Source organism: Hymenobacter sp. BT730 (assembly GCF_030542105.1).
Lineage (GTDB): Bacteria > Bacteroidota > Bacteroidia > Cytophagales > Hymenobacteraceae > Hymenobacter.
The window spans coordinates 1-55023 of sequence record NZ_JAUOFB010000010.1; the positions used below are offsets into that span (position 1 = coordinate 1).

60 protein-coding genes (1 of these 60 only partly in view) are annotated in these 55023 nt (G+C 57.0%); 36 read left to right on the top strand and 24 right to left on the bottom strand.

Going from position 1 to position 55023, the window contains the following annotated elements:
* Window positions 1–703: 703 nt before the first annotated feature.
* Complete coding sequence (locus tag Q4G72_RS16995; RefSeq protein WP_303312626.1) at window positions 704–1123, top strand: hypothetical protein; 420 nt, start codon at window positions 704–706, stop codon at window positions 1121–1123.
* Window positions 1124–1349: 226 nt separating this feature from the next.
* On the top strand, window positions 1350–1769 hold the full coding sequence (locus tag Q4G72_RS17000) for a hypothetical protein (RefSeq protein ID WP_303312627.1): 420 nt from the start codon (window positions 1350–1352) through the stop codon (window positions 1767–1769).
* Between the two features lie 96 nt (window positions 1770–1865).
* Here the strand turns inward: Q4G72_RS17000 and Q4G72_RS17005 are convergent, their stop codons facing one another.
* Genes Q4G72_RS17005 through Q4G72_RS17015 form a run of 3 tightly spaced genes read right to left on the bottom strand, consistent with a single transcriptional unit; the run spans window position 1866 to window position 3004 of the window.
* Window positions 1866–2099, bottom strand: a complete 234-nt coding sequence (locus Q4G72_RS17005; protein ID WP_303312628.1) for a GDCCVxC domain-containing (seleno)protein — start codon at window positions 2097–2099, stop codon at window positions 1866–1868.
* Window positions 2100–2111: 12 nt separating this feature from the next.
* The gene (gene merTP / locus Q4G72_RS17010) at window positions 2112–2735 is read right to left on the bottom strand and encodes a mercuric transport protein MerTP (RefSeq protein WP_303312629.1); all 624 of its coding nucleotides are present in this window, start codon (window positions 2733–2735) and stop codon (window positions 2112–2114) included.
* Window positions 2732–3004, bottom strand: coding sequence for an ArsR/SmtB family transcription factor (locus Q4G72_RS17015; RefSeq protein WP_303312630.1), 273 nt, complete (start codon window positions 3002–3004; stop codon window positions 2732–2734). The genes merTP and Q4G72_RS17015 overlap by 4 nt, the downstream gene beginning before the upstream one ends.
* 233 nt (window positions 3005–3237) lie before the next feature.
* On the opposite strand from Q4G72_RS17015, the gene lgt reads away from it, so the two are divergent.
* From lgt to Q4G72_RS17040, 5 genes are all read left to right on the top strand, one after another.
* Complete coding sequence (gene lgt / locus Q4G72_RS17020; protein WP_303312631.1) at window positions 3238–4242, top strand: prolipoprotein diacylglyceryl transferase; 1005 nt, start codon at window positions 3238–3240, stop codon at window positions 4240–4242.
* Window positions 4243–4322: 80 nt separating this feature from the next.
* Window positions 4323–4898: an RNA polymerase sigma factor gene (locus Q4G72_RS17025; protein WP_303312632.1), complete on the top strand. Its 576-nt coding sequence runs from the start codon at window positions 4323–4325 to the stop codon at window positions 4896–4898.
* A 6-nt stretch (window positions 4899–4904) separates the two neighbouring features.
* The gene (locus Q4G72_RS17030) at window positions 4905–5210 is read left to right on the top strand and encodes a hypothetical protein (protein WP_303312633.1); all 306 of its coding nucleotides are present in this window, start codon (window positions 4905–4907) and stop codon (window positions 5208–5210) included.
* Between the two features lie 311 nt (window positions 5211–5521).
* Window positions 5522–6430, top strand: coding sequence for a cation diffusion facilitator family transporter (locus Q4G72_RS17035; RefSeq protein WP_303312634.1), 909 nt, complete (start codon window positions 5522–5524; stop codon window positions 6428–6430).
* Window positions 6431–6629: 199 nt separating this feature from the next.
* Window positions 6630–7058 carry a hypothetical protein gene (locus Q4G72_RS17040; RefSeq protein WP_303312635.1) on the top strand — a complete coding sequence of 143 codons (429 nt, stop codon included), beginning with the start codon at window positions 6630–6632 and terminating at the stop codon, window positions 7056–7058.
* A 149-nt stretch (window positions 7059–7207) separates the two neighbouring features.
* On the opposite strand, the gene Q4G72_RS17045 is transcribed toward Q4G72_RS17040, so the two are convergent.
* Window positions 7208–8089, bottom strand: a complete 882-nt coding sequence (locus Q4G72_RS17045; RefSeq protein ID WP_303312636.1) for a Rieske (2Fe-2S) protein — start codon at window positions 8087–8089, stop codon at window positions 7208–7210.
* 296 nt (window positions 8090–8385) lie between these two features.
* On the opposite strand from Q4G72_RS17045, the gene Q4G72_RS17050 reads away from it, so the two are divergent.
* The 4 genes from Q4G72_RS17050 (at window position 8386) to Q4G72_RS17065 (ending at window position 14536) form a co-directional block, all read left to right on the top strand.
* Window positions 8386–9537: a DUF4856 domain-containing protein gene (locus Q4G72_RS17050; protein ID WP_303312637.1), complete on the top strand. Its 1152-nt coding sequence runs from the start codon at window positions 8386–8388 to the stop codon at window positions 9535–9537.
* A gap of 94 nt (window positions 9538–9631) precedes the next feature.
* Window positions 9632–10744 carry an imelysin family protein gene (locus Q4G72_RS17055; RefSeq protein WP_303312638.1) on the top strand — a complete coding sequence of 371 codons (1113 nt, stop codon included), beginning with the start codon at window positions 9632–9634 and terminating at the stop codon, window positions 10742–10744.
* Complete coding sequence (locus Q4G72_RS17060; protein WP_303312639.1) at window positions 10744–12108, top strand: HTTM domain-containing protein; 1365 nt, start codon at window positions 10744–10746, stop codon at window positions 12106–12108. Before Q4G72_RS17055 ends, Q4G72_RS17060 begins: the two co-directional genes overlap by 1 nt.
* Entirely contained in the window at window positions 12089–14536 is a 2448-nt protein-coding gene (locus Q4G72_RS17065; RefSeq protein ID WP_303312640.1) for a TonB-dependent receptor, read from the top strand. Before Q4G72_RS17060 ends, Q4G72_RS17065 begins: the two co-directional genes overlap by 20 nt.
* Window positions 14537–14799: 263 nt before the next feature.
* Here Q4G72_RS17065 and Q4G72_RS17070 read toward each other — a convergent pair whose 3' ends face one another.
* The 3 genes from Q4G72_RS17070 to Q4G72_RS17080 all read right to left on the bottom strand — a co-directional run bounded on the left by Q4G72_RS17070 (window position 14800) and on the right by Q4G72_RS17080 (window position 17716).
* Window positions 14800–15978, bottom strand: coding sequence for a DJ-1/PfpI family protein (locus Q4G72_RS17070; protein ID WP_303312641.1), 1179 nt, complete (start codon window positions 15976–15978; stop codon window positions 14800–14802).
* Between the two features lie 60 nt (window positions 15979–16038).
* Window positions 16039–16998 carry a GlxA family transcriptional regulator gene (locus Q4G72_RS17075; RefSeq protein WP_303312642.1) on the bottom strand — a complete coding sequence of 320 codons (960 nt, stop codon included), beginning with the start codon at window positions 16996–16998 and terminating at the stop codon, window positions 16039–16041.
* A gap of 175 nt (window positions 16999–17173) precedes the next feature.
* Window positions 17174–17716: an NAD(P)H-dependent oxidoreductase gene (locus Q4G72_RS17080; RefSeq protein ID WP_303312643.1), complete on the bottom strand. Its 543-nt coding sequence runs from the start codon at window positions 17714–17716 to the stop codon at window positions 17174–17176.
* A 337-nt stretch (window positions 17717–18053) separates the two neighbouring features.
* Between Q4G72_RS17080 and Q4G72_RS17085 the strand changes: the two genes are divergently transcribed.
* The 5 genes from Q4G72_RS17085 (at window position 18054) to Q4G72_RS17105 (ending at window position 21715) form a co-directional block, all read left to right on the top strand.
* A complete protein-coding gene (locus Q4G72_RS17085; protein WP_303312644.1) occupies window positions 18054–18632 on the top strand; it encodes a TetR/AcrR family transcriptional regulator in 579 nt (192 codons plus the stop codon).
* 86 nt (window positions 18633–18718) lie between these two features.
* Window positions 18719–19486: an MBL fold metallo-hydrolase gene (locus Q4G72_RS17090; RefSeq protein ID WP_303312645.1), complete on the top strand. Its 768-nt coding sequence runs from the start codon at window positions 18719–18721 to the stop codon at window positions 19484–19486.
* Between the two features lie 194 nt (window positions 19487–19680).
* Window positions 19681–20253, top strand: coding sequence for a cysteine hydrolase family protein (locus tag Q4G72_RS17095; RefSeq protein WP_303312646.1), 573 nt, complete (start codon window positions 19681–19683; stop codon window positions 20251–20253).
* 265 nt (window positions 20254–20518) lie between these two features.
* Window positions 20519–21274 carry a hypothetical protein gene (locus Q4G72_RS17100; protein ID WP_303312647.1) on the top strand — a complete coding sequence of 252 codons (756 nt, stop codon included), beginning with the start codon at window positions 20519–20521 and terminating at the stop codon, window positions 21272–21274.
* Window positions 21275–21583: 309 nt separating this feature from the next.
* Window positions 21584–21715 (top strand): hypothetical protein, encoded by a 132-nt coding sequence (locus Q4G72_RS17105; protein WP_303312648.1) that lies wholly within the window; start codon window positions 21584–21586, stop codon window positions 21713–21715.
* 1 nt (window position 21716) lies between these two features.
* Here the strand turns inward: Q4G72_RS17105 and Q4G72_RS17110 are convergent, their stop codons facing one another.
* The 5 genes from Q4G72_RS17110 to Q4G72_RS17130 all read right to left on the bottom strand — a co-directional run bounded on the left by Q4G72_RS17110 (window position 21717) and on the right by Q4G72_RS17130 (window position 28250).
* Window positions 21717–22373, bottom strand: coding sequence for a CatB-related O-acetyltransferase (locus Q4G72_RS17110; RefSeq protein WP_303312649.1), 657 nt, complete (start codon window positions 22371–22373; stop codon window positions 21717–21719).
* Between the two features lie 564 nt (window positions 22374–22937).
* Entirely contained in the window at window positions 22938–23495 is a 558-nt protein-coding gene (locus tag Q4G72_RS17115; RefSeq protein ID WP_303312650.1) for a GNAT family N-acetyltransferase, read from the bottom strand.
* A gap of 278 nt (window positions 23496–23773) precedes the next feature.
* A complete protein-coding gene (locus Q4G72_RS17120; protein WP_303312651.1) occupies window positions 23774–26365 on the bottom strand; it encodes a TonB-dependent receptor domain-containing protein in 2592 nt (863 codons plus the stop codon).
* Between the two features lie 137 nt (window positions 26366–26502).
* Window positions 26503–27324 carry an ABC transporter permease gene (locus Q4G72_RS17125; protein ID WP_303312652.1) on the bottom strand — a complete coding sequence of 274 codons (822 nt, stop codon included), beginning with the start codon at window positions 27322–27324 and terminating at the stop codon, window positions 26503–26505.
* The gene (locus Q4G72_RS17130; RefSeq protein WP_303312653.1) at window positions 27321–28250 is read right to left on the bottom strand and encodes an ABC transporter ATP-binding protein; all 930 of its coding nucleotides are present in this window, start codon (window positions 28248–28250) and stop codon (window positions 27321–27323) included. Before Q4G72_RS17130 ends, Q4G72_RS17125 begins: the two co-directional genes overlap by 4 nt.
* A 280-nt stretch (window positions 28251–28530) precedes the next feature.
* Between Q4G72_RS17130 and Q4G72_RS17135 the strand changes: the two genes are divergently transcribed.
* The 7 genes from Q4G72_RS17135 to Q4G72_RS17165 all read left to right on the top strand — a co-directional run bounded on the left by Q4G72_RS17135 (window position 28531) and on the right by Q4G72_RS17165 (window position 33407).
* Window positions 28531–29637, top strand: a complete 1107-nt coding sequence (locus Q4G72_RS17135; protein WP_303312654.1) for a sensor histidine kinase — start codon at window positions 28531–28533, stop codon at window positions 29635–29637.
* 20 nt (window positions 29638–29657) lie between these two features.
* Window positions 29658–30410, top strand: coding sequence for a LytR/AlgR family response regulator transcription factor (locus tag Q4G72_RS17140; protein ID WP_303312655.1), 753 nt, complete (start codon window positions 29658–29660; stop codon window positions 30408–30410).
* Between the two features lie 135 nt (window positions 30411–30545).
* Window positions 30546–30914 carry a VOC family protein gene (locus Q4G72_RS17145; RefSeq protein ID WP_303312656.1) on the top strand — a complete coding sequence of 123 codons (369 nt, stop codon included), beginning with the start codon at window positions 30546–30548 and terminating at the stop codon, window positions 30912–30914.
* Between the two features lie 390 nt (window positions 30915–31304).
* On the top strand, window positions 31305–31703 hold the full coding sequence (locus tag Q4G72_RS17150; protein ID WP_303312657.1) for a hypothetical protein: 399 nt from the start codon (window positions 31305–31307) through the stop codon (window positions 31701–31703).
* A gap of 199 nt (window positions 31704–31902) precedes the next feature.
* Window positions 31903–32154, top strand: coding sequence for a hypothetical protein (locus Q4G72_RS17155; RefSeq protein ID WP_303312658.1), 252 nt, complete (start codon window positions 31903–31905; stop codon window positions 32152–32154).
* A 211-nt stretch (window positions 32155–32365) separates the two neighbouring features.
* The gene (locus tag Q4G72_RS17160) at window positions 32366–33031 is read left to right on the top strand and encodes a nucleotide-binding protein (RefSeq protein ID WP_303312659.1); all 666 of its coding nucleotides are present in this window, start codon (window positions 32366–32368) and stop codon (window positions 33029–33031) included.
* 76 nt (window positions 33032–33107) lie between these two features.
* Window positions 33108–33407 (top strand): hypothetical protein, encoded by a 300-nt coding sequence (locus Q4G72_RS17165; protein WP_303312660.1) that lies wholly within the window; start codon window positions 33108–33110, stop codon window positions 33405–33407.
* 37 nt (window positions 33408–33444) lie between these two features.
* Here Q4G72_RS17165 and Q4G72_RS17170 read toward each other — a convergent pair whose 3' ends face one another.
* Genes Q4G72_RS17170 through Q4G72_RS17180 form a run of 3 tightly spaced genes read right to left on the bottom strand, consistent with a single transcriptional unit; the run spans window position 33445 to window position 35477 of the window.
* Window positions 33445–34224 carry a Fic family protein gene (locus Q4G72_RS17170; RefSeq protein ID WP_303312661.1) on the bottom strand — a complete coding sequence of 260 codons (780 nt, stop codon included), beginning with the start codon at window positions 34222–34224 and terminating at the stop codon, window positions 33445–33447.
* Window positions 34221–34511, bottom strand: a complete 291-nt coding sequence (locus Q4G72_RS17175; protein WP_303312662.1) for a hypothetical protein — start codon at window positions 34509–34511, stop codon at window positions 34221–34223. The genes Q4G72_RS17170 and Q4G72_RS17175 overlap by 4 nt, the downstream gene beginning before the upstream one ends.
* A 24-nt stretch (window positions 34512–34535) precedes the next feature.
* Window positions 34536–35477, bottom strand: a complete 942-nt coding sequence (locus Q4G72_RS17180) for a replication initiation protein (RefSeq protein ID WP_303312663.1) — start codon at window positions 35475–35477, stop codon at window positions 34536–34538.
* A 1895-nt stretch (window positions 35478–37372) separates the two neighbouring features.
* Here Q4G72_RS17180 and Q4G72_RS17185 point away from each other — a divergent pair.
* Together Q4G72_RS17185 and Q4G72_RS17190 are read left to right on the top strand one after the other, a co-directional pair.
* On the top strand, window positions 37373–38074 hold the full coding sequence (locus Q4G72_RS17185; protein ID WP_303312664.1) for a TetR/AcrR family transcriptional regulator: 702 nt from the start codon (window positions 37373–37375) through the stop codon (window positions 38072–38074).
* Window positions 38075–38271: 197 nt separating this feature from the next.
* On the top strand, window positions 38272–38433 hold the full coding sequence (locus Q4G72_RS17190) for a hypothetical protein (protein ID WP_303312665.1): 162 nt from the start codon (window positions 38272–38274) through the stop codon (window positions 38431–38433).
* 17 nt (window positions 38434–38450) lie between these two features.
* Here Q4G72_RS17190 and Q4G72_RS17195 read toward each other — a convergent pair whose 3' ends face one another.
* Entirely contained in the window at window positions 38451–38975 is a 525-nt protein-coding gene (locus tag Q4G72_RS17195; RefSeq protein WP_303312666.1) for a hypothetical protein, read from the bottom strand.
* A 147-nt stretch (window positions 38976–39122) separates the two neighbouring features.
* On the opposite strand from Q4G72_RS17195, the gene Q4G72_RS17200 reads away from it, so the two are divergent.
* On the top strand, window positions 39123–39635 hold the full coding sequence (locus Q4G72_RS17200) for a DUF6756 family protein (protein ID WP_303312667.1): 513 nt from the start codon (window positions 39123–39125) through the stop codon (window positions 39633–39635).
* 76 nt (window positions 39636–39711) lie between these two features.
* On the opposite strand, the gene Q4G72_RS17205 is transcribed toward Q4G72_RS17200, so the two are convergent.
* On the bottom strand, window positions 39712–40410 hold the full coding sequence (locus Q4G72_RS17205) for a hypothetical protein (RefSeq protein ID WP_303312668.1): 699 nt from the start codon (window positions 40408–40410) through the stop codon (window positions 39712–39714).
* Window positions 40411–40949: 539 nt separating this feature from the next.
* On the bottom strand, window positions 40950–42440 hold the full coding sequence (locus Q4G72_RS17210; RefSeq protein WP_303312669.1) for an aminotransferase-like domain-containing protein: 1491 nt from the start codon (window positions 42438–42440) through the stop codon (window positions 40950–40952).
* 308 nt (window positions 42441–42748) lie between these two features.
* On the opposite strand from Q4G72_RS17210, the gene Q4G72_RS17215 reads away from it, so the two are divergent.
* The 6 genes from Q4G72_RS17215 to Q4G72_RS17240 all read left to right on the top strand — a co-directional run bounded on the left by Q4G72_RS17215 (window position 42749) and on the right by Q4G72_RS17240 (window position 47454).
* Entirely contained in the window at window positions 42749–42982 is a 234-nt protein-coding gene (locus tag Q4G72_RS17215) for a hypothetical protein (RefSeq protein ID WP_303312670.1), read from the top strand.
* Between the two features lie 724 nt (window positions 42983–43706).
* On the top strand, window positions 43707–44513 hold the full coding sequence (locus tag Q4G72_RS17220; RefSeq protein WP_303312671.1) for a PhzF family phenazine biosynthesis protein: 807 nt from the start codon (window positions 43707–43709) through the stop codon (window positions 44511–44513).
* Between the two features lie 20 nt (window positions 44514–44533).
* Window positions 44534–44983 (top strand): DinB family protein, encoded by a 450-nt coding sequence (locus Q4G72_RS17225; protein WP_303312672.1) that lies wholly within the window; start codon window positions 44534–44536, stop codon window positions 44981–44983.
* Window positions 44984–45183: 200 nt separating this feature from the next.
* Entirely contained in the window at window positions 45184–45378 is a 195-nt protein-coding gene (locus Q4G72_RS17230; protein ID WP_303312673.1) for a hypothetical protein, read from the top strand.
* Between the two features lie 66 nt (window positions 45379–45444).
* Window positions 45445–46713, top strand: coding sequence for an MFS transporter (locus Q4G72_RS17235; RefSeq protein WP_303312674.1), 1269 nt, complete (start codon window positions 45445–45447; stop codon window positions 46711–46713).
* Window positions 46714–46881: 168 nt separating this feature from the next.
* Window positions 46882–47454, top strand: a complete 573-nt coding sequence (locus tag Q4G72_RS17240; protein WP_303312675.1) for a GNAT family N-acetyltransferase — start codon at window positions 46882–46884, stop codon at window positions 47452–47454.
* Here the strand turns inward: Q4G72_RS17240 and Q4G72_RS17245 are convergent.
* The 6 genes from Q4G72_RS17245 to Q4G72_RS17270 all read right to left on the bottom strand — a co-directional run bounded on the left by Q4G72_RS17245 (window position 47445) and on the right by Q4G72_RS17270 (window position 51818).
* Complete coding sequence (locus Q4G72_RS17245) at window positions 47445–47630, bottom strand: hypothetical protein (RefSeq protein WP_303312676.1); 186 nt, start codon at window positions 47628–47630, stop codon at window positions 47445–47447. The two genes, Q4G72_RS17240 and Q4G72_RS17245, sit on opposite strands and share 10 nt — an antisense overlap.
* Window positions 47631–48147: 517 nt before the next feature.
* The gene (locus Q4G72_RS17250; RefSeq protein ID WP_303312677.1) at window positions 48148–48558 is read right to left on the bottom strand and encodes an LIC_13387 family protein; all 411 of its coding nucleotides are present in this window, start codon (window positions 48556–48558) and stop codon (window positions 48148–48150) included.
* A 66-nt stretch (window positions 48559–48624) separates the two neighbouring features.
* On the bottom strand, window positions 48625–49248 hold the full coding sequence (locus Q4G72_RS17255; RefSeq protein ID WP_303312678.1) for a hypothetical protein: 624 nt from the start codon (window positions 49246–49248) through the stop codon (window positions 48625–48627).
* A gap of 87 nt (window positions 49249–49335) precedes the next feature.
* On the bottom strand, window positions 49336–50169 hold the full coding sequence (locus tag Q4G72_RS17260) for a sigma factor (RefSeq protein ID WP_303312679.1): 834 nt from the start codon (window positions 50167–50169) through the stop codon (window positions 49336–49338).
* Window positions 50170–50502: 333 nt separating this feature from the next.
* Window positions 50503–51039 carry an NADPH-dependent FMN reductase gene (locus Q4G72_RS17265; protein WP_303312688.1) on the bottom strand — a complete coding sequence of 179 codons (537 nt, stop codon included), beginning with the start codon at window positions 51037–51039 and terminating at the stop codon, window positions 50503–50505.
* 20 nt (window positions 51040–51059) lie between these two features.
* The gene (locus tag Q4G72_RS17270; protein ID WP_303312680.1) at window positions 51060–51818 is read right to left on the bottom strand and encodes an arylamine N-acetyltransferase family protein; all 759 of its coding nucleotides are present in this window, start codon (window positions 51816–51818) and stop codon (window positions 51060–51062) included.
* A 521-nt stretch (window positions 51819–52339) separates the two neighbouring features.
* On the opposite strand from Q4G72_RS17270, the gene Q4G72_RS17275 reads away from it, so the two are divergent.
* The 4 genes from Q4G72_RS17275 to Q4G72_RS17290 all read left to right on the top strand — a co-directional run.
* Window positions 52340–53035, top strand: a complete 696-nt coding sequence (locus tag Q4G72_RS17275; protein WP_303312689.1) for a recombinase family protein — start codon at window positions 52340–52342, stop codon at window positions 53033–53035.
* A gap of 403 nt (window positions 53036–53438) precedes the next feature.
* Window positions 53439–53534 (top strand): SHOCT domain-containing protein, encoded by a 96-nt coding sequence (locus tag Q4G72_RS17280; RefSeq protein WP_303312681.1) that lies wholly within the window; start codon window positions 53439–53441, stop codon window positions 53532–53534.
* Window positions 53535–53567: 33 nt separating this feature from the next.
* Window positions 53568–54605, top strand: a complete 1038-nt coding sequence (locus Q4G72_RS17285; RefSeq protein ID WP_303312682.1) for a CBASS cGAMP-activated phospholipase — start codon at window positions 53568–53570, stop codon at window positions 54603–54605.
* A 29-nt stretch (window positions 54606–54634) separates the two neighbouring features.
* Window positions 54635–55023, top strand: the start of a protein-coding gene (locus tag Q4G72_RS17290; RefSeq protein ID WP_303312683.1) for a nucleoid-associated protein. Its footprint extends 715 nt past the window's final position; 389 of the gene's 1104 nt are visible here — the first part of the coding sequence; it begins with the start codon at window positions 54635–54637; its stop codon lies off the right edge, out of view.

Here is a 55023-nt window from a genome sequence, read left to right on the forward strand (position 1 = left end):
CGGTGGTATCGCCCCCTGCCCCGGCGCCAGCTGTTGCCCCCACCCCGCGCTTTACGATGGACGACTTACTCGCTTCCAAGAACTACCAGCGTTTGAATCGGGCCTACCAGAAAGCGCTGGAAGCGCAACTCCTAGAAGGAACCTTAGATCACTTCTTTGCTTAAAAGGCCATTGGATAATGCTTTTCAATTTGTCGTATCAGGAGCAAAAACAGGCTTTTTAGGTACGCCATAATGCCGACATTGTAGTTTATTATATATCCTATCTATGAAGCATAGGAACGTCTGTTTTCCCCAGACTTGTCCACGGTCGTTTTCCACAATCGATAGAAGGGCTGGCTAAAAGAAAAATGAGGGGGGGCGGGGGGCGCCGCCGAATAACCTTTCCGCGCGAGTCATGAGCGGGCCCGGAGAAAAGGCTTGGCAGCGGTTAACGGATAGGGGGAAGCTCCCGTAGGTTCCGGTTGGTAAACTTTATCGGAACCTATCGGCGCTATGGGCACTGCTCTTCCAAGAACGTTTAACAAATGTGACACCCGGTTGAGCTCATCGGATACCTTCCTTTAAACATCTGTTATAGCAAGGGGCGCTAGGCGTACCTGTCCAAGCCGACGATACGGAAGAATACTTTTTTTTGTAATTAGGTGCTGTCTAGACGCCCCGCAGGCCTTTGGGCGGAGTTCGCGCTTTCCTTATTCTCTCGTATGCCTCCTCAGGAGCCTGCTACCCGTACCATTACCTATCGCCCGGATCTAGAGATTCTCCTTGTGCGCTGGCATGCCGATGCGGAGCTCTCCGTCTGGCAGGAAGACTATCACACGATGCTGGCCGTTGCCCAGCAGCATGCCTGTGCGCGCTGGCTGCTGGATGTGCGCCGGCGAGAAGGCACGGATCCGGCCCTGAGCGCCTGGGCCAGTCAGACCTTTTATCCCTTTGCCTCCCAGCAGGTGGCCCCCCAGCTTTTGTGCCTGGCGATCTTAACGGCTAACCCCATTTATGGACGCTTCGCCGACGATCCGGCCCAGCGCCAGTATGTCGAGTACATGCTGGCCGAGGAGCGGCCCTTTCTGACCCAGGTATTTGACGATGAAGCAGAGGCGCTTCGGTGGCTACAAGCCCAGTAGGAAGCGGCAACAGCGCGGTGGGGGGATGCTACCGACGGGCCATAAAAGTGAAATGAAGGCGTGAATTGTCCATCCGTATCCGGATGAGCGGTCGGTTGTCACAGGGGCGGGAAGAGATGAGGCCCGGCGTTGTACTATTCGCTGAAAGAGCCTACGGAAAGGATCAGGTAACTCGTTAGCCGAAAACAAAACGGGCTGCGTAGCCGATTATCCCCTACTTTCGGCCATGATGTCGCTGAAACTGGACTATGACCACCCCGCCGCTGAGCTAAGGACGGACCCCACGGGTTTTATCCGCCTGACGTGGAAACCCCACCGCCGGACATTGGCCGAGTTTCAGCTCGTGATGGAGCAATTCCTGCGGCTGCTGGCCCGGCAAGGCACGGGTTTGGCGTTGATTGACCAGCGACAAATGCCGGCCCTGATCCCGGCCGAACAGGACTGGACCTTGAGCGACTGGCTGCCCCGGGCGACGCGGCAGGCCGGCTACCGGTACGGCGCCGTGCTGCCCGCCGACGATGTGATTGCGCGGCTGGCCACGACCAACATCCTGATGCAGGCGCCGGACTGGCCCGTCTACCGGCTCTTTGCCGAGGAGCTCGTAGCCATCGATTGGCTCCAGCGCCAGTTGGCGGTAAAGTCCTAAGGGCATAATACATACACCGGTACCTACCGGCTACATATCCGCTTACCCCCTCCTACGTTCGCACCGCTTCTGGATGGCAGGCTTCGGAGCAGCGGCTTACCCACAGCAACCTTGGGGACCAGCCACCTGAATGGGAGGACAAGGCACCGAGCCGTACGAGCAAAACACGCAGCAGTCCCCGGCCAGGGGCTTGAGCACGGTGTGACAATGCGAGCACTCGTAGAAATACTGACAGGCATCCGTCGGCATTTGCTCCTGGCTCCGGTGCCCGCACACGGGGCAGGTAAGCAGGGAAGTTAACTGCGGCACGGGAGAGGGAGTCGTCGTCACGGGGAAGGACGTTTAGGGAGTGGGAAGGATGGCGTAACCCGTGCCGTTGATGGCTTGCTCGATCTGGGCTGCGGGGGTACGGGCTGCATCGAAGCGTACCTGCGCCGTGCCCTGCTCGTAGGACACCTGCACGCTTTGTACGCCCGCTAGTTGCTGCACGTCGTGCTCGATGTGCTGGGCACAGGCCGCACAGCTCATGCCCCCAATGCGGTAGGTACTCGTTTGCCACACCGGGGCCACGCGGGTGGCCACTGCCGGTTTGGAAGTGGTCGACGGGTAGAACCGGGCGCCATAGAAGGGAAAGGCCAGCAGCAGACCGGCCAGCACGGTGACGACGCCCAAAAAGCCGCGCGACTGCCTCCAGGAGGGCCTGGCCGGCACCGGGCAGCCACAGGCATCGGCGTCAGCCAGCCGGGGCCGCAGCTGCTGATACCAAGCAAAGCCCAGCACCCCCATGGTCAGGGCCACTAGGTAAGGACGCAAGGGCTCCAGCCATGAAAATGAGGAGGTGGCCACGCCGCCCAGCCCGCCGACGATGGCCAGTAAGGGTGTGAGGCAGCACAAGGAAGCGGCCAACGCCGCCAGCAGCCCCGTTCCGGCCAGGGATTTGGAGGGAGGGGAAGCGGGCTGGTTCATCGGAGGGAGGGGATTTGGGCAGCGGTGGCCGCGGCCAGTAAGGGCTGCATTAGGGGCAACGGCGCGGGGGGCAGCGAGTAAAATACGGTTTGGCCCACTTGGCGGTCCTGAATCACGCCTCCGTCCTTGCGCTTGCGCAGGTGCTGGGAGATAGCGGACCCGCTCCTTTGCAGCACGTCGGCCAGGTCGCACACGCACAGCGGTTGCTGCAGGCACTGCGCCAGGTGGGTGGGGTCGGCGAACACCCGGCTACAAGCGGAAGTAGTCATCAGGGAATTTTAACAAAGGTATCGGTTTCGTATTTAAGCAAAATCTAAAATAGCAACTCTCTATTTAGTCCCACCGGAGCGGCATGACGGCGCCGTCCCCGAAAAAATAAAAGTGGGGTGGGGGCGCAAGTTTTCGCCGGGCTCGGGACCTAAGGGGTAGCCGCTACTTCTTGGGTTTCTCGTCTCCAGTCCCGTAGCGGTCCTTTCGTTACGGCCTTACCCTTCTTCTCTGCATGCCCCTACTCACTTCCCTCACCTGGACGGTGAACCCCGTTATTCTGGACTTCGGCATTTTCAAGCTGACCTGGTACGGCCTCTTCTTTGCCAGCGGCTTTGTGCTGGGCACGTTCCTGCTGCGCCATATCTACCGCACCGAACGCGTCGCCCTCCCGTGGGTGGATACCCTGACCATCTACATGGTGCTGGGCACGGTGCTGGGGGCCCGCCTGGGCCACTGCCTGTTCTACGACTGGGCCTATTACGCCCGGCATCCGCTGGAGATCTTCTTGGTGTTTCCCTGGGCCGGATTGGCCAGCCACGGGGCCACCCTCGGCATTCTGCTGGCCACGTGGCTGTTTAGCCGGCGGCACCGGTTCGATTACCTGTGGGTACTGGACCGCATCGTCATTGTTGTGGCCGTAGGCGGGGCCTGCATTCGCCTGGGCAATCTGATGAACTCCGAGATAGTAGGCCAGCCTTCCGCGGCCCCCTGGGCGGTGGCCTTCCCCCGCGATGCCGAGCACCTGCAAGCGCCCGTATCGCCCTTACCGGCCGGGGCCGTGCTGGTGCAACGCCCGGTTAGCCACGAGGCGTCCCTGCAGGTACTGCCCGCGGGCACCGTCGCCACGACCAGTATGGCCATGGCCGTGCCGCGCCACCCCACGCAGGTGTATGAAGCCTTGTTCTGCCTGCTGCTGCTGGCCCTACTTTACAGGCTATGGACCAAATACCAGGAAAAGACGCCGCGGGGCCTGCTCTTCGGCTGGTTTGTCACCCTGCTATTCTCCTTCCGCTTCTTCGTGGAATTTCTGAAAGAAAATCAGGTGGACTTCGAGAACGGACTGCCACTGAACATGGGGCAACTGCTGAGCCTGCCTTTGATTGCCCTGGGGCTGTGGGTGGTGCTGCGCGCCGGCAAATGGAGGGGCAATCCCTACGGACATGCTCCCCGCGAACCGGATGCGTCGTTGGTAACTGAGCAGATACCCGCTATTTTACCGGCCGCCAGCCACGCGTAACCCCTCCTACTATCGAGCTGACTGCGCGACTGTTTTTTGTTTCCCGCCTCTTGTTCCATGGCCTTCCCTCCGATTCCCGCTTGAACTGCTCCCCCACCGACCCCGAGCTGGTAGCGCAATTGCAGGCGGGCCGGGCCGCGGCTTTCCGCACGCTGGTCGAGCGGTACCAGGGCCCCGTGTACCGCACGGCCCTGAGCTTGCTGCGCTCCCCGGAGGAGGCCGAAGACGTGGCCCAGGAAGTGTTTGTGGAAGTCTACCAGACCATTGACCGGTTCCGAGGCGAGGCTGCCCTCAGCACCTGGCTCTACCGCCTGGCCACCTCGCGGGCCCTGAAACACCGGCAGAAGGCCCGCGCCAAAAAGCGCCTGGCCTTCCTGACTAGCTTACTGGGCGCCCACCACGAGGTGTTGCACGAGCTACCCGACCACCGCCACCCGCAGGCCCTGCTCGAAGGCCAGCAACAGCAGCAACAGCTGGTGGACGCCATTGCCCGCCTCCCCGATTCCCAGCAGGTGGCCTTTACCCTGCGCCACGAACAGGAGCTGAGCTACGAAGAAATCGCCGCCGTGCTGGGCACTACCCGGCCGGCGGTGGAGTCGTTGCTGTTTCGCGCCCGCCAACGCCTGCGCCAGTTTCTCCAACCCCATCTCGTCTAAGTCGCCATGTCGCTACCTCCCTCTTTTTCCGAAGACGACGCGGCCTGGACCGCGCTGCTGCGCACGCTGCCTTCGCCAAGTCATGCGGAGCCCCGCCCGTACTTCTTCACCCGCCTGCAGGCCCGGCTGGACGCCCAGCAGCCTCAGCCGGCCGCGCTGCCCACCTGGCTGCGTCGCCCGGTCTACGCCTTGCTCCTGGGTGCGTTGGTGCTAGCGTTGAACGCGGACACGGCCCTGCATTACGTCCGCCAGCACCGGGTGACGGCGCCCTTGGCCATAGATGATTATAACTCCTATGCTGCCGCGTACTAGTTGGAATCTCTTCATCACGCCCCGGTTGCTTTCCGCAAGGCTGTGGCCTCATTTCTATCCAACCTTCTACAGGGCTATGCTATATTCATTGATATTTCCATTGCCTAAACCTGGTACTTTGGCGGCTTCAAACCCGAACGGTTAGAGCTGATTGGGGGTGAATCGTCATGGCCAGTGTCAGTGTCATATTGTGGTGGCCACGCGGAGAACTATGCGTGAATGGCTGCTAGATTAATTTACGTCGGCTGTAGCTACTGCCAAGCTAGGAAACAGACCTTTGCCGTATCCCTAGCTCTATTTATGTACACCCCATGACTTCTACTCCCTCCCTACCCCCATCCATCACTAATCGGGAACGGGCTGAACGCGGCCAAGCTTCCACACTGCTGGGTATCGGAGCCAATGTGGCCTTGGTGCTGGGCAAAGGCACAGCCGGCGTGCTGGGCCACTCCTATGCCCTCATTGCCGATGCCATTGAATCGGCTACGGACATTGTCAGCTCTGGCATCGTGTGGCTGGGGCTACGTACCGCAGCTCGGGAACCCGACGAAAACCACCCCTATGGCCACGGTAAGGCTGAACCACTAGCGGCCATTCTAGTAGCTGGCGCGCTGATGGGCGCGGCTACTTTTATAGCCTATGAAAGCATCCAGCGCATTCAAACACCCCATGCGTTGCCGGCCCGCTTTACGCTCGGAGTGCTGGCCATTATCATTGCCATCAAAGAAGCACTCTACCGCCGGGTGCTTCGCGTGGGCCAGGAAGTGGATAGTGCTGCCGTGAAGGCGGATGCTTGGCACCACCGGGCCGATGCCATTACCTCGCTCACCGCCTTCATCGGCATCAGCATCGCTCTGCTAGGGGGTAAGGGCTACGAAGGTGCCGACGACTGGGCCGCGCTGGTGGCCTGCGGCTTTATCGTGTACAATGCCTACCATATTTTCCGGCCGGCGTTCGGGGAAATCATGGATGAGGCCCCTGAAGGCACTTGGCCGGAGGACCTGAAGGCACTGGCCGAAACCGTGCCTGGGGTAGTGGCCACTGAAAAGTGCTTTGTGCGCAAAATGGGCTTTGACTACTTCGCTGACTTGCATGTCATTGTCGACGGCTCTATCAGTGTAAGCGAAGGGCATGCCATTGCCGGGGCCGTGAAGGCGACCATTAAGCAAGCCAAGCCGGCGGTGTACAATGTGCTGGTTCACATTGAGCCGGCTGAGTAGCCCCGTTTTTTGATCTTACCCCACGCCATGTAATTACCCTTTCTCTCATTTTGGGTGGTGTGGTCCCACCCGTTCTGGCAGCACCAAGCAGGAGCCAGGGAGAAGCCATACTTTTTGCTGTTCCCCACCGTTTGAAAGCAAAAACGCCCCCTACATTTATTTTCTATTCTCCCTGCCTTTCCCCTTTTTTATCTACATCATGAACCGTTTTAGCCTGTTGACCTTCGCTGCCGTGCTGACCCTTGCCGGGTGTAAGAAAGACGATAACTCGCCAACCACCATTCCCGCCAAGGACTATGTGCAGCAGGGCAAGTGGAAAGTAACGCTACTGCAGGAAGACAGCCGTAATGAAACGGCTACTTTCGCGGGCTACGAATTCCAATTCCTGTCCAATGGCCAGGTGACGGCGGTGCACAGCAGCGCGCCCACCGGCTCGGGCACTTGGTCCACCCGCAGCAGCGACGATGACAACACCCCGCACTTTACCCTAAGCTTTGGCAACACGGCCCCCTTCCAGGAATTAAACGATGACTGGCACGTGGTCGAGCAAACCAGCACCAGCCTGAAGCTGACCGACGTGAGCGGTGGCAACGGGGGCACCGATTACCTTAACTTGGAGAAGCTATAAGCACACGCACCATGGCCATATATTCGCTGCCTTGGCAGAGCCTTCGCTCCAGACGGCGGGCACACGGCCATGGCTTGCTCTTCTGAGTAGAAACGCGAAGCCAGAAGGCACCCGGTTGCTGGAGTCCCTGTCTGCCTCGGAGCCGGCCGCTACGACTGTCGGCGCACTTCGATTTGCCCCGCGGTGACGCGCACCTCCAATGTAGGCTGCGGCTCGGTAGCCGGCCCGGCTAGCACCCGGCCGTCAGCCAGCGAGAAGACGGAGCCGTGCCAGGGGCAGCGCACGCTGCCATCGGGCAGCAGTTCTCCCTCGGAAAGTGGCCCTCCTAAATGCGAACAAGTGTGCGCAAGGGCAAATATTTCCCCGTTTTTACGAGCCAGCAGCACGGGCACCTGGCCGGCTTGGACGCGGCGCATGGTGTTTTCGGCCAGCTCCGCGTCCGGCAGCACAGCCACGAAGTCCTGGGGATATTGGACCGAAGTAGCCGTGTGATCTACACCCACCTGTTGCGAAAAGACTAGGTGGCCGCCTAGGTAGGCAGAGAACGAGGAGATGCCATAGCCAGCCATCGACAAGCCGATGGCGGCTCCACGCGAGCCCTGCTGGCGACGCAGCGCAAAAGAAGTAGCATACAGGGCGGTGGCGCTAATATTCAGCAGCGCATGTACCAGCCCCAGCCTGCGTTTTTTCTTCGTCGTGCCCGTCCAGTCGGTCAGGCCAGTCACCGCCGCCCCCAATGCGCCCACCAGCCCCACGGCCACGGCTGCATCGGCTCCCGGTGCCAATTGGCGCTGGCCGGTGAGCGTCAACCCATCGAGCACAGCCGCTACCGTCCAGGCACCTATCGGGACGTCGGTGAGGACTGGATGCAGCGGGTGGCCGAGCCAGGTGCCATGCAGGAAGTTCTTTAACTGCTTACCGGGTTCACCACCCGCTTTATAAGCTTGCAGCACGGCTGGCTGTAAGGCATCACCGGCTGCGTCAAGCCAGTTGGGTTGGGTAATAGCCTCGATCAGGGTATCAGACTTCATCAGACGGAACAGTTAAGTGCTGGTGGAAACTTTTATACCTTAAGGTACATTACGGGGTTAAAAAAATCCAAGTATAAATCAAAACAATACCTGAATGTAGCGCAATGCCGGTAGGGGGCTCCTCATGGTCCAATTCCATTCTAACTCATCCTGGAGCTTTACGGCTGTCCACCGACCCAACCAAAAGCCCCTCTATTTAGACGCTTTCTAAAAATTTTCTCGCTATTTATAATAATTCCAAATAGAGCCTATACCTTTGTCCCATTCTTCCTCCCTTCTACATTAACCCTGTTTACATGCTCCGCCATTACGCTCCTGTAGCTCTGCTCGCCCTCACTTTTGGCTTTTCTTCCTGCGACAAAAACGACAACGAAACAGCCCCCGCGCTGCGCACTAAAATGGATGCCAGCACGCTGACGGCTTCCTCCAAGTACACGGAGTCCTTCAAAGACGCCAGCGGCCAGTCGACCGTCGACCTGACGACTTCGAACCAGCGGCTGAACATGTTTTCCGAGTTTAACTCTTACATGGCACTGGTGGCGGTAGCCCCACCAGCTACGCCTTCGACCCTTGATGTAGCCAAGCTACGTGGGCTGTATGCCAACACGGGCAGCTACTTCACCGGCGATGGGCTGAACGCCTCGGGCCTGCAGCTGCGCACCACCACGGCTGCTTCCTTCCCGACCAACAATGCGGAAGTGGTACGTTCCTATGTAGACCAGAAGATAACGGAATTGGCCACGGCCAGCCAGTCAGTGAACAACGTGGCAACCCCGGGTACTGCCGGCCGCCTGGGCCGTTACTTAGTGGATGAGAAAGGCTACGAAGTAAACCAGATCATTCAGAAAGCCCTGATCGGCGCCGTCCTGCTCGACCAGATCGATAACGTGCTGCTGAGCGACAACGCGCTGAAAGCCGATAACAGCAAAGTGGTCAGTGGCAAAGCCTACTCGGAGCTGGAGCACAACTGGGATCTGGCCTACGGCTTCCTGACGGCTAATGCTATCATGACTACCGACATCACTGCCACGCCGCGTGAGCGCTTCCTGGCGGGCTACCTGAATGAGAAAAATGGTACAGCTTCGCCCAAGGTATACCTGGCTTTTCTGCAGGGTCGGGCCGCTATCGTAAATAATGACGCGGCTGGCGTAAAAGCGCAGGCCAGCGTTATCCGCACCGAGCTGGAGAAAACGATTGCCTTGGCGGCGGTCTCCTACCTAAGCAACTGGAAATCAGCTTCCACCCTGGACGCCAAAGCGCATGCTCTGGGAGAAGGAATTGGCTTTGTATACTCGCTGCGCTTCTGCAGTCAGTATGGTGCTGATGCTGCTTTCTCCGACAGCATTCTCAGCGGCCTGACCTCGGGCAACCAGGGTGCCTGGAGTCTGACCAATGCGCAGGCCGACGTAGCCATCAACGCCATTAAAGCGAAGTTTAACATTCAGTAACTTTCGGCCCGCTTGCGTAAGCGGAATTAAGGCCAACGAGTAAGGCAGCCAGTGCTGCTTTGCCCGTTGGCCTTCGCCGCGAAAAACCGCCCTGATGAAAAAAACACTTCTGTTTGTCTTTACCCTGCTGCTACTAGCGGTGGGCATCTTCAGCTGCCAGAAAGATCCGGGCGGCGGCACTCCTGGTCCGGACACATCCCTGGACCGCAAAGCGCTGCTCACACACTGGGCCGACAGCCTGATCAAGCCGGGGTACCAGCGTTTCAATGAAAAGCTGACAGCCCTGCAGGCGGCTACCACTGCCTTCACCACCGCCCCGAGCACGGCTACCCTGCTGGAAGCCCGGCAGGCCTGGCAGGTTGCCTACGTGGAGTGGCAGAAGGTAGAGTTGTATGAGTTCGGGCCGGCTGAGTCGGTGAGTCTGCGCAACCACTTCAACATATACCCGACCGATGCGACCGGTATCGACCGCAACATTAGCTTAGGCTCCTATGACTTTGAACTGGCCACTGCTATTCCCCAGCAGGGATTTCCAGCCCTGGACTACCTGCTCAACGGCATCGCCCCCAGCGACGCGGCCATTGCCCAGCAGTACGCGTCTTCCGCAAATCACCGTCGCTACCTGACCGACGTGGTCGCCAAGATGCAGCAGACCTTCGGCACGGTATACAGTCAGTGGAATGGCTCCTACCGCGATACATTCGTGAACAATGCCGGCACTGACGCCAGCTCGTCGCTCTCACGGGTTATCAACGCTTATTCCCTCTACTTTGAGCGCTACCTGCGGGCGGGCAAGGTGGGTATCCCCGCCGGCACGATGAGCGGCACGCCCCGGCCTGAAAAGATCGAGGCCTACTACCAGGGCGGCAAGTTGCCCCTCCAGCTGGCTACCACGGCCCACACGACGGTGCAGCAGTTTTTCAACGGCCGCGCGGGACAGCCTTCGCTGAAAAGCTACCTGGATGCCCTCGGCGCCAAGGATAGCCGCACGGGCCAGAGCCTAACCAGCATTATCAACACGCAATTCGGGGTATCCTACCAGCAGCTTAGCTCGCTTGGACCTGATTTGTACACCACCATGACGGCGCGCAATGGCGATGCGGTAGCTTCTTACAACGAGATGCAGAAGGCCGTGCGTTTGATTAAGGTGGACATGACCTCCGCCCTGGGCATCACGGTGACTTATGTCGACAACGACGGCGACTAATGGGCGAGGGGCTTCGGCGCTACTTCCAGACGTATACCTCCGCGGCCCCGCTAGCCACGTTCCGGGTGGCCTTTGGGCTGCTGGTGCTGGTGAGCGTGGGCCGCTTTTGGGCTAAGGGCTGGATTGCGGAGCTCTACCTGAAACCCAAGTTCTACTTTACCTATTACGGCTTTGAGTGGGTGAAACCGCTGGGGCCCTACACTTACGGCTTGTTTGTCCTGTGTGGGCTGTGCGCGCTCTTGGTTGCCCTGGGCTGGTGGTACCGCATGGCGGCGCTGGGCCTGTTTGTGAGCTTCACCTACATCGAGCTCATGGACAAGAGCACTTACCTGAATCACTACTACTTCGTGAGTCTGGCGGCGTTCCTGCTTCTGCTGTTGCCGGCCGGCCGCTATTTCTCGCTGGATGCTCACTTCAACCCGGGACACGGACGCCACCAGGTCCCGCGCTGGACAGTGGATGCGTTGCGCCTGCTGGTAGGTATTGTGTATTGCTACGCTGGCCTGGCGAAGCTCAATTCCGACTGGCTACTGCAGGCCATGCCCTTGCGCATCTGGCTGCCCGCCAAAAATGATCTCCCCCTGGTGGGGCCGCTGTTTAATTTCCCCTGGGTTGCTTTCGCCTTCAGTTGGTTTGGGGCCTTCTACGATCTGACGGTGCCCTTCTTTTTGCTGTGGAGCCGTACCCGGCCTTGGGCCTACGCTACTGTCGTGATTTTTCACGTGCTGACGGCTTTGCTTTTCCCCATTGGCATGTTTCCCTACGTCATGATCGTGGCCGCGCTGGTATTTTTCCCGGCCAGCTGGCACCAGCGCCAGGTGGACCGCTTTCGAAAGATATGGGGGTCGCCCGCCTACCCACCCCAGGCTGCTGTGCCGCTGGTATATGGGCCACGTAGTCGGCTGCTGCTGCTCCTGAGCCTGGGGGTCTTCTTCGTGCTGCAGCTGCTCCTCCCCTTTCGCTACTTGCTCTACCCCCGTGAACTGTTCTGGACAGAGGAGGGGTACCGCTTTTCTTGGCGGGTAATGCTGATGGAAAAGATGGGCCAGGTCCAGTTCAAGGTAGTGGACAGTGCCACCGGCCGGATTCGTCTGGTCAACAATGACGAGCACCTGAGTGTGCTGCAGGAAAAGATGATGAGCACACAGCCCGACATGCTGGTGCAGTTTGCCCACTACCTGCGCGATTATTATGCCCACCAGGGCGTACACGACCCCAAAGTATATGCCGATGCCTACGTGAGCCTGAACGGGCGCCTGGGCAAGGCTTTCATTGATCCTACCGTGGATTTGGCGCAGGTGTCGGATGACCTGCGGCCCAAGCCCTGGATTTTACCTTTCGACGATGAGATTACCGGTTTATAGCGTTACCCTGGTGGTGTGCGTGATTTCCACATTCTCAGCCATAGCGCAAGCCAGTCTGCAGGGCCGCGTGCGCGAAGCCGTTACGGGCCAGCCCGTGGTGGGCTGCGAAGTGTACGTGAAGGGCTCCCGCCAAATTGCTCGCACCGACTCTGCCGGCGGGTTTACGATTGCCCGGCTCCCGACCGGCCGCCAGCAGCTGCAATTCTCCTCCATCGGCTACGAGCCTTTAAGGTCGGAAGTGGAGGTACCAGTGGAGGGCATCATCCTGGATTTCACGCTCACGCGCCGGGAGCGCCAATTAAAAGAAGTAGTAGTTGAAGCCCCGCAGTCCCGCTTCGGCCCGCAACGCCTGCGCGAAGTGGAAGGCACTGCCATCTTTGCGGCCAAGAAGTCGGACGTTATTGTGCCCGATAACCTGGTGGCCAACCTGGCTACCAACAACGCCCGGCAGGTATACGCGCGGGTGGCCGGTCTTAACATCTGGGAAAACGACCAGGGCGGGCTGCAGCTCAGCATCGGCGGCCGGGGCCTCGACCCTAACCGCACCACCAATTTCAACGTCCGCCAGAACAACTACGATATCTCCGCCGACGCCCTGGGCTACCCCGAAAGCTACTACACCCCGCCTATTGAGGCCATTAAGCGCATTCAGCTGGTGCGCGGGGCCGCGTCCTTGCAATACGGCACCCAATTTGGCGGGCTCCTCAACTTCGAGCTGCGCCAGCCTGAGCCGGATAAAACCGTTTCTATCGTGTCGCGACAGACAGTGGGATCTTACGGTTTCTTTAATTCCTTCAACAGCGTTAGCGGCACGGTGAAGAAACTCAGCTACTATGCTTTTGCCCAGTATAAGCGGGGGGATGGCTGGCGTCCCAACTCACACTTTGACAGCAAGACAGCCTATGCCGATGTGCGCTACCAATTCACCGAAAACCTGAAAATCGGCGCGCAGTTCACCCACATGGACTACCTGGCCCAGCAGCCTGGGGGGCTGAGTGATGCCCAGTTTGCGCAGGATGCCCGGCAGTCGAACCGGGAGCGCAATTGGTTTCAGGTGGACTGGAACTTGTTTAACGCTTCGGCTGACTGGAAGCTGACGCCCCAATCCAACGTCAATGTGACCACCTTCGGACTGCTGGCCACGCGCAAGTCACTGGGATTTCGGCCGAACCAGGTTGCCCTGCCGGACAATGAAACATACCTGCGCGATCTGATCACAGGTGACTTCCGCAACTATGGTGTGGAGGCCCGCTACCTGAACCGCTATCAGTTGGGTGGTAAAAATGGGGTGCTTTTGTTGGGCAGCCGTTATTATCACGGCTATAACCACAGCGTACAGGGCTTCGGACCTGCGGGTCGGGATGCAGATTTTCGGTTTGTGGGCCCGGAGGGCGTGACGTTCTCCAATGGCTTCTCCGACTTTCGCTTTCCGAACCGCAATGTGGCCGTGTTCGCCGAGAACATCTTCTACCTGAGCGATAAGGTATCCGTGACTCCGGGAATACGCTACGAGTATATCCGCACCACTTCCGAAGGAACCTATGGTAATGTGATACGAGACAACGCCGGTAACATCGACGCCATCACCCAGATCGGCGAGCAGCGGGTGAGCCCGCGCGGCTTCGTGCTGGGGGGCATTGGGGTGAGCTACAAACCGGTGGAGACCCGCGAGCTCTACGGTAACATCTCGCAGAACTACCGCTCCATTACCTTCAGCGACATGCGCATCGCCAACCCCTCGGCCGTTATCGACCCTAACTTGCAGGACGAGCGCGGCTTTTCGGCCGATCTGGGCCTGCGCGGGGAACAGGGCCAGTGGCTTACCTACGATGTGAGCGGGTTTGCCCTGCAGTATGGGAACCGCATTGGCGAGGTGCAGACCTACGACGCCGCCGACCGTGTACTACGCCGCCGCGGTAATATCGGGCGGGCCCTGATCCTGGGTGTGGAATCGTATGCAGAAGCCGACCTATTGCGTGTGGCGCATCCCGGCTCGGAGCCCGGTCGGTGGTCGCTGGCCACCTTCGGGAACGTGGCCCTGATTCGGGGACGCTACACGCGAAGTGAGATAGCGGGCGTGAAAGGCAATCAGGTCGAATTTGTCCCGGCCGTCAACCTGAAAGCGGGCACCCGGGCTGGCTACGGTCCATTCAAGGGATCGGTGCAAGTCACTTACCTTTCAAAGCAATACACCGATGCTACCAATGCCGAGGAAGGCGGTGTTTCGGCTGTGGTGGGCCGCATTCCCGCGTATTCAGTACTGGATGCCTCCGTGTCCTGGGAGCGGCGCTGGCTAAAACTGGAAGGCAGTGTGAACAACCTAGGCAATGCCATCTATTTCACCCGCCGGGCCACCGGATACCCGGGGCCCGGCATTCTGCCCTCCGATGGCCGCAGCTTCTTTCTGACGGTCGCTGCCAAGTGGTAGCGTATGGCTCCAACAAGTCTTCTCGTGCATGTCAGATCGAGTGACTTCTTAAAAGCCGATCATCAGAGAACACAATATAAGTAGCTCACTCTACCGCAACTCTGTAACGAAGATTCAAGCCTACATTCAGGAAAGAGGCCCTCATTAAAATAGGTTTCGTTTGTCATAGCACCTGAGTAAACATAAGTGGACTTATCAGTTTATCTGGGAAGTGCCCGTAAGTTCCGGCAGGTAGAGAACATTTAGAACACCTGTCAAATGTCTTATTTTTTAAAGCCGGGATATTCGAAATCCAAGGCCATGCCATACGCCGTCTGGTAGCCGTAGCGCTGTTCAATACCGGCCAGCACCTGAGTGAACAGCGGTTCCCAGGCCATGACGTGGAGGGCAGGCAGTACCCAGACCAGCTGATGGGCGCCACCCTGTACCCTGTCCGGTACCAATGTAAGGCCGTGCCGCGTGCGCAAGGGCTCAGAAGTAGCCGCCACGGAGTAAGCCCGACTGCGGCCGGTGCGGGAGTAGGCGTCGGCCGTGAGGGCCAAGACCAGGTCATCGACGCCCGCCGAAACGGGCACTCCCACCTGTTCGGCGGTATGAAACCAGGGGTTGCTCATCAGCACTGTCGCAAATGCCAGCAGATTGACGCCGAAATGCGGGTGAAACCGATCGCTGTTATGCTGCGTGCCCCACTCGGTAACGCCGACTTCCTGGGCCACGGCCGCCGCTCGCTCCAGGCCGAAAATCGCTTCCACCAAGGCCAGGGCCGTGGGCATGGCGGCGCTGATCCCCGCACTCGACACGACCCGGCCATCGGCCACGTAGCGGACGTTGGTTAGCCACTGCGTCGCCGGGTATTTCTGCTTCCGCATCCCCTCCGTGGCCCAGTGCGCCGTGGCCCGATGCCCATCGAGCAAGCCGCTGTTGGCCACCACCAGGGCCCCGTCGCAAATGCTGACGATGGTGCCGCCTTTGGCCCCCTGCGCGGCGACCCAGTGCACCAGGGTCGGGTCGTCACTTTTGACCACGGCCGGGACAATCACGTAGTCCGCCCCTTGAGGATAACGGGCGTCAAACTCCTGGATGGTTTCCTGCGGCTGCAGCGTCAGTGCCGGGCGCATGCGCAGCACACCAGGCTGCGTGGCAACCGTCACTAGTTCGCTGCCGCCGGCCTGGGCGAGGACTCCGTACGGTATCACAAAATCAGTTAGTTCCGTCCCGCTGTTTTCCCCGATCACGGCAATGACCGGACGGCTTCGGCCAAACCGGGCGACATACGGGGCAATTTTGTCTGAAATAGGTTGATTGGTCCTCTCCGCTTGGAAAGGCGCGGGTGTCCCGGACGTCTCGGCCAGCTGGCAGCTACTGGCCGCACACAGGGCAAAGGGGATGGCAAAGCCAAGCCCCCCCAGCAGGAGGGGGCGAAGAAAAGGAATTCGGAACATCTTACTTGACTGAAAAAAGGAGGGAGAAAGCGAGTGCCCACGGCAGTAGGCCAGCCAGAGTTAGCCAGCGGGAGCATGCCCTCCACCGGGTTTGGGCCTGGCCCAGATGCGCTGCAGCTGCCGCACATTTTTAAATCCGCACTGGGCGGCAATAGCCTCCATGGTCTGCGCCGGGTTGCGGGAAAGCGTATCGGCTACTTCCCGCCGCAACGCGGTGGTGTAGGCCTGGATCGTGATGCCCGTGGCCTGGCGAAATGTGCGCGTCAGCGTGCGGGGACTCATGCCCACCACGTCGGCCAGCATCGGCAAGGTCGCCCCCACGGCCAGGTGTTCCCCCAGCCAGTCCTGCACGTGGTGGATGCCGGCGTGCACGTGCCGGCGGTAATTGAGATAAATGCTTTGCTGGCCGTGCTGGGCCCCACGGCGGGAATAGACTACCAGCCCCCGGGCCACTTGGGTAGCAAAGCGCGGGCCGTGCGCTTCTTCGAGCAGGTACAGGGCCAGGTCGATGCCGGAGGTCACGCCTGCGCTGGTATAAATACCGCCATCTTCGACAAAAAGCGTATCGCCCTGCGACCGCACCCGGGGGTAACGCGCCTGCAGTTCGGCCAGGCGCCGCCAGTGGGTGGTGCATTTACGGCCGTCCAGCAGCCCGGCCTCCGCCAGCACAAACGCGCCGGTGCAGATGGAACCGATGCGGGCCCCCAGTGCCTGCTGGGTGCGAAGCCAGGCAAACAAAGCTTGTCCTTCCCGGCGAAACGCGGCCGAGCGCAGATACGCCATCTCCAGGCCCGCGACCATAATGAAATCCCCTGGTGCAATCGGCACCTGCTCAAAAGAAAGCAAGGGCCCCAAGCCCAGGCCGGGCGAGCTGACCACCGTTTCCTGATAGGAACAATAACGCAGCTGGTAAGGCTGGCCCTGAAAAACGGCTTCCTGGAACACCTGCACCGGGCCCGCCAGGTCCAGCAAATAGACGGTGGGCGGGACGACAAAGACGACTTGAGGCAGCACTTTCATGGACCGGAGGTTATGCGAACAAAGGTATCGGTCAGGAGTCCCCGGTTATGGCCATTCATCGGACATTTTGAGCCACGACATTTCCTCCCGGGATGGCGCAATGGTTGCAGTCAACCAGGCGGCAGCCACTCGATGCGCTAGGCAGGGCTACAGTTGCATTTCCGGAAGTCGCGAATCACTCCTGCAACTGCCTCACCAACGTCATCACCACGGTTTGTAGCTCCTCGGTGAGCACGGGGTCGGCTGGATGCCCGCCGGCTACGCCCAGGCGGGTACGGATGAAGGGCACAGCTAGAGTAGCTGCGGGTAGCACGGCGGCCCCGAGCGCCTCCAGCGTCGACAGCAGGCTGGCCAAAGCACGGGCACCCCCTTCGGCCGAGGGTGAGGCCCCCAGGGCGCCGGTCGGCTTGCCGTACAAGCTACCCGCGGCCACCAGCCAGTCAAGCGCGTTTTTGAAGCTGCCCGGTACTCCATAGGCATATTCGGGGGTAGCAAAGAGCACGGCGTCTGCGGCGGCCAGGCACTGGTGGAGCGCCGCCACGGCGGGCGGCACGGGTAGGCCCGGGCCCGTCAGGGCCGGGTCGAATAAGGGCAGGCCCAAGTTCTCTTCGAAAACGGAAACGCGCAGGCTGCTTGGGGCCAGCGCAACGGCCGCCCGCAACAATTGACCGATAGTGGAGCCGGGAGTAGGACTACCGGAAAAAGCGAATAAGTTCATCAAGCAGAAGTAAGCCCAGGGGGCTAAGGGATAAAAAACAGCGAGTCAGCGCTCCGCTCACAAGGCTAGGCTTTTGGGCGGTCTTCCTATTGAGAGCGAGGTAGCATATACGCCACCATGGCCTAGGCGTGAATTGGGGTGGTGTTTCGGCGCCTTAACCAGGATATGATTAATCTCTTTATTGCTGATGCAAAGTAGTCACGCATTAGTAATCGCAGCGTAAAAGGTCGGATACAGCAAGTATCTTGGCCCGCGTGCTAGGTTGTCAGATCATTCTTTCTGTTACCCCAAGCTCGTCAAAGATCAGTCGAGACCCTACTCCTACATCTACCAGCCCATGGCGCGCCCCCAAGAATTTAACACTGCCGAAGCCCTGCACAAAGCCATGGAGGTGTTCTGGCACAAAGGCTACGAGGCGACTTCGCTCAGTGACCTGCTCGAGGCGACAGGGCTTAGCAAGAGCAGCCTGTACAGCACTTTCGGGGGAAAGCACGCGTTATTCCTCGCCGCTTTCGACGCCTATCGCCGGCAGCGGGCCACCGATATGCAACGAGTGCTGGCGCAGGAGCCGGCTCGCCCCGCTATCGAGGCTTTTTTCCACCTGCTTCTAGGCGACGTGGATGCCCCCGCACCTGCCCTGGGCTGTATGAGCATCAACCAAGCTATCGAAATGGCCCCGCACGACCCCGAGATTCGCGAACGGGTCTTAACAGACTTTCGCCGCATCGAGGAGGCGTTGCTAAGGATCATCCAACGCGGGCAGCACAAGGGGTCCCTGACCAGCACCCGTAGTCCCCGGGAACTGGCCAACCTCCTGGCGCTAGCCTACCCGGGGCTGCAGGTAATGGCGCGAGCGGGCTATACCCGCAGCGACCTCGACGACCGAGTACGGCAGCTCCTGACCAACCTCGACTGAAGGAGTAGGGCGCAATTGGTTTTTTTTAACTAGTTTTGGACCGTTCAGTCCAAAAATATCTAACGCCTCTTCTTGAGGAGCCATTCATGAACATCCAGCAAATTCGCAATGCCACCCTGCTCCTTGACTACGCGGGTTCCAAGTTCCTCATCGACCCGATGTTGGCCGACCAGGGCATCTATCCCGGCCTGGCCGGCACGCCCAACAGCCACTTAGCCAATCCCACGGTCGCGTTGCCCGTCCCCCTGCAGACGTTACTGCCTGTGGATGCCGTCATCGTCACCCACACGCATTTGGACCACTGGGACATGGCTGCCCAAGCCCTGCTGCCGAAGCAGCTGCCGATTTTCACCCAGCACGAACAAGACCGGGCGTTACTCACGTCGCAGGGCTTTACCGACGTTCGTTTACTGAAGGGAGCGGAATTCCAGGGCATTACGCTGACACAGACGCTGGGCCAGCACGGCACGGATGATGCCCTTCGGGCGATGGGAGACTTTCTGGGCCAGGTGTGCGGCGTGGTGTTCCAACATCCCCAAGAAAAGACGCTCTACATCGCCGGGGACACCATTTGGAACCAGTACGTGAAGGATACCCTGCAGCAGTTCCAGCCAGACATCGTGGTCCTCAACGCTGGCGATGCCCAAATCCTCGGGGTGGGCTCCATCATCATGGGGGCTGAGGATGTCTATCAGGTCTATCAGGCGGCGCCCCAAGCCACGCTCATCGCCAGCCACATGGAGTCGGTGAACCTGTTGACGCTCACGCGCCAAGCGCTGCGCGTATTCTCCGCCGAACACGCCTTGACGGACCGCCTACTCATACCTGAGGACGGCGAGGGCTACACCTTCTAAGCCACCGTATTGGAGCGCATAAAAAAGAGTGGGGCCATCCAGGGTCTGAGCGCCTCGTTGCTTTGTTTGCCTAGACTATTTGTTTGCCTAGACTAACTGAAAAGGGCATTGCTTCATCCCTATTGATTGCTCTCGTCATGAATCGTGCGGCTTAGGTAAGCCGCATTCGAAATACATTTTCCCTCCATTTTACCATGAAAAACGCTCCTGCTTTGTTACTGATTGATATCCAAAAGGCATTTGACAACCACGCGTACTGGGGTGGAAATCGAAATAATCCCCAAGCCGAAGCGAATGCGCAACGGTTGCTGGCCCACTGGCGGGAACAGGGGTGGCCTGTCCTACACATCCAACACGACTCCACCAGTCCGACCTCCCTGTTGCGCAAAGGACAGCCCGGCAACGAATTTAAAGACGAGGTACTGCCCATGGCTGGAGAACCGGTGTTCTCAAAATCTGTAAACAGCGCTTTTATTGGCACTGGCTTGCAGGCGCACCTGGAAGCGCAAAACATTCACGTCCTCGTCATCGCCGGTCTGACCACTGACCATTGCGTCTCGACCACGACCCGGATGGCGGGTAACCTGGGTTTTGAAACCTATCTCATGGCGGATGCTACGGCGGCGTTTGATAAAACGGGCTTCGACGGGCAGCGCTATTCCGCGGAAGTAATCCACCAAACCGCCTTGGCTAGTTTACACGGGGAATTCGCCACCGTGCTGACTACCGACCAGGGGTTAGCAAAATGGCGTCGGGCACTCACTTAAGTGATCTGCGGGATGTTCAGCCGCCTGCGCAATGTTGGCCTCACTCAGGTACTTGTCTGCTGGATTATCTAGGCTTTAAAGGGCATCGTTCATGGTAGCTCTATATGGCAGAAAGCTGCCAAATTACTTCTTGGCCACCTACCCCAATTGCCAGCAGAACCCTAGGGCAAATTCCTGTGCTTTGCTACCCAGAATATGCCGTATTCTGGGTACATTCCCTTCCTCCCCTACCTGCGGTCACTGCCACCCCAACACTCCCCAACCCATGGATGTACCTCATGCTACCGGCGGTCATCATAAAAAGAAGTGGAAAGAGTACCTGCTGGAATTCTGCATGATTTTTCTGGCCGTCACTCTGAGCTTCTTTGCCGAGAACACGCGGGAGCATTACGTGGAAGGGCAACGGGAGAAAGAATATGCTCGCTCGCTGTATAACGATTTGCGCATCGACACTTTCACCATCCGGCGTACGCTGCAGGAAAAGCGCTGGGCCGGGCAGAAAATCGACAGCCTGCAGCAAATCCTGGAGCAGAACACCGTAGCCCAACACAATGAACTGCTCTATTACTATGAGCGGGTCCTGTTTCTCTTCGATGTATTTACCGCCCAGGATGTGACCTATAAGCAGCTAGTGAGCTCGGGTAATTTCCGCTACTTCAAGAAAGTGGACTTATATAAGCGGCTGTCGGATTACTACAATTTATACAGTCGCTATGAGGCCATGGCGCTAGCAGGCTCGGCGGGCATCGACGACTTTTATACCCTGGAGGCGCAGTGGTTTAATGCCGGAGATATGCGCAGCCTGTATGCCACCAACCCGCATAATTTTTATGAGGTGCTGCATCGCCCCACCCGTCGGTTTGCCCCCGTGCGCCTGAGTGCATACCACCGCAATCTGTTGATTCTGAAGGCCGAGCAAATGCAGTCAGCCAATCGGGCGTCCATTTTCTTTCTAGAGGCACTGCAGGGAAACGCCACGGCCCTGCTTCAGGAATTGAAAGCAGAATATCATTTGAAATAAGCCCCAAAGAAGTAAGTAAGACACGCGCTGTTGCCACTTCCATTACGGAAGAAGCCTTTGGCCCATCACCTTGAAACCACTTCCTATTCATAGATGCTTTCGTTAGAACACTTTATAGGTGCCCCAGAACCCATATGAACACCTTTAGCCAAAACAAGGGTAGGGCGTTCACATTCTGTTGAATTTGGGGAACCTCCTCCTATGAAAACATAAGATTTACTTATTGGACTGGTTTCGTGAACGTGGAGGTTGTTACCCCTCTATCAGGACTAGGCCATCCGCCTTATTTAGACCACCTAATCACGGCGGATGACGGAAGAATTCGTTGCCTCCCGGTACGCCGCTGGCGCCGAGGTAGCCCCGCGCAACGCGTACCCGGAATGGGGTGATGCGGTGCCGCTTGTGGCCCTGTTTGGCAAGCCCTCTCTACCCTTTCGCTGAACTAGCAGTCGGTGCCGATAAGCTCGTCGGCGTGCAAAGCGGCTAAAAAGGGAGCAGGGTCACCCGTGAGTAGCGGGGCATAGCGGGTAATCTTCTCGATGGGCCACTCCCACCAGGCTATAGCTACTAGTTGGGCCGTGATCGCTTCGTCAAACCGTGGCCGAAGCAGTTGTGCCGGGTTGCCTCCCACGATGGTGTAGGGGGCTACGTCGCGCGTCACCACGGCATGGGCGCCAATAATGGCCCCGTCGCCGATGTGCACGCCGGGCAGGATCGTGGCCCGGTAGCCAATCCACACGTCGTTGCCCACGGTCGTGTCGCCCTTCGTCGGGTACGACTTGCCGTCCATGGCTCCGGCCCAGTCCCCGCCGAAAACAGCAAAGGGGTAGGCGCTGACGGCCTCGGTCAGGTGGTTAGCGCCGTTCAGGAGAAACTCCACGCCCGAGGCAATCATGCAAAACTTGCCAATCGTCAGCCGGTCGCCCGTAAAGTCAAACAAGTAGCGCACGTGCTCTTGAAAGCGGTGCACATCTTCCATGTCGTCGTAGTACGTGTACTCCCCGACCGTAATCTGGGGGTGGGTGATTATGTTTTTGAGGAAGCACAACCGCTCGTAACCGGCCAAGGGAAAGACAGTGGAGGGGGCAACAACGGGCATAAGGGCAGACCGAATGAGGGAAGGTGGCAAAGGTAACCGGACGCATCCCGCCTAGCAAGCAAAGCACCGCTGAGCCCGCAGAGGTAAAAGTGTCTAGCCCTATGGCTAGATCGTTACAATATTGGGCTGCTTTTGTTAAACGCCTGACCGCTGGCCCGCACCAGGTGCCCGTGGGCCGCTGCCGGGCCATGCGAGTTGACGAAACGCGTCGACGATGCAACGTTTAGGAAACTGGCCGAAGGGATGAGGTTCGTACACGCGCAACGAGCCGCTTTCCCGGGCCTGGGCAAACTGGATTTTTCGACTCCACGAGATGAGTACTAGGCCGATGATCTTCTGGGTATTCTCTCTTAACGTAATAGTAGTGGCTGTTGCAGAACTCCTCGAGAAGAGTTCCAGTCATGCGGCGATCGGGTGGAAAGACCCTAAAATGGATCTGAAGCCGCGTTTCTGTTGGCGGAAGCGCACGTCCACCGGGTTCGCAATACGAAACTGAGAGTTCTGCAACATCCACGGTCCGAAAGGCAAAAGGAGGAGTTCGACAGGGTTCGGGCACTTATCCGTTTAAGCGGGCCGCGATTCCCATTCTTCTTTTAGCACGGCCATGACGAGTTTGTCGTGAAAGAGGCCCCGTCGGCAGCAGGCCTGCCGTAGGCGCCCCTCCACAGCAAAGCCGGCGTTGGCATATGCCTTGACCCCGCCCGTGTTGGGCTCCGACACGGTGAGCATGATCCGATTGAGCCGGTGCTGGGTAAAACCGAGTGCCAGCACCTGCTTCGTGACGGCAGTGCCCACACCTTTACCCCACCAAGCTTTGTCGCCGATGAGGATAAAGTACTCGCCCGACTGGTTGGTTTCCGAAAGATCTACCAGGCCCGCGTAGCCGATCAACTTGTTCGTCTCGTGCGTATAAATGCCCAGCGTGAGGCCGCGGTCTTCCGCGAGGGTGGCGGCAAACCAGGCCCCGATCTCTTCGTCCGTATGCAGGGACTGGAACTGCGACAAGGAGTATTCGATGACTTCCGGGTCGCGGAGCCACTGAAGGAAACTAGCAACGTGTTCCCGTTGCAACGGAGCGAGTGTGACCATGGCGTTGTTGTACTCCCCGACACTTGGCTGCATAGCGCCGGCAAGCAACTAGGCAGCGCGTTCAGCGAAAGGTCGTGGCTGTTGCAGAACTCCGCGCGGTTCTGTTGCGTGATGCTCATAGAAGTTAACCCTCGCTAAAAAGGCTATTCAACAATTCTTTTACGCAGCCTCAATTGCGTTTTTGCGTGGTTTCTGACTATTAGGCGAGTTCTGTAACAGCCACAGTGAGGTCTTAAACGCGCCCACTACTGGAAAAAGCGCAAACTAAGGGGCAACACATGCCCCTTAGTTTGCTATCATTTTAACATCCACTAGTTGCCGCCACCTTGGCCGTTTCCACCTTCGCCTTGTTTCTGGTCGTCGTTGCGGATGCTGCGCTTGGGGCGGCTGGGCTTGTTTTCCAGCTTGCCAAACCGGTAGCTGAAGGCGGCCCGCACGCCGCGGTTGTACACATAGGTGGTGTTGGTGGACACGGACTGGCCGGTGTCGAAATCGTTGGTCAGCTTGACGTAGGAGCTGAAGGGGTTGTCCGCGTTCAGGGTCAGGTCGCCTTTGCCTTTCCAGAGGTCTTTGCGCAGGCCCAGGGAGTACATTTGCCAGGGCGAGCTGGTGCCCTGCAGCTGAATGCGCGGCGAGTTGAGCATAGCAAACATCTGGAAGCTAATTCCCTTGCCCAGCTTGTAGCCCGAGTTGATGTTGGCCGAATACACCACGCCGCGGTTGCTGGTGTTCAGGGTCTTGCTGCTCAGGTACACGTAGTAGGCGCTGATGTTGCCGCTGATGTCCCATTTCGGCAGGGGCTTGGCCGAACCGAACAGGTTGAGGCCGTAGGTCTGGTTGCGGGCCACGTTGCCATAGGTGGCCAGCACCCGGCCGTTTTCGTCGGTGGTGTACACCCGCTCGATGGCGTTGTTGGTCTGGCGCGAAAACACCGACACGTTGATGCTGGTGCCCTTGGCAAAGGTGTTCCAGTTCAGCTCGTAGTTGTCGGTAAATTCGGCGTCCAGCTCGGGGTTGCCCTGCGAGATGTTGCGCGGGTCCGACTCGTTGCGGTACGGGTTGAGGTAGAAGATGCTGGGGCGCTGAATGCGGCGCGAGTAGGTGGCTCGCAGCGAGGAGCCCGGCTGCTTGAGGTTGTGCGTGAGGGCCACGTTGGGCAGCACGTTGGTGTAGGTCAGGCGGAACTCGTCGTCCTGGTTCTGGAAGTTGCCGCGCAGGTCGGTGCGCTCCACGCGGGCGCCCAGCCGGGCGGTGTATTTCTTGCCCAGGCTGGTAGTGAAGGTGGCGTAGCCGGCCAGCACGTCCTGGTCGTAGTCGAAGTTGTTGGTCAGGCTGGGTTCGAGTTCGAATACGCCGGTACTCAGGTTGGTGCGGAACACCTCGTAGTCACTGAACACGGTGCGCTGAATCATCTTGGCGCCCACCTCCACGGTTTGTTTCTCGCTGATGGGATGCACGTAGTCGGTTTGCAGGGTGCTTTCGAGGTTACGGGCGATGTTGGGGCTTTCCTCGCGGTACTGCGGGTTGTTGAAATCAGGGTTGACGAGCGGAAACTGCGTCACGTCGTAGTCGCGCTGGTTGCGGTTGCGGCTGTGCTGGGCCAGCACGGTCCACTCGCGGCGGCTGTTGGCGCCGAAGCTGCGCGTGTAGGAGCCCAGCAGGTCGTAGCTGCGGTTGGTAGCATCCATCGTCTGCTCGCGGGTGTAGTTGCCAAACAGCGGGCTCGTGCTCGTGGGCTGGCCCTGGTCGAGGGTGTAACGATTGTTGATATCGATGTCGAAGCGGTTCCCGAACAGGGCGGAATTCAAGCTCAGGCTGAGGGCGTGGTTGGGCGCGGGCTCATACTCCAGCCCGATACGGCCCTGGCCGCCCCCGCCCATGCCCTTACCATCGTTGCGCTGATACAGGCGCCCCGTGGTTTCTATAGTTTGACCGGGTTGCCCAACTACCTGGGCGCGCACGCCCCGGTCGATGCGGTCTACTTCCTGGTCGCCGGGGGCGTAGAACGAAAAGGCGTTCAGGCCTGCCGTCACGCCCAGTTTCCCTTTGCGGGCGTTCAGGGTGAAGTTGCCGTTGGAGTTGCGCGTGCCCACGGCCAGGCCCACGTTGCCGTTCACGCCCTGCAGATTGTTTTCCTTCAGCACGATGTTGATGATGCCGGCCGAGCCTTCGCCGTCGTACTTGGCCGAAGGGGAGGTAATGACTTCCACGCTCTTAATCTGGTCGCCGGGCAGCTGCTTGAGGGCCGTGGCAATGTCGCCGGCCACCACGGCCGAGGGCTTGCCGTTGATGAGCACGCGCACGTTGCCGGAGCCGCGCAGCTGCAGGTTGCCGTCGGGGTCCACGCTCACCATGGGGGCCTTGCGCAGCACATCGGCCGCGGTGGCGCCCTTGTTGGTGTTGTCCTGCACGGCGTTGTACACCAGGCGGTCGGGCTTGCTTTCCACCACGGGCCGCTCGCCGGTTACCGTCACCTCGTTCAGCTGCTGGGAGACGGGCGTCAGGGCCACGGTGCCCAGGTCCAGGCTTATTTTGCCTTCGGCCAGGGTCACGGGCTGCGTGAGGCTGCCGTAGCCAATAAAACTCATCTGTAGGCGGTACGCGCCAGCCGCCAGACCCTTCAGGGCGAAGCGCCCTTGGTGATCGGCCACGGTGCCGTCTACGGGCTTGTCGCCGTTGGCGGGCAGCAGGGCCACGGTGGCGTACTCCACCGGCTTTTTGGTGGCACCGTCCACCACCACTCCGCTGATACGGCCGTTGCCGCGCAGGGTGGGCAGGGTTACCAGAGCCGGAGCTGCCGCGCCGGTTGGCCGGGCGGCGGGAGCTGTAGCGGGAGCCTGAGCGGCGACTTCATGGGTTACCAGGCCAGCAAGCACCAGCAGCGGAAGGAAAAGGTGTTTCATCGTATTGCAGAAAACCGGCGAGAAAAGCCGAATGAGAAGGGGAGATGAAAGGGCAGAAAGGGAAACAGCAGGCGGGCCGGTTTCCCGCGAATGATTCAGGTGCTAAAAAGTGTATCGATGCGGAGCGCGCGGTTGCCTCAGGCCTCGTGTCGGCGGCGCAGCAGCCCGTAGCCCAGGGTCAGCACCACGGCAAACCAACCCAGCGACCGCCATTCCGAAGCAGCCAGCGCCCCGTTCACCGCCAGCGCCGATTGGGTGTGGGCGATGGCGCGCAGCGAAAGCAGGGGTGCCGCATAAGGCACCCAACTGATGTATTCCCAGCGCATCAGGGTTAGGGCAGCAATGGTGGCGCCTAGTCCCAGGGCCACCGGCGCCACAAACGAGCGCCACCACAGGCTGGCAATAAATTGAATGGCCAGCAGGCCTAGGGTTGCCACGAAAGTATGCCCCAGCAGAACCAGCAGGGGTCCGAGCGGCAGCGCGTGGTCGAGAAAGTGGAGCTCCGGCCGTAGCAGCCCCAGCAGCAGACCCGAGGCCGCCAGTAGCCCTGCATATACCACTTGGGCCAAGGCGTTCAGGCCCAGCAGCAGGCCCAGCTTGCTGGCAAACAATGCTCCCCGGCCCACGGGCTGGGCATACAGATGCTTCCAGGCGCTGGCCTTGTTCTCGATGTTCAACAGCAGGCTGGTGAGCAGCACCACGAACAGCGGCAGCAACAGGCCGGAGGCCGTTTGCCAGCTTTGCAGCACGTATGCTTGCCAGGGGTTCTGGCCGGGCTTGAGCAAATACTGGCCTTTGAAGTAGTAAATGAGCAGCGACAAAGCCACCGGGAAGGCGCCGCTGAGCAGCGTAAGCCATAGGGCGGCCGTCCCCCGCAGCTTGAGTAAGTCTGATGAAAAGGAGCGGCGCAGCTGGGCGCCGGGGCTGGGCATTTGCAGAGCAGGAAAGGCAGCGTTCATGCGCGTTGGGTGGTTTCGGTGATGTCGAGGAAGGTTTGTTCGAGGCTGGCCTGCTCGCGGCGCAGGCTGTAGAGGGGCTGGCCCGCGCTCACCAGCTGCTGGGCCAGGTAGGCCATTTGCTCCGGGGACTGATAAGGCAGCGCCAGCGTGCCGGGGGCCAGCACCGTGGCCGCGCCCAGGTCCAGGGGCAGCAGGTTGCGGCAGGTGGCCGCGTCGTCGGTTTCGATAACCACCTGCGCCGGGCGGTGCTCCAGGCGCTGCAGCTCGGCCAGCGGGCCCTGAAACACCAGCTCCCCCTGGCGGATAACGCCCACATGGGTGGCCAGCCGCTCTACTTCGCTGATGAGGTGGCTGGAAATGAGAATGGTTTTGCCCAGGTCCTGGCGCAGGTGCCGCAGCAGCTCACGCATCTCCATAATACCGCTGGGGTCCAAGCCGTTGGTCGGCTCGTCGAGGAGCAGCAGCTTGGGTTCGGGCAGCAGAGCCAGGGCCAAGCCGAGGCGCTGGCGCATGCCCAGCGAGTACTCGCGCACCGGCCGGTGAGCATCGGTGCTAAGCTGCACAATGGCCAGTACCTCGGGCGTGCGGGCGGCGGGCAAGCCCCGCAGGCGGCGAGTTACTTCCAGGTTGTCGTGCCCGCTGAGGTGGTCGTAGAGGGAGGGCATTTCAATCAGGGCCCCCACCCTTCCCAACAAGGCCAGCCGGTGCTGAGCCAGGTCGTGCCCGAAGAGGCGCACGGCCCCGGTCGGCGCGGGCAGCAGCCCCAGCAACAGGCGCATCGTGGTGCTTTTGCCCGCGCCGTTGGGCCCCAGAAAGCCGTAGATGCTGGCCGGCGGCACCGCCAGGTTCACGTTGTGCAACACCTGCCGCTGGCCGAAGCAAAACGACAGGTCGTGGGTGGTAATGAGCGGCGAAGGCTGGGACATGAGGGCTGGGAATGGGGAGGGAACTGGCACAAACGTACCGGCCGCAGGGGGACGTTTTTTAAGTAATCAACCAACCCCGTTGCCGGCGCCGGCAACGGCAGACTTCCTCCCACCAATGCCTTTTCCACTCCCCGCCCGCATCCTGGTGGCAACGCAGGGTGGGGGCTGGCTTGTTGGTTGAGAAAAACGCGGTGTTGATTGAAAGGCTCCCCTTAGTCGCACCCGTTCGCTTACCTTGCCAGTGGTTTGGCTCCGCCGCCAGCCGATGCATTCCGCTGGTATGATTGGTTCTATATTTCGTCGGGTATACCAGGCTGTTGCGCAGCTCAGCGCTGGGCCGGCACTAGCGCGCGTCCCCTGGTGGGTGCATGCGTTGTGGCTGACGGTGTTGCTGCTCAGCGACATTATGCAGGTGTATAACCACACCCTGATGAAAGAGGCCTTTCATTGGCCCGTAGTGCTTCGCCGGGCCCTGTTGACCGATGTGCTCGCTTCCATTGTTTTTTACACGAACTGGGTGGTGCTGATACCGCGCACGCTGGGCCGCAGCCGGCTTGGGGCGTATATCCTAAGCGTCCTGTTGCTCATCCTGTTTTACGTGGCCCTGCGCTTAGGCATTTCCCTGCTGCTCAAAGGCGCAGCTGAGGAGAGCAGTAAGCTGACGACCAGCTGGCCCTGGCTCACCGTTCCCTACACGATTTTCGCGCTCATGGGCGTCTTCTTTAGCTCGGGCCTGAAGATAACCGGCGATTACCTGCAGGTGGAGCACAACCGCCGCGAGCTGGAAAAGCAGCAGCTGCTCACCGAGCTTTCGCTACTCAAAATGCAGGTCAACCCCCACTTTCTGTTCAACACGCTCAACAACATCTACTCGCTGGCTAGTCAGAAGTCGGACCGCACCCCCGAAGCCGTGCTGCGCTTGGCCGAAATCATGCGCTACATGCTCTACGACAGCAGCGCCGACACTGTGCCCTTAACCCTGGAGCTCAAGCACCTGCGCTCTTTTCTGGATTTGCAGCGCCTACGCCTGCCGGCCGCCGCCACCGACGCCATCGTGTTTGAGCTGCCCGCCAGCGTGGCCGACACAGCCTGCCCCATTGCCCCGATGTTGCTGTTCCCGCTGGTGGAAAATGCCTTCAAGCACGGCGACCTTTCGGCCCGGCCGGTGGTGGCCATCGAGTTGCAGTTCCCCGAGCCGCATCGGTTGCACTTTTTGGTGCGGAACCCCGTAGCGCCTCCCACCCTGCTCCTGCCGGCTCAGCCCGGCGGCGTAGGCCTCACCAACTTGCACCGCCGCCTAGAGCTGCTGTATCCCGGGCGCCATACCTTAACCATCACCGAACGAGGCGGCCAGTACCTCGTGGAGATGGTGCTCCACATTGTCTGATTCTCTGCTTTCCCTCGCCCATGCGCCCGCTCACCTGCGTAATTATCGACGACGAACCCCTGGCCCTAGATGTCCTGGCCGGCTACTGCGCTCAGGTGCCCATGCTGGAACTGAAAGGGCGCTTTCACGATGCCTTAGAGGCCCTGACCTTCGTGCAGTATACGCCGATTGACCTTGCTTTTGTCGACATTCACATGCCCCGCATCACCGGCCTGCAACTGGCCCAGCTCCTGCCCCGGCCCGGCCCGCGGGTAGTGTTTACCACGGCCTACCACCAGTATGCTGTGGAGAGCTACAGCCTTAGCGCTACCGACTACCTGCTCAAACCCATAGCCTTCGAGCGGTTTTTGCAGGCCGTGAACAAGGTGCGCACCGCGCTGTTCACCGGCCAGCCGCTACCCCTCCCGCCTCCGGCACTGGCCGAGCCCGCCGCACCCGCTTCCGCCGCTGCTCCCGATGCCATGTACGTTAAAACCGAGCACCGTCTGCAACGCATTGCCTTTGACGACATCCTCTACATTGAGGGCCAGAAAGAGTACTTGATGTTGTACACCGAAAGTGGCAAAATCATGACGCTGCAGTCCTTTTTGCGCGTCGAGGAAGTGCTGCCCCCCGAACGGTTTGCGCGCATCCACAAATCCTACATTGTCGCCCTTAACCGCATCGAGCACGTGGAGCGTGGTAAGGTGCAGGTAGCCGGCCGGCTGCTGCCCATCGGGGACACCTACCGCGATATCTTTAACCTGCGCATCCGAGCCCAAAATCTACTATAATACTGAGCTGGTCTTTCGATCAGGTAGACGTATAAGCGCTCCGCCACCGAACCGAGGCTCATGTAAGCTTCCCTGACTTTTTGCACTGCCCTGCTGGCCACCTGCCGCCAGTGTCTTTTTTCTACTGTTGCCAACATGCCCGCCCAAGCCCTTTCTATTCGACCCTTTATCGGAGCCCGAGACTTCGCCGTTTCGCGCAGTTTCTACCGTGCCTTCGGTTTCACCGAACGGGTTCTCTCCCCCAGTATGTCGTATTTCGGGCTTCAGGGCGTCGGCTTTTACCTGCAGGATGCCTACGTGCCCGATTGGGTGGATAACACCATGCTGTTTTTAGAAGTAGCGGATGTGGAGCAGTACTGGACGGAACTAGCGGCCCTGGACCTACCCAGTCAATACGAGGGCGTACGCCTTCTGCCTATTCGGCAGGAAGCCTGGGGTAAGGAGGGTTTCGTCCACGACCCTTCCGGCAACCTGTGGCACATCGGCGAGTTTAACCAAGGATAGAACCCGCCTTACCGCTGGCCGCTTTGCTTTCCCCTTATAGAAGACTGGCTGGGACTCGCTACGCGTGACGGACGGGCGATTTTAAGTTACTTGGTATGGCTTCGTTGGCCTGACCCACGCGGGACCTGGAGCAAACAGGATTTTAGGGGCAGTGAGGGGAGGAAAATAGTTCCTGCTCCCTCTGGGTTTTATCCCTTAACGTAATGGCAGGTATCAGACGAGCCTGGGAATAACACACCTTTGCTCGGCCTCACTCCTCCGGCTTAGCTGTAGTACTTTGCGGCCGTATCATTAAGCTCCGCTTGCATGAGGTTTCCAGGCGTCTGTTTCCTTGTCCTAACTCTTTGGCTTCTGTGTCCACAAGGTCATGCCGAGCCCTCTCCTCAACGCGTGAGCCTGCTACGCGTGGTGCAATCCTCCTTTGGTGAAGAAATAGAGTGGCGCGTGACCTCTGATTCTATTAAAGTCACAATCTCTCGGTTCTGGGAAGAGGGATCTACCAAAAGCGATACGGTTTTTGTTCGGCGGATCAGTCCTCCACAACGTGATTGGCTATTAGCCTCCTTTGATGCCACCTATCTTTCCGCCATTTCGCCTTGCTACGAACGTACGGGGGGTATTACCCATGGAATGACCTACTACATCGGTATTCACAAAGGGCAGCAGGTGCAAGCAACGACCATCTACAAACGGAAGGTTGCTTTCTTTTATCAATTTTGTCAACGCCTGAACCGTCTACTCCCACTACCCTATCAGATAGGCTATACCAATGCCTATTTTAAGCAGTAACGGCCTAGTTATTGGCCCAAAGGCTTGTTGCTAGCCAGAAGATAATGGTATGGAAATACCCCTCAGACCCTGTTTTAAGATCCGATAAGTTTGAGGTAGCAGCTTGTCACATTTTACAAACGGTGGTTTCCATAAAGTGACAAGCTCGAGTATTAAATCCCGACCGTAAGTAGATTTCATGCAAACCTATTTTACTAGAATGACTGCCGCCTACAAAGTACTTATCTGTCAACGAGCTACTGGGCACGTGATGAATGCCGACGCCCAAACGGTTTTCTTGCAGGTGGCAGGAAAGGAAGCAGTCCTGCCCTATCGCCACTTTGAATCCTTAGCAGAAGCAGAGCAGTTCGCCTGGCAGTTGTATCAGCAGGACTCGAGTCTTGAAATGGCGCTCTATTTTGGCAATGACTATCTCCATATGATTCCACCTATCGAAGTATCCAATTGTTAAGGGTGCTGCTGCATCTTAGAACGATGATTTAAGCAGCTGGTGTCTTTCGGATAAGGTCCGATAAATCGGCCTTCCCGAACCATATAAAGGGCTGAAAATTAGTATATATAAGGATCAATTATTTTAGATTGAAAAGTTGTTTGGTAGGAAGCAAGAAGACAACTAGTTTTACAACTAAAATTACAACCGAAAAAAGTTCAATAAATACAACATGATCTACACGGTAGGCGGCATTAAAGGCGGCAGCGGGAAGACTACTATTGCTACGAACCTGACAGTATACTTGCTCCAACAGGGTCGAGATGTCATTCTTATTGATGCCGATGATCAGGAGTCATCAACAGACTTTACCTCCTTCCGACACCAAACGCTGACTGGGGACTTAGGCTATACCACAGTCAAAGTAACAGGACGAGAACTCAATGCCCAGGTACAGCGCTTGGCCTCCAAGTGCGATGATATCGTCATTGACACGGGTGGTCGTGACACCGTTAGCCAGCGCTCTGCTCTGACCATCTCTCATGTGTACTTAGTACCCTTTGCTCCTCGCTCACTGGATATCTGGACACTGCGCAAAGTTGAGAACCTGATTGCTGAGGTGGCACCATTCAATCCACAGCTGCGCTCACTGACTTTCATTAACAAAGCTGATCCCCGTGGCACTTATAGAGAAGAGGCCGCTGAATTACTGCGAGGTTCCGAATACCTACAATTTCTGGAAGCATCTGTCGGCAATCGTATCTCCTTTGCTAATGCGGCAGCATCCGGTTTGGGTGTATTGGAAATGAAACCTGCTGATGAAAAAGCAGTGGCCGAGATTAAAGAGCTGTGTGCTAGCGTACAAAATGCTATGGCCGCTTCTGTTTCTAAAACTTAATTTGGAACTTAATTTACAACTAAATCTAGTTGTTCTGATTGAAGCAATAACACAACTTATTTAGCCATCAATTATCATGAAGAAACCAAAACTCGGCCTCCCTCCTACTACGCCTACTCCGCTGTCCAATACAGCCATGCAGGACATGATCAATAAAGGAGGATCGGTTCTGGAAACGCCGGCGCCTATTGCAGCGAAACTGAAGCCTGATGAGGATAAGCTTAAGTCCTTCACCTTTAAAATATACGAAAGTGAACTGGCGCAAATTCGTGCCATTCAGGATAGCTTACCCAAGCGTGACAGGATATCTATTCACGACTTTGTTGTTGCAGCGGTAAAAGAGAAAATCACCAAAGAGAATAAGAAACAGAACTAATTCAACGTGCGAATCAGGTTGTGATTTTAGTTGTAAATTAAGTTGTAAAGTCAGGCGTTGCTAGTTGGTGTTTTAGCGACTTGCCGTGTTGCTCGAGCATAAATTCTCGAAAGGGCGTCATATTATCCGTTTGCCGACTTATCTCTAGAGCTGTAAAGTACGCGGCTTTGTCTTCCCGAAAGACCACGGTTAGCGGTTGGCCATGAAAGCGTTCCACATAATTCATCAGTAAGCGGGAGGTACGGCCATTACCGTCATTGAATGGGTGGATACTAACCAGTTGTTGATGGGCATCAAAAGCCACATGTAACTGCTCCTGCAGGCTGCTAGCCTGCAGCATGCGTGTACTGAGCTGTTGGGTGAGCTGCTCCACTAAGGCAGGTACCTTCTGCGCATTTGGGAACGAACTTGCTCCCATGATGGAAACCTTATCCAAACGAAAGTCGCCGCGGCTAGCATCAGTACTGCCTAGAATGCTATTGGTCTTCAGTCCCGTAGTGCGCATCACCGTGCCGGCGAGTTTCTGCAGCAGACTAGGCGTGGGAAGCTGGTGCTCATCTGCAAGGCCCAAGGCAAGATCCAACGCCTGCGCATGGTCTGCCAACATGTCGTAGCCTTCCCATGGGAGGCTCTTATCTACCTTGGCTTCATCGCCTACTAAGAAGTTAAAGGCCGACTGCACTGTTACCCGTGACCCCTCAATCATGGTGGAGTGTGCCGAGACCATTACATGGTTCAGCTGCTCCCGGGATATCTGCTCTATTGGGCTTAATTGCTGCACTAAAGCAGTCAGTCGTTCAATCTCTTCCCAACTCATGCGGCCATGGCTTGGCGCAGGCTGTCTACGTCGACAGTGGCAAGCGATACGGGGTACTCTAAGCCTGAGACATGAATGACCTGGTGTGCCCAAGAGGCAAGGTCATGTGCGTAGATAATTGGTCGGTCGGCTGCATCATGGTAGACGGTTTTACCCAGCATAAATGCTTCTACGCTGGCCCGTAGCGGCGCCGGCACCTCGTCAAGGGCTTTGTCCCGTGGATTGATAATTAAATGCGTGAGGTAGGCCCGGAGTACGCGATAAGCTTCTTGATCGTGAGGATTCATAGCAGGGGAGGAGGGGACCAGTGGTTATGAGCTGATTTTAGCAGCTGTTTTCAGCCCGAGGACGGTAAGAAGCAGACCTGCTGGGTTCTTATCCGCTTTGATCTTGTCGGTCTTTAGGCGGTACATAAATTTGAACAACTCGTTTACGAGGTTCTCATCGCTGATGATTTGGCTGACCAGCTTCAAATCCTTAATGCCCAGTGACTCCAAGTGGCGACGGGCCATTAGAATCTTAGCCTCCTCAGGCGTATCCTCAAAGGGAATGGGCAGTTGCTTTGGTTTTTGTTTAGAAACATAAAAGCGGACGGCATGGAAGGAACGGCCTTGCTTGAGCAGGGTGTAGCCAATCTTGAGCTCCGTATTCTCATTGATCTGTCGAACAGCAATGTCCAGGACTTTGGCCTTCAAGTCACTGATGCGTTGAAATTGCTCTGGTTCTTTCCCTTTGGGGTCTTTCAACTTGAGCATGAGCTTGAACTCATCCAGGTCATAGGTCTTGGTTTCCCCGATATCTTTCCATTGGCTAACTAGCTGGTAAATACGCTTAGCATACTTACTGGAAATCTTCAGGGCGGAGAAGAGCTGGAACGAGGTGAAGTTATTCTTCAACTCAAATAAATAGGGACGGATATCTTCTGAGAGCCGAATACGCAGAAACCCCTGACCCTTTACATACTCTACCTTCTGAAACATCCAGAGCTGCACATACGATTGTTCATTCTCTACCTCGAACATGCGCGAACCCATGGATTCTGTTGCTTCTCGCAGTTGCTTATAGTGCCATTCCCTCCCCGTCATAGCCACTACCTCATTCATATGAATTTGGTACTCCTGATTGGGATGATCTTCCCGACGGAGTTTAGATAGTAGGAAGAATAATAAGTCTAGCTGACAGGCCGTATAATCATATCGTGCTGTCGTGATGGCATTGTGTTGCCGAACTTCCAATGATTCAGATGGATCCATAACACGGGGGATAGGCAGCAAATATAGGAATGAGCCGAAAAACTACAATGCTTTTTATAGGGCGTTTTTAACTGATAAAAAGTCGTAGTTAGACTTTAATACAGCTGATAAAAGGTCGTTTTTAACTGATAAAAAGTAGTTTTTAACTGATAAAAGGTCGTTTTTAACTGATAAAAAGTCGTAGCATATGCTTGTAACTAGTATATAATCAATGAGTTGGCGCCTCTGCAAATAGACAAATACTTAAAAATACACAAGTTGTTGACTCATGCGCAAGAACAATAAGATAGCTTTTAGGGAGAGGGTATATCATCAAAATGACTTCCACAAAACAGCAAAACAAACGGCACAAGAAAGTCCAAAACCGCACTAAGTGATTGTACTATTCTAATACTTAATTATACTTTATTGGCCTAATGAATTGATAGCGAGTACTAACTATCACTCCAGTATTTACCATATTTGTAAACTTTACTAGTTCACAAATCGGCTCGTTACAAGCTAATTAGGTAAAGTAAGATTACCAGAGGCAACGTTTAGGGAGTAGATCAACTTTTTGTTGACGCTTATTACGACTTTTTATCAGTTCGATACCAGCAACGGAGAACAAGGTAGGCATACCTTTCCAACATCATATTAGTAACGCACTGCTCTAATTGACTAACTGATAAAAAGTCGTTTTTCAGATTGGCTTGTTTGCTGTGCCTTAGCAAAGAAAGGTGCGCTTCGAATCGGACCGAGCTTATGCACCTGTGGCACTTCTTCTTTCCGTTGGTACCTATCAGCTCGAGAGTATACATTACTAGCGTATACTCCATTATTATCGGTAGAAAGCCGTTGTTCCGCGGGCAGCATATGGGCGAGGAATAGGGTCGATCTTATGCTACTTCAAGTACTACTTGAAGTAGGCAACTGTAAGCACGATACCCATCGCGCCGGAAATTCCATTGCTTGGAAACAAATGGCTCCTACAGCTTTGATATACTCATCGCTTGGAAAAAGTCAATTCTTACTATTGACTACTTTTTCTTCCCTTTTTCCCGTTAAAATGTGGACACAAAAGCACTGGTTCCATGACGATTCTCCTACGAAATCATCCTTTCTTATAGAAGAGCCTATGAGCTGCTCGGTCACTCGGACTTAGGTAGCACAAAACCGATCGTATTCGGCTGTTAAACCCGTGGGGTAGGGATTGGGTGCAGTTGGTCTAAATATGCCTTTTGCAGCTAGATGGCCGTATTTTTAGCCGTAGAAAAGCCTTCGTGTCGTGTGGCCGCACCGCAACGCTTTCCAGCGACCATTTTACGGGAGATTCCATGCGCCCACGCCATGTCCACCGCCGGGCAGACTATGTAATAACTACGGCGCCACAGGCGCTTTTACAGGGGGCTTAGAAGCGAACCAAAAGGAGACCGAGAAATCGCATGTGCTTCTGGGAAACATGCCTGCCGATTTTATAAGAATAAGACAAAATCCTTCCCTAAACCGTACCATCAGCCCAAAATCGCCGGCAAAACACGCGATGGACCGCTCTAAGGCACCTATCGCCATTTGTCGGAAGTGCTTGCGACATTGCTACAAGTACTTGTGACAATGCGAGAAGTACTTGTAGCATTGTCACAAGTACTTCTCGCATTGTCGCAAGCACTTCCGACAATGGTGGAAGTACTTGCGACAAATGGCGATCTCGGCCGCGCCTAACCCAATGCCCTCCCCAGCGACACTAAAAAAACGCCTGGAATATGATTTCCTGCACGTTTTCGGCTATCTTGGCGACTTGGATGGAGCATTCCCTCCACACGCTCCAGCGGACTAGTCCCTCCGCGGAGCGACTAGTCCACTTCTTTCGCTTTCTCCTTTTTCTGGATGGAGCGTTCCCTCCAATGCTTTTGGCCATGCCTTCGACCAAGCCGACTACGACCCGAGAATCGATCCTGCACGCGGCCGCCGTTATGTTCGGCGATAAGGGCTTGGTGCACACCACCACCGAGCAGCTCATCCAGGCCGCCGGCTGCTCGACCGGTACCTTCTATCGCTGCATTGGCCGCAAGGAGAATCTGGTGCATGTGGCTTACGAGTACGTGGACGAGTTCCTGGGCCACACCGCTGGTCGCTGGCCCGACCACTGGGTGCCGACTCAGGACGAACGCTATAATGAGCTGCTGGGCCTCTGGGTCGGGGTGGCCGCCCGCGCCCTGGAGCAGCCCCGCTATTTTTACTTCTGGCAGCAGTACCGCAGCTCCACCTATGGCGAGGAGCGCCTACGGGAAGAGGGGTGGGTCTTGGGCCCTTTCCATGACCGGGTCCAGCCCATCCTGCAGCAGCTGCTCTTGGAGGTGCCGAAGGCCTTAGAGCCGCGGCCGGTCAGCACCGAGCTGGCCGGCCTGCTCTGGATCGGGCAGTGGACGGCCGTGCTGGCCTATAGCCAAGCGCGCGCGGGCATCGAAATCGACACCCGGCTCCCGATCATGGCGCAAGCCTTTCAGGCCTGGTGGATGGGGCTGCAGCTCGGGCCCCTGCCGCGGCCCGCGGCGATGCCCGTGGTGGAAGAATTTCCGCCCAAATATGGGTTCTATCAGGCCCCGCGCCCGCGTTAACTCACTCGCAGACGCTGGCGTTGACCCAGCCGGCTCGCGCTCCTCGAGCACGATGCCGGCTTGACGGTCGCAGGGCCCCGGCTGCCAGAGGCGTTGGAAGGCCGTGCGGGCATGGCGGACGAGCTCCCCGGTGTCCTGGGTAGCCATGGGTAGGGTCAACCCGGTAGACGCGGAATATGGAGGTATTTTTAGGCCAAATGGGACGGGCTTCCACCGACCGGCAGGTGGTGGGCCTCCGCCCCCTCAAGAAAGCCTTCACCTCGGGAGTCTGCTTTAGCATTAGGTCCGACACGGCCGATTTATCGGACCTTATCCTGAGCTTGTCACTTCCCTTGACACACCTGAATCAGGAACGCTAGCCTTCGCTTATCTAAGTTTAGGATGAATGTGACTGATGGTAGGACGCCAACAGCTGAAGCGAAATCAAATAATCCGTCTCCACTTCCACGATCTGAATCCGTTTAAAAAGAAAAGTGTCTTCTTCCAACCACTGGCCTTTCGTACTTAGGAGCTGTAGCCGAAAGGACTGGCGATTCACCTGGCGCACGATCCCCACCAGACAGGAATCATCCCGCAAGTAGATGGCGATTAACTGTTGATTCAATCGCCATCCCTCAAACAGGTCCACTTCGCTGGCGAGGGTTAAGTGGGGGCTCGCGCCTGGTACTTTTTCCTTTAGCCGCAGAACAGTTTCCACCTGCTCCTCCGACTCGGTTCTTTCCGCCCGTAACACAGCCTCGTTTCGCACAAGTCGGTACCCATCTAGGGCATAATCCACTGGGATGCTCTGGAGTAAAGTTCTTATGGCCCCGACAGTGAGAACTAACCCTGAAAAAGGCTGATAGCCTCTTAATTTGAAGGAATACACCTGCTGGGGAATTGGCTGTTGGCTTTGTATCATTAATCGAATTAGCAGTATTAAGTTGGGCTTTGAAATCAGGTCCACTAACCTTCTCTTATCGGACCTTATCCGAAGAGTAGCAATCTGCCTTTCTGCTGGACCTGCTCCGAAAGACGGTATCTTTCCCACCTATCCTAGGGGGCTGCCATGACCGAATTCAAAAACGATTTGCTACACCTCGCGCGTGACTTGAGTATAGCCGAGGCAGAGTTTGCCGCCGTTGGTATTCATTCTTGGCCTGCTATCATGCACCGGATAAAAACCACGTTTTTTATCCAACACGATTCTAGCACTTCCTATTCCTGGTCCTGGGATAACCTAAAAAAACCTTACTGTCAAGTGCCCTTTGCAAATGGGCAGGCTTACAAGGTTTTGCCGAGCCTCGTGGAGGAATCGGAGAGGGTATGGTTTGTCGCGTGTGACACGAAGTTCTGGCTTTTTGAAGGCACTGTCCAAGCCATCCAGCGCCTGATCCAGGAACATTACGCCTTTGAGTATTATCTCGTTTCTAAAAAGTATGCGTGGCTACTGTGCGAAACAGACCATGACGTACTGCTGGGTGCAGGAAGCATGATGCCCAAGATGCGCCCGCTGCTATCTGGGCAACTGGAGGGGGAAATCAGCACCGCGGGGGGAGACCGTAAAGAGGGGGAGAAATAACCTTGCGCTATCGCTGATCTTAACATAGGAACTGCTACCCCAGGCTTATCGGACCTTATCTAAAGTGTATTTGACCTCAATGCCCCCGCTGATACTTGGGTTCTATAATCACGGCCTGTTGCATCGGATTCAGGTTATCAAAGAGGTACTTATGGTTAAACTGTAAATTGTGGACGATATCCTCCATACGGGGGTTGGTAGCCGCCTGTGTCTCGGGCTTGCGCAAGCGGATTTTGATTTGATACACATACGTCTCGTTCACATAGAGCATCAAGCAATCGTCGTAGGTTAAACCAGCGTGTTGCGTTACTAAATGGGCCTCGTATAGGGTGTGTTGGTCAAAAACCTCCTTTACCAGTCCTTCTGATTCTATGACGTCCGACTCCTGCAGGACTAGTTGGTAACGCCCTTTGGCTACCGCATCGTGAGGCTGAGGAACGTCTGCGCGGCCATAGCGAATAATTTCTATCCGTTCATCGGTACGAGGCTGGCTGCCTGTGGCGACAAAAAAAACGGAGTCAGTCTCCTGATAGCGCCACTCGATGGGAAGACAAATGAGATCTTCGTCAGCATAAAAGACTTGCCACTCTTTGGTGGGCAAGGACCTAGTGCGGGTAATATCAAACTTGGTTACTTGAATGGTATCGTGACTCTCGAGGCCAGCAGATTCCTGGTCACCAGCAGTTGGTTGACAACCGATGCCACTCAGCGACGAGCATATCACCAAGCTAATTTTGGCAAAAGGAAGCAGCGCAGGACGCAAGGTAAAGAACATAAAAAGGCGCTACCCTGTACTGAATAGCTCTTTCAAAAGTACAACTCAGACCGGATTAAATAGGAATAGACGTAAACTACCACGTTTCCAAGGAGTGTCCGCGATCTAATTATATGTTAAGGGATGAAAACCAGACGAGGCCCAGAGTACTTGTACTTTCCTACTGTCCCCAAAATACAGTTTGCCTGAGCCAGTGAAAGGGAAGTAAGGCCCATAGGGAGGTGCCGCTGGATTGTTTAATCATAAAGACAGGGGAGCGATAACAGGCACCGATTTTTGACGGCTTTGCCCCGGTAGCTTTTGGCGTCTACCACATGGGGTTGTTCGCAGGCTTTCCAGTGGGCCAGAACTCCCGGAACGATGTCTTCGCTGTCGGGCACCCTACCCGTCATCCAGTCGTCAAAGCCAAAGTGTTCCAGTCAATAAGATGTGGTATCAGTGGAATGATTCATCGGTCAAGAAAGGTTAGAGCACCGCACACGCTATCCTAGCTTAGGGAGCAAGCAGTACACTTGACCCAATCACTTCTGGATTGCAACTCAGGCCTCTATAACAAGCGTTGCTTCTGGGTACAGCTCGGGCTCTGGCATCCGGTCCTTGAGCAGACGGCCCATGAGTTGCAGGCTTTGCTCCACCCGCTCATCAAAGGGAAGTCCATAACTCAGCCGCAGACAGTGGGTGTACTGCGGTTGAATGCTGAACAGGCGCCCGGGGGCAATGACAATCTGGTGGTCCAGCAACGCATGGTAGAACTGCGTTGTGTCAATTTCCCGGTTCAACTCCACCCACAGAAGAAAGCCGCCCAGCGGCTGGCTTACCTTGGTATCTGGTGGGAAGGAGGCCAGAATCGTCTGTTGGTAGCGCGCGCAATTGAGGGCTAGGGTCTGCCGCAGACGCCGCAAGTGCAGCTCATAGCGGCCCGTGGCCAGAAAGTTGCCGACCGCCTGCTGGGTCAGCGCGGGCGAGCGGCCCGCCCGGCATTTCTTTAACCGCAGAACGGCTTCCAGGTAGTGCCCGGGAGCTACCCACCCTACCCGGTATCCAGGCGCCAGGGTCTTGCTCACCGAACTACACCACAGCACCCAGCCCTGCCGGTCATACGCCTTACACGGTTTGGGGCGGTGTGCCCCAAAATGCAGGTCACCGAATAAATCGTCTTCAATCAGGGGCACCTGATAGTGTTCCAGCAGGTGTACGAGTTGCTGCTTGTGCTCGTCCGGCATACAGCAGCCGATGGGATTGCTAAAGTTGGGGGTGAATAAGCAAGCCTGTACCTGGCCCTGCTCCAGATGCTGGGCCAGGGCCACCAGGTCCACGCCGGTGACGGGGTCGGTGGGCAGTTCGAGCAGCTGCAGGCCCAAGGACAAAGCCAATTGCAATACCCCGAAATACACGGGACTTTCCACGGCGATGGTATCCCCGGGCTTAGTTACCGCCGTTAAGCAAAAGGCTAAGGCGGAAGTACAGCCTTCGGTCGTTACCAAGTCTTCGTGGGTAAGGGTACTTCCCCAAAACAACGCATAGCGGGCAATCTGACGCCGTAGTAGCAGGTTGCCTTGCAAAGGTTCGTAGCTAGTACCCGCATGGGGCAGCTCCCGCTGCGCCTGGAGCAGTGCCTTATTCAGTTTGGTAATGGGCAGCAGGGCGGGCGAAGGTCCCCCTTGGGAAAAGAGTAAACGATCTGGCGTGGCTACCTGCTCAAAGACCTGCGCCAGTAGTGAATCCACGTCCTCTTCCCGGGGTACGGCCGGCACCCGGTGCGGGGCGGGGCGGCCCGGTAGCGCGGACGCCCGGTGCTCTCCCCGTACGTAGTACCCCGATTGGGGCTGCGCTTCAACTAGCCCTCGCGATTCCAAGGCGTAATACGCCTGCAGAATGGTGCTGATACTCAACTTCATCTCCTGACTCAGCGTCCGCACGGAAGGAAGCTTTTGCCCCGTTTGCAGCAGACCTTGCTGAATCTGCTGTTCCAGCTGAGCGGCAACCACCAAGTATTTATGCGCTGGTGGGCCTACGGCATCTGATTTCATAAGCAAGGGCAGAATGTCCTGGGCGGTTCACTACAGCGAAGGGAATTCGCCGCGGAAACAACCGTTTTACAGTGGTCGCCAAGGTACGACTCTGCTGGAAGCTATACACCCATACAGAAAGCGATTATCAGACCAGTACAGCTGTTTTTACGGCTCCCAGTCGCGTGGGCTGTCTGACTTGTTTCCGGGCCGCCGCTGCAGACCCTCTGCCCAAACTGTACTGGCCCAATTCACGAGAAAGTGCCTCTGTTTCTGTCCCGCAGGGACCAAGAATTTTGTGCCAGCCTTTCACCCTCCTAGCATGCCGGATGACCCTGCCCCTTGAAATTATCGCGTATGCGCCCTGCTTTCAACTCCACTTTGCGCGGTTAAACAAAGCTTGGCTGCAAGAACACTTTGTGGTCACGCCCCTGGATGAGTACGAACTCGCCCATCCACAAGAGTCCATTTCACAATTGGGGGGCACTATCCTGGTAACTCGCGAGGGCACCGACATCATTGGTGTGTTGGCGCTGAAGACCATCAGCGCAGTCTCCGGGTGAGAGACCCTTGAAAAGCCCCGTAGTCAAGCCACAGACCCGAAACCAAGCATAAATCATCGACCAAGGCCAAAAACACAGCCCTAGCAGGCGAATGGCAACTTGCCTGCTAGCCACGCTGGCAGTTCGGCGACCATCTCTGACCGGCATGCAAGCTGATTTGGGGCGAGTCGAAGGTATCCCCTAGTTAGTTAACCCTACCCCAGCTTCAATTTACTCCATCTACTCACCCCCAATGGCAATGGAAACATCTTTCTTCTCGCATAAAGAGCCCGTTCGTCTGGACTTTCCCAACGTCTTCAAAGCCCTCGGCGCGGCAGTGTCCTACCTGCTGTTCAAGTCAGCCGCCAAGCGGGCCAACTGGCGTAGGGATGGCTTCGGGGGCAAACGGTTGGGTAAGACAAATCACAGGGGCCCTGTTGCCTGAGGGCAGGAGGGCATGCAGGTAGTGGCGGTAGCGTGTGACGCCGGAGAGGCTGCTACCGGTCAGCTCCACAGTTTCGGTGACGGACAAGCCCTTGTCCAGCGCCTTCTTGAACTTACTCAGATTCTTACTAGAAACAGAAAATAACGGTAGGGAAAGCCAATTAGCTGGGTGTTGGCCGGCTCCCGTTTAGGGCGGGGCAGCTCTTCAAGCCAGCAGCTTCCAGATGCTTTTTGGTACGCTACTTCGGGGACAATCTATACGCCCTGGTACCCTCACTTTTACTACAGGTCAAAACCGCCGATGGAAACATATATCGTGGATTCCTTTACCCAAGAGCCTTTTAAGGGCAATCCGGCCGGGGTGTGCTTTCCCCGGCAGGAGCTAGGCGTAGCGAGCATGTTGAAAATGGCGCAGGAATTCGGGCTTTCAGAGACGGCCTTTGTCTGGGAAACGGATACGGATGGCCTATATGCCATCCGCTATTTCTCGCCGAAGCAGGAGATTCCCTTGTGCGGCCACGCCACCCTAGCCGCCGCCAAGGTGCTGTTTACAAAAACACCCCAAAAGGAAATTCACTTCCTCACCCACGAACAGGTCAACTTAGGTATTACCTGCCGGGGCGAGGACATCACCATGGCCTTTCCGGTGTATGATACCGTGGCGGCCACGGCGCCGGCGTTGCTGCTGGCCGCCTTGGGGTTGCCGACGGTCGTCAACTCCGCGTTTAGCCCCAAGAATAAGATTCTGCTCCTGGAAATAGCCGACGAGCAGTTGCTCGCCGCGCTCCAGCCCGACTTCAACGCGCTGCTGCGCTCCTATACCGGCATCAACGGCGTGTTGGTGACGACCGCCAGCCAGGGGGCATACGACTACCATTACCGGTATTTTTGGCCCTGGGCCGGCACCAACGAGGACCCCGTCACCGGCGGCGTACAAACGTTTCTGGCCAAGTACTGGGCCACCCGGCTGCACAAGCGGGTGATGCAGGCATTTCAAGCCTCCCGCCGCACCGGCTATATGCAGGTGGAGTTGCTTGCCGATACGGTCTTGCTCACCAGCCAGGCGTGCATCGTCTTCGAAGGCCAGTTGGTGGCCGACGCTGAGTAGTACTATTTCATCCGCTCCCCATGCTGGTAGACACCCTGAAATTGCTCTTCGACCGCGACCTGCAGAAGCTGCAAGAGGAGATCGAAGCCTATCCAACCGAACCAGCGCTGTGGTGCCGGGCACCGGGCATCCGCAACTCGGCCGGCAACCTGTGCCTGCACGTGCTGGGCAACCTGAATACCTACATCGGTGCCGAACTGGGCCAAACCGGCTATAGCCGCGACCGCGACCGGGAGTTTTCCGCCCAGGGCATCCCCCGCGCCGAATTGCTGGCCGGCATCGCCGCGACCCGGCGCGTGGTCGAAGAAGCCCTCACGCCCCTGCCCGACGCCCAGCTCGCCACCCCCTACCCGGAGGTGGTATGGCAGGCCCCTACTTCCTTGGGCTACCTGCTGGTGCACCTGACCACTCACCTGGCTTACCATCTGGGGCAAATCAACTACCACCGCCGCTTGATGGATCAGGGGTAGAATGGGAGCTGGACCGGAAAACAACCCGCAGGAAAAACGGAAGTGAGGAACGTCTCAGAAAACGAACGGTTATCGGAATCTATCCACGCGGTTGTCACCGCTCTTCTAGGAGCGTTCAATAAATGTTATAAAGTGATAAGCTGAAGCGTAATACCCGTTGAACATCCGTTTTTTCGAGACGCCCTGTCCGCCCATGCCCCTTGACTCTCCACCCAAGCCGAGCGCGTCCTGCGCCAGCACTTTCACCTGACGGGGCTGACCGCGAATTTGTCCAGCGTCAACGCCACGACAGCAACCGCCTAGGCGAGAACACCTTCCCCAGCCAGGTAAACGGGCTACGCAGCCTGCAAAAGCTGCTGGAAACGACTTCCTGTCATTTTCCCCCACTGCTATAAGAAGGCCAAGCTGCGACAGCCTGCTGGTGGTGCGCAGCTAAGATATATCGTCATACTCCCTACCACATGAAGCCAAACACCTTTCGGTCGTTGCGAAGCCGCAATCTCCGGCTCTACTTCGCGGGCCAAGCCCTGTCACTGCTGGGTACCTGGATGCAGAAAGCGGCCGTGAGCTGGGTGGTGTACTCGCTCACCCACTCCAAGCTGCTGCTGGGCGTGAGCGTATTTGCCGCACTGTTTCCGGCAGCGGTGTTTTCGCTGGTGGGCGGCGGGGTGGCCGACCGCTACAACCGCTACCGGGTGCTGCTCACTACGCAGGTGCTTTCCATGGCCCAGGCAGCGCTGCTGGCCCTCACCGTATACCTGTGGCCCGGCAATGTGTGGGGCATCATCGGCCTGAGCGCGGTGCTGGGCGTCATCGATGGCTTCGACGTGCCGGCCCGGCAGTCGCTGGTGCATCAGCTCGTAGCCGACGAGCAGGATGTGCCCAATGCCCTGGCTCTCAATTCGTCGCTCGTCAACCTCTCCAAACTAATCGGCCCGGCTGTAGCAGGCTTTGCCATCGAGCGCATCGGGGCCACGGCCTGCTTCGGGCTGAACGCGCTGAGCTTCGGTGCCGTCATCGGTTCGCTGCTGGCCCTGCGGCTGCCCGCCTACGAGGTAACGCCGCGTAAGAAAAACATCCTGGGCGAACTGCGCGAGGGCCTGCATTACCTGCGGGCCACGCCCCACCTCCGCTTCGTAGTGCTGATGCTGGCGCTGGTGAGCTTGCTGGCGCTACCTTTCACCACCCTTATGCCGGTGTATGCTAAGGACCTTTTCCACGGCACGGCTACCACGTTCGGGCTGCTGGACGGCGCCATCGGGGCGGGCGCGTTCGTGGGGGCGCTGTACCTGGCCTCGCGCCCGCCGGGCACCAACCTCAACCGGGTGCTGATGCGCAGCATGTTCGTGTTCGGGGCCGGGCTGGTGTTGTTTTCTCACGCGCCGTATTTCTGGCTGGCGCAGCTATTTGTCGCCCTGGGCGCGTTCGGCATGATGGCGCAGGTCACGCTCAGTAACACGCTGCTGCAAACCACGGCCCGGCCCGACATGCGGGGACGGGTCATCAGCTTCTTCGTGCTGGCCTATACGGCCATGGTGCCGCTGGGCAGCCTGCTGGTAGGCTGGGCGAGCCAGCACCTCGGGGTGCAAAATGCCGTGCTTGGTCAGGGCCTGGCGGCGCTGCTGCTGGGCGGCCTGCACTGGCGCGAGTTGCACAACCAACCGGTAGTGCCGACCGCGCTGCCGCTGCAAGCGACTTCCACGCAAGGGCTGGAGCTGTCGAGTGGATGACCGCATAGGACGAAGGGCTTTTCCGATGGTGCCGTCTCAAACCAAGCGAATTAGGGCTTATTTTAAGCCTTCAGCTGCACGCTGCTATTTTGCACTATATAATTTTCTATGAACCTGGATTTGTGTCTATTGGAGCGCTGGTTGACAGGTTGGAGCCTGTCCCGTGGCTTGTCGCTTCCCCGACCCTACAAGGGCGGATTAGTGGTTGACGTGGGTTGGCCCGAGCAGGTACGGCGGTACGTATTTACGGAGGCCGGTGAAGCCCTGCAGGCCTGCGCCGCTGATATCCGTGAGCCGTTCGTGCATCTCAAAGCTGCGGTTGAGCCGGCGCACTTGCGGCGCGCCCTACCCGCCGCCTGGCAGATTCAAAGTCCCGGCTATCTGATGTCCTGTTCAGCAGCGATGACTGCTTCCAATCCCTTGCCCGCAGGTTATGAAATGCAGTTATCTGTCGACCAGGGCGCTTCGGTACTGCGCTTGGTCGATGAAGCTGGGCAAATGGCGGCTATGGGACGCGTTGTGGTGCACCAGGGAACGGCAGTTTTTGACCGGATTGAAACCCAGGAGACTCATCGGCGAAAAGGACTGGGTACCCATCTGATGTGCGGCCTCGACGCCTTAGCCGTGCAAGCTGGTATCACGGAGCGCTTACTCGTGGCGACCGAAGCCGGTCGAGCGCTGTATTTGACGCTAGGCTGGCAGGTAATTGCACCTTACTCAACGGCTATCCGTCAAATGTAAGGCATGTTCTGTGGCGGCTGCGCTCCCTCCGTTAACAGCATAAGCGCGAACAGCAGCGTCATCACGCCGCGGGTTACACACCAAAGTCGATGGCTCATCCACACACCGGGCTGGGGCTGGTAGTCGGCAAATTCCAGTGCAAACGAGCGGTTGCTACCAAAGCAGCACAATGTCATTCGTTCGCCTTGTTGTACCAATGGCCTTGGTTAAAAGTTTGGTACAAAGGTTAAACAACTAGCTGGCCATCGTCCTCAACTTGACTACAAATACTGTCCATACGTCAACTGAGTAGGCATTTACGTGCTTCCCCACATATCGGTCGAACTCGCCCTGAAGCTTAAGCAGTAGCCAACTTTGCAGAGAGTCCTCACTTCGTTCATCCCGGGTTGAAATGGTCGTCGTTGGTCCTGATGAAGGAAAATCGCTGATCGTACCGGATAGGTCAAGAAGTTGGGGGCATCACGATATATAAGTGGTTCCACTTTCTGGTCCCGTTCCTACCTGCACCAGCACCGATTGGCGGGGGCCAGCAAGGCGTACCTCTCAGTGTCACCTTATGGGCTGCTTCTGTCTGGCTACCGCCGACCACCTCCGCCAGCCAGAAGGGAAACCTCGCCTGAGGGGAGGCGGGAAGTGTTTGAGCGACCAGCAACCGCGGATAAAATATCAACCTTCGCCGTCGCAGGCGGTAAGCTACCGGCTTAACAGCCACGAGCTAATAAAGCAGCCCGTGGCGATGAGCAAGCCCACGAACGGAATGCGAAACCAATATCGTTTGGCCAGAAAGACATAAGACAGACTCGTCCCGATGGTCAGGAGCGGCAGCGCCACCGAATGGGTGTAGAGGTCAAGGTATTGGGTGGCGAGAATCAGGGTGCTACTCCCAATGAATATGGCCCCAATGCTGTGGCTGGCATTGAAGCCCACCCAGGCGCGCCACATGGTGGTTTCGCGGGTCAGTACAGGGGTGTCCTGAACCATGTACTCTTTAGTGGTGCCGTGGCGCGGGTCGAACTTCGGAGTGAAAAACGTATACAGCAGATGGATAGTACCTAGAAGCAACAAGATAAGGCTTCCGACTATCAGTAGGCATTGTGCGACCATAGAGAAGAGGGGGTAAGAAAGGAGCGTGGATGAAAAATCGGGGCAGCCAGGGGACCGCGGGCTGCCCTACCAATGAACCGCCTTGACCAAGGCGACGGGTACCGGAATCCCACGGAAATAATTGGTGAAGCCCAGGACAAGTAACAGGCCCAGCACGAAGCCCGAAACCAGAATAAGCAGCGCTTCCATAGGTGCTCGGTCCCGGTTGCGTCGGTTCCGGTAATGGGCTGCAGCCAGGTGCCCGAAGATAGCCCCAACGGCCAGCAGGTAATACGGCCCGAAAAACCAATACCAGGGAGCCGTGTTCAGGCCCCGTGCCGCGAAGTAAAAATCCGTTTCCACGTGCCAAACGTAGCGGCCGACCAGCACGGCCCCCACGTGAATCAGCAGGAAGAGCGCCAGATACAAACCCGAGTACCCCTGCACCCGCTCAAAGAAGGGCGTGGCCGGCGGCCAGCCGCGGCACACCAGCAATAGGCCGCTGCCAATCTGCCAGAGGACCGCCGCCAGTAGCAGCGTCTCGACAACGGGTTGGCGATAGACCAGCCGCAGCCGGGTCATGCCCCACTGGTGCCACGCAATGCTATGCAGCGCCAGCACATGATTGCCCAGGTGCAGGGCAATGAAAACGCCCAGTACCAGGCCCGACAGGCGGTGCCCGGCTTTCAGGGAGGAAGAAGAAGAAGGCATACAATACGTGCGTTTCCCCGAAGACTCGCCCGCCTGTCTTTTGTGACAGTCCAGCCCATGTTTTTTGCAACCCCTGGCCGCAACCCGTTACCGGGGTAGCTTGTCGGGGTCCAGGACCAAGTACAACGCCGTGATGCAGGCCGCATCCAATTCCAGCACCATGACCGAATCCAGCGCTTCCGGCCTGTTCCGGTAAAACAATACGGCCCACGAGTCGTTGACCCGGCCGAGCCGGGACGTCAGTCCCTGGCCGTATTTCTGCTGGATGCCGAGCAGATAGCGGGCGCACGCGGCGGGTCCCACCACCGGATGCATAGCCGCGGGCCGCTTGGGGCCGCCGTCGGCGTACACGCGTACGTCATGGCGCAGCAGCTGCGTGAGCGCCGCCAGGTCGCCCGTTTCGATGGCGTGCCCAAACGCCTGCAGGAGCCGGTGCTGTTGTTCAGCGGAGGGGGTGAAGCGCTGCCGGCGCGCTTGCAAGTGCTGTCCCGCCCGGTGGTAAAGCTGCCGACAATAGTCTGCGCGCACCTCCAGCATGTGCGCCAAGTCCTCATAGTCGAACCCAAAGCCATCCTTTAAGAGGAATACGGCCCGCTCCAACGGCGCCAGCTCGGCCAGCAACAGCCACAAGCCGAACGAGAGGTCCAGCTTGGCATCGAGGGCCGGTACTGGATGCACCAGCGGCTCGGGCAGGTATGTGCCGCGGCGCGGCGCGCGTCGCTGCAGCCACGAGAGACACCGGTTTTTGACTGCCTTGGCCAGGTATCTTTTGGCATCGGCCACATGGGCCTGCTCGCCGGCGTACCAATTGGCCAGCACTTCCTGAACGATGTCTTCACTATCCGTCACGCAGCCCGTCATCCAGTAGGCAAAGGCCATGAGTTCGGCGTGATACGTTGGCGTAGCAGGGGAATCGCTCATTAGTCGAGATAAAAGAGACGGCCATCCCCGCTGGGCTGATTTCGGGACTAGGCCGTGCGAAGGAGTTCATCATTGAAGGGTCGCAAGCCAGGACTAAGTACCCAGCTCGGCTTCTTTCTAAGGAAGGAATCTACTGAATCCAAACAAAGCTGGGAGGTGGTTGGAAGTAGGACATTGTATGGGGTGGAGGCCAGCGCACCAAGGGGCGGATTGGCGTCGGTCAGCCAGATCGATGGAGTGACTGATTGCCAGGCACACGTCTTCCAAACCGGGGAAGACTCCGCCATTGACCAATTCGGTTTTCAGCCGGCTCCCAAACGGTTCGGCATTACTTCAGCTACTGCCGAAGGTGAGCAGTTCAGTCACTACCCGGGTGAGCCGGCGGATGCCCACCTCACTGGTGAGCGTCAATTCCGGCGAAAAATCTGTCGCCCGTAAGGTGACCCGCGTTGGCGCTAGCCAGGCGCGTAATTCCGTCACGCAATCGGCCATGTGACCCAACGGCGTTGGCCCTGCAAGGGAGAGCAGGCCTACGGCGCGGCCTTGCAAATAAGGCGCCGGGTCTCGGGCTAAGAGCTGCATGTAGTCGATCGCATTTTTGAGCGCGCCGCTCATCGTGCCGTGATAGGTGGGCGTTGCCCACAGCATGACATCGGCGCTCTGAAAGGAGGTCACCAGTTTTCTAATGGCTGCTTGTGAACCAGGAGGGTATCCTTCGATGGGCAAATCGGGGATGTACAGGGGCAGGGGTAGCTCCCGAAGGTCCAGTAGTTCCGTGATGGCGCCTCTTTCGGAGGCGATGCGCAGGCCGGTGCGAAGGGCGGCCGTGGAGTAGGACCCTACCCGTAAGCTGCCGCTCAGACCAACCATTTTGGGGGCGGGATTGCTCGTCAAATCTGGATAGAAAAATGGGCCTGCAAGGCCTGTGAGAATGCGGCTTCCGACGGGAGGATCGTTTCCGTCCGCATCGCGCCCTGGGTGACAATCAAGCGCTGGTCACTCAAAGTAACTCTGCCCTCTGCTGTGGCTCGGGAGCAGATCCTCTTTTGGGTAAAGTGTGATTCCGGGGACGTTTGGTGGTAGTGGCACATGCGGCTGAAGTCGGCTAGCTGCCGCGCCTGCCGCGTGAACCGATACTGTATTTCCCAATCGCTCCCTGGTTCTGCTAGATTTTTCTGATGGAGAATATAGGTGTCCCTTTCTTGCCTGATGAGATAGGCCGTGGTCCCGTGCACTTGTGGGCCGCGCTGCTCGAGGCGCAACGGCCGGGTAAAGGAATCGCCAAAGCCGACATCCACCAGAAAAACGTCGTCCAGCTCCACCAGCAGGGCCAGGTGGTCAAAGGCGGGACCGAAGGTGCCATCCTTTTGGCACACCTCGGCGGAAATCAGCGTGACCGTAAAACCGATTTCTTGCAGCAGCTTGGCGAATAAACCGTTCAATTCATAACAAAACCCACCGCGTCGGTTACGAACAATCTTCGTGAACAATAGGGCTTCGTCTAATAGGATAGGCTGCTGGTCATGAATCGCTAAGTTTTCAAACGGCACTTCCCGCATATGGCCCAGCTGTAACGCCGCGAGCGTATGGAACGTCACCCGAGGCGTGCCGTGGTAGTGAATTCTCTCTAAATACGCGTTAACATTCATCCTATATATAGTTGACCGACAGACCCGCGCGGTTAAACGTGCTTCCGCTTGGCCCGCCGCGTTTGCATGAGGGAACTATTGCCGGTGTGGTAAAAGTAGTAGTTGAAATGAAAAGCGCCTGCTAGTGCGACAAGCGGTGCGCCCCGTTGCCCTGCTGGTCCCCAAAGAGGCCTTCGTATCGCAGCGGGGATAAAATGACGCGAAGCCGTTTCCAGCGGCTTTTGCAGGCTGCGCAGCCCGTTTACCTGGCTGGGGAAGGGGTACTTGCCCAAGCGGTTGCTGTCGCGGCGCTGACGCTGGACGAATTCGAAGTCAGTCCCCGTCAGGTGAAAGTGCCGAGCGCAGGTCGCGCTCGGCTTGGGTAAGAGAGTCAAGGGGCATGGGCAGACGGGGCGTCTCGAAAAACGGACGTTCAACGGGTGTTATGCCTCCGCCTTTCGCTTTATAACATTTATTAAACGGACGTTTAATAAACGTTATAAGACCCTATCTTGCACCGATTCTCTCCTCTTCGGTGCTTTATGCTGCCTGCTTCACCTGCTTTAGCTGCTCCTTCCCGCTACGTGCCCTACTACCGGGTCTCCACTCAAAAGCAAGGCCAGTCCGGCCTGGGACTGGAAGCGCAGCGCGCGGCGGTCCACGCCTTTGCGCCCCAGCCCGGGCAGCTGGTGGGGGAGTTCGTGGAGGTGGAAAGCGGCAAGCGCAACCAGCGGCCTCAACTGGCGGCGGCCATCGAAGCGGCCCGGCGGCTGGGCGCCACCCTACTGATCGCCAAGCTCGACCGCCTCTCCCGCAATGCCGGCTTTATCTTCGCCCTGCGCGATAGCGGGGTCAGCTTCGTGTGCTGCGATATGCCCGATGCTAATACCTTAACGGTGGGCCTGTTCGCCGTCATCGCCCAGCACGAGCGGGAAACCATCTCCAAGCGCACGAAGGAAGCGCTGGCCGCCAAGAAGGCCCGGGGGGCCACCTTAGGCACGCCGGCCAATTTGACGATGGAAGCGATTGTGAAAAGTCGCCTCATTCGCCAGGACAATGCCCGCGACCACCAGGCCAACCGGCAGGCCGCCCGCCTGGCCGGGTTGCTGGCCGGGCAGGGGCACACGCTGCAGCAGATTGCCCGGGAGTTGAATGAAGCGGGCTACCGCACCCGTCGAGGTAAAGATTTCTTCTCGATGTCCGTATTACGGCTTCTCAAACCTGGAACACCCGTTTAGGGTATGGGTTCGATTTAAAACTTAGAATATCGCACAGGCCCTACCGACTCCGTTTGAGGCGATAGGCTTCTTACTGTATAGAAATAGGAAGAATCCGAGGAAGTATGGATATTGGAGGAGAATTGGGGCCAATTTAAGCCGGTTTTAGTCTAGTATATTTATTATCAACAGCATATCAGGTGGCAGGGCCAGTCTACCTGTCAGTTCATACTAACCAATAATAGCCCTACCCAAGCGCTTTAACAAGATGCTCTGTTCTTTCTTACTGTTTCTCGGAAATATTGGTGGTACTGAAGTACTTCTCCTTTTAGTCCTCTTTTCCCTTTCGTTAATCTTCGTAATTCGAAGGTTATTCCGCTCAAAGCCCACCGTCATTATCAACCAGTCTCAACCTACTTCATCTGTGGCAGATGAACTGCGCAAGCTGCAGCATCTTAGGGAACAAGGCGTGCTGACTACGCAGGAGTTTGATAAGCAGAAAGCGCGTCTGTTGCACTAGTTGATTCAACAACTGACCTAAGCTTTTCTCAAAATGAGTAATACGTTTAAGATATTATCCCTAGATGGAGGGGGAATTAAAGGCCTCTATACAGCGAAAGTGCTTAGTCATTTGGAGGAGGTATTTGGTGGCCCCATTGGTGACTATTTTGATATGATATGTGGAACGTCTACAGGCGGATTAATAGCCTTAGCACTTTCGCAACGAATACCAGCTAGCCAATTAGTTACTTTCTATAAAGAACAGGGACCTAAAATCTTTCCGGTAAATAAGGTCCTTAACGAGAAAAAAGGGCTGTTGCGGCAAATTTTTGGTAAAGGGAAATATACAAACACAGCCTTAGCATCAGCCATTATGGGTGTATTAGGTGATGCTCAAATGAGTGATGCTCAAAACCTATTATGTATCCCTTCATTCAACTTAACAAGTGGTCGTCCACGAGTCTTTAAGTTTCCACATCCAGAAGGGAATAACTACGCTGATAAGTATGGCAGTATGTATGATGCGGCCTTAGCTACTAGTGCAGCGCCTACATATTTTCCTGTTAAGTATACAAATGGAGCTTACTATGCTGATGGAGGTGTTTGGGCTAATAACCCTACGCTTTGTGGCATTATGGAGGCCTTGGAATACTTTGTTGGACCTGAAAAGGTATTAAAGCATCCTAATCTTTCGGTGCGTTTCGACAGCTATTCTGTTTTATCTATTGCTTGCCTCCCACAACAGAATGGCTGGGCTCATCAAGGCACCGAAGAAGATTTGCCGTTGTCTTTTATTGATTGGAAAGATAGGCTCTTCGAAACGTCACTAGATGGGCAAAGCCATTTTGCTGACAACTTTGCACAGAAGCTGATTCAACATACTAAAGCCCACGGAACCTATCACCGGATTGGAAGCCCTACGAACATCTCGCCGGCGCAACAAGCGCTGATTAAGTTAGACAATTCATCTGCTCGGTCTATTCAGACCTTAGAGCATTTGGGTAACATGGTAGGTGATGACTACCGGACCCGAAATAAAACAATCATAGACCACTTTTTCGCTCAGAAGAAAAAGTATCGTACTCACTAATTCTTCTCCTTACTCCACCCAGTTATTCCATGAGACAACTGAATTTCCAAACCTTATCGATTCGTCGGATGATAGGCCATGTTATCCATGAAAAGCAACAGCATGAACAGTGCTCTGTAGCTGAGTTGTCTTCTGAATTGCTTACTTATGACTCTGAAATGGAGCGTCTGATTAAGCGGCGGTTACAAGATGCTATGGGCCGTAAAGGGAAAGGATTTTATCTTGAGGTAGCCAATTCGTCTCCAAGTAGTTTCTTTGGAATTAGTCACAATCTTAATACTGCCGACAACGATGAGTTTGTTCGCCGATCACAAGCTATAGCTACTTTATTGGCCGGAGCTCAGAGGAGAGCTAGTATCAAATCGGGATTCCTGTTCATAATTGAAGCAACAGATGCATCGTTTCGGAATCTCCCTAT

Bases quoted from the DNA above. Each gene is read 5' to 3' on its own strand.
- Q4G72_RS16995 (WP_303312626.1), top strand. From the start codon at position 704: ATGCCTCCTCAGGAGCCTGCTACCCGTACCATTACCTATCGCCCGGAT.
- Q4G72_RS17000 (WP_303312627.1), top strand. From the start codon at position 1,350: ATGATGTCGCTGAAACTGGACTATGACCACCCCGCCGCTGAGCTAAGG.
- merTP (WP_303312629.1), bottom strand. From the start codon at position 2,735: ATGAACCAGCCCGCTTCCCCTCCCTCCAAATCCCTGGCCGGAACGGGG.
- Q4G72_RS17015 (WP_303312630.1), bottom strand. From the start codon at position 3,004: ATGACTACTTCCGCTTGTAGCCGGGTGTTCGCCGACCCCACCCACCTG.
- lgt (WP_303312631.1), top strand. From the start codon at position 3,238: ATGCCCCTACTCACTTCCCTCACCTGGACGGTGAACCCCGTTATTCTG.
- Q4G72_RS17030 (WP_303312633.1), top strand. From the start codon at position 4,905: ATGTCGCTACCTCCCTCTTTTTCCGAAGACGACGCGGCCTGGACCGCG.
- Q4G72_RS17035 (WP_303312634.1), top strand. From the start codon at position 5,522: ATGACTTCTACTCCCTCCCTACCCCCATCCATCACTAATCGGGAACGG.
- Q4G72_RS17040 (WP_303312635.1), top strand. From the start codon at position 6,630: ATGAACCGTTTTAGCCTGTTGACCTTCGCTGCCGTGCTGACCCTTGCC.
- Q4G72_RS17045 (WP_303312636.1), bottom strand. From the start codon at position 8,089: ATGAAGTCTGATACCCTGATCGAGGCTATTACCCAACCCAACTGGCTT.
- Q4G72_RS17050 (WP_303312637.1), top strand. From the start codon at position 8,386: ATGCTCCGCCATTACGCTCCTGTAGCTCTGCTCGCCCTCACTTTTGGC.
- Q4G72_RS17055 (WP_303312638.1), top strand. From the start codon at position 9,632: ATGAAAAAAACACTTCTGTTTGTCTTTACCCTGCTGCTACTAGCGGTG.
- Q4G72_RS17060 (WP_303312639.1), top strand. From the start codon at position 10,744: ATGGGCGAGGGGCTTCGGCGCTACTTCCAGACGTATACCTCCGCGGCC.
- Q4G72_RS17065 (WP_303312640.1), top strand. From the start codon at position 12,089: ATGAGATTACCGGTTTATAGCGTTACCCTGGTGGTGTGCGTGATTTCC.
- Q4G72_RS17070 (WP_303312641.1), bottom strand. From the start codon at position 15,978: ATGTTCCGAATTCCTTTTCTTCGCCCCCTCCTGCTGGGGGGGCTTGGC.
- Q4G72_RS17075 (WP_303312642.1), bottom strand. From the start codon at position 16,998: ATGAAAGTGCTGCCTCAAGTCGTCTTTGTCGTCCCGCCCACCGTCTAT.
- Q4G72_RS17080 (WP_303312643.1), bottom strand. From the start codon at position 17,716: ATGAACTTATTCGCTTTTTCCGGTAGTCCTACTCCCGGCTCCACTATC.
- Q4G72_RS17085 (WP_303312644.1), top strand. From the start codon at position 18,054: ATGGCGCGCCCCCAAGAATTTAACACTGCCGAAGCCCTGCACAAAGCC.
- Q4G72_RS17090 (WP_303312645.1), top strand. From the start codon at position 18,719: ATGAACATCCAGCAAATTCGCAATGCCACCCTGCTCCTTGACTACGCG.
- Q4G72_RS17095 (WP_303312646.1), top strand. From the start codon at position 19,681: ATGAAAAACGCTCCTGCTTTGTTACTGATTGATATCCAAAAGGCATTT.
- Q4G72_RS17100 (WP_303312647.1), top strand. From the start codon at position 20,519: ATGGATGTACCTCATGCTACCGGCGGTCATCATAAAAAGAAGTGGAAA.
- Q4G72_RS17105 (WP_303312648.1), top strand. From the start codon at position 21,584: ATGACGGAAGAATTCGTTGCCTCCCGGTACGCCGCTGGCGCCGAGGTA.
- Q4G72_RS17110 (WP_303312649.1), bottom strand. From the start codon at position 22,373: ATGCCCGTTGTTGCCCCCTCCACTGTCTTTCCCTTGGCCGGTTACGAG.
- Q4G72_RS17115 (WP_303312650.1), bottom strand. From the start codon at position 23,495: ATGCAGCCAAGTGTCGGGGAGTACAACAACGCCATGGTCACACTCGCT.
- Q4G72_RS17120 (WP_303312651.1), bottom strand. From the start codon at position 26,365: ATGAAACACCTTTTCCTTCCGCTGCTGGTGCTTGCTGGCCTGGTAACC.
- Q4G72_RS17125 (WP_303312652.1), bottom strand. From the start codon at position 27,324: ATGAACGCTGCCTTTCCTGCTCTGCAAATGCCCAGCCCCGGCGCCCAG.
- Q4G72_RS17130 (WP_303312653.1), bottom strand. From the start codon at position 28,250: ATGTCCCAGCCTTCGCCGCTCATTACCACCCACGACCTGTCGTTTTGC.
- Q4G72_RS17135 (WP_303312654.1), top strand. From the start codon at position 28,531: ATGATTGGTTCTATATTTCGTCGGGTATACCAGGCTGTTGCGCAGCTC.
- Q4G72_RS17140 (WP_303312655.1), top strand. From the start codon at position 29,658: ATGCGCCCGCTCACCTGCGTAATTATCGACGACGAACCCCTGGCCCTA.
- Q4G72_RS17145 (WP_303312656.1), top strand. From the start codon at position 30,546: ATGCCCGCCCAAGCCCTTTCTATTCGACCCTTTATCGGAGCCCGAGAC.
- Q4G72_RS17155 (WP_303312658.1), top strand. From the start codon at position 31,903: ATGACTGCCGCCTACAAAGTACTTATCTGTCAACGAGCTACTGGGCAC.
- Q4G72_RS17160 (WP_303312659.1), top strand. From the start codon at position 32,366: ATGATCTACACGGTAGGCGGCATTAAAGGCGGCAGCGGGAAGACTACT.
- Q4G72_RS17165 (WP_303312660.1), top strand. From the start codon at position 33,108: ATGAAGAAACCAAAACTCGGCCTCCCTCCTACTACGCCTACTCCGCTG.
- Q4G72_RS17170 (WP_303312661.1), bottom strand. From the start codon at position 34,224: ATGAGTTGGGAAGAGATTGAACGACTGACTGCTTTAGTGCAGCAATTA.
- Q4G72_RS17175 (WP_303312662.1), bottom strand. From the start codon at position 34,511: ATGAATCCTCACGATCAAGAAGCTTATCGCGTACTCCGGGCCTACCTC.
- Q4G72_RS17180 (WP_303312663.1), bottom strand. From the start codon at position 35,477: ATGGATCCATCTGAATCATTGGAAGTTCGGCAACACAATGCCATCACG.
- Q4G72_RS17185 (WP_303312664.1), top strand. From the start codon at position 37,373: ATGCCTTCGACCAAGCCGACTACGACCCGAGAATCGATCCTGCACGCG.
- Q4G72_RS17190 (WP_303312665.1), top strand. From the start codon at position 38,272: ATGGGACGGGCTTCCACCGACCGGCAGGTGGTGGGCCTCCGCCCCCTC.
- Q4G72_RS17195 (WP_303312666.1), bottom strand. From the start codon at position 38,975: ATGATACAAAGCCAACAGCCAATTCCCCAGCAGGTGTATTCCTTCAAA.
- Q4G72_RS17200 (WP_303312667.1), top strand. From the start codon at position 39,123: ATGACCGAATTCAAAAACGATTTGCTACACCTCGCGCGTGACTTGAGT.
- Q4G72_RS17205 (WP_303312668.1), bottom strand. From the start codon at position 40,410: ATGTTCTTTACCTTGCGTCCTGCGCTGCTTCCTTTTGCCAAAATTAGC.
- Q4G72_RS17210 (WP_303312669.1), bottom strand. From the start codon at position 42,440: ATGAAATCAGATGCCGTAGGCCCACCAGCGCATAAATACTTGGTGGTT.
- Q4G72_RS17215 (WP_303312670.1), top strand. From the start codon at position 42,749: ATGACCCTGCCCCTTGAAATTATCGCGTATGCGCCCTGCTTTCAACTC.
- Q4G72_RS17220 (WP_303312671.1), top strand. From the start codon at position 43,707: ATGGAAACATATATCGTGGATTCCTTTACCCAAGAGCCTTTTAAGGGC.
- Q4G72_RS17225 (WP_303312672.1), top strand. From the start codon at position 44,534: ATGCTGGTAGACACCCTGAAATTGCTCTTCGACCGCGACCTGCAGAAG.
- Q4G72_RS17235 (WP_303312674.1), top strand. From the start codon at position 45,445: ATGAAGCCAAACACCTTTCGGTCGTTGCGAAGCCGCAATCTCCGGCTC.
- Q4G72_RS17245 (WP_303312676.1), bottom strand. From the start codon at position 47,630: ATGACATTGTGCTGCTTTGGTAGCAACCGCTCGTTTGCACTGGAATTT.
- Q4G72_RS17250 (WP_303312677.1), bottom strand. From the start codon at position 48,558: ATGGTCGCACAATGCCTACTGATAGTCGGAAGCCTTATCTTGTTGCTT.
- Q4G72_RS17255 (WP_303312678.1), bottom strand. From the start codon at position 49,248: ATGCCTTCTTCTTCTTCCTCCCTGAAAGCCGGGCACCGCCTGTCGGGC.
- Q4G72_RS17260 (WP_303312679.1), bottom strand. From the start codon at position 50,169: ATGAGCGATTCCCCTGCTACGCCAACGTATCACGCCGAACTCATGGCC.
- Q4G72_RS17265 (WP_303312688.1), bottom strand. From the start codon at position 51,039: ATGGTTGGTCTGAGCGGCAGCTTACGGGTAGGGTCCTACTCCACGGCC.
- Q4G72_RS17270 (WP_303312680.1), bottom strand. From the start codon at position 51,818: ATGAATGTTAACGCGTATTTAGAGAGAATTCACTACCACGGCACGCCT.
- Q4G72_RS17275 (WP_303312689.1), top strand. From the start codon at position 52,340: ATGCTGCCTGCTTCACCTGCTTTAGCTGCTCCTTCCCGCTACGTGCCC.
- Q4G72_RS17285 (WP_303312682.1), top strand. From the start codon at position 53,568: ATGAGTAATACGTTTAAGATATTATCCCTAGATGGAGGGGGAATTAAA.